Here is a 52,080-nt window from a genome sequence, read left to right as displayed (position 1 = left end):
ATTCTAGATGACGACGGAATAAGTCATCCAAATCACCCTTATTGATTAGTGTTTCCATAATTTCTGTAGTAAAATTAGTCATGAGAAAGTCCTCCCATAAAATTTCGGTTGTGGTAACTTTAATTTTACAGAATGGACTTTCTTTTTATCTACCTAAAATTTCTATTTACACAAAATATTTTACGCTATCCAGCAATGAAGGATAGTAATATATAGATAAGATAAATTTAAGCAAAAATTATTTAGGAAGTGACTAACATAATGGATAAATTATTTACTGGTGAAAAATGGATAGCTTACGGGGATTCTGTTACTTTTTATGATGGCCAAATTTATGGTGACGATAGTAACGAAGCTGGGATATTATGTAAAGGTTATCAATCTTACATGAAAGAATATTTAGGAATGGAAGTTGAAAATCAAGGGATTAGCGGTGAAATTACACAACAAATTTGTCGCAGAGTTTTGCAAAATGATTTTAAAGAAATTCATGGTGTTACTCTTTTTTCAGGAATTAATAATTTTAGAGATTATGATTTTGATAAATTTGGTGTTGTCCAAGAAATTGGCTCAGATTTTGATTGCGACACATTTTGTGGTAGTTACCAAAAGATGATTGAACATATTATAACAACAAATGCTCAGACAAAAATTGTTATAATTGTCCCCTTCAAATGCTTTACAGATGCTAATGGCTTAATGCCCAAAATTTACCGTGATTCAATCGTTAAAATAGCTAAATTATATAGTTTGCCCTACGTAGATTTATATTATTTATCAGGTTTTAATGAGTTAAATGTAGAAACAATGTTTGTTGATGGAGAGGGAGAAATCTATAAATTTCACCCTTCTAATTACGGTTATGAAGTTATTTCATCACATATTATAGATGTTATTAAGCAAACAAAACTATCTTATTATTAAACAAAAAATGAATAACCAAAGAAACTTTTCTATTAGTTTCTTTGGTTATTTTTTTCATTCCAAATATAAGTTTTATAAGGTCTTCCGACTTTTAGGTAAATATTTTTGCTAGTTAATTGTTGCTTTTTTTCAAGATGAGAAACGTATTTTCTAATAGAGACATGTGAAAGATTTGTGGCTTGAGTCAAAGCTTGGATAGTAAAAGGCTGCTCTAATTTTTGAATGGTTTTAATAACTAGAGTTAGTGTTTCTTGGGTTAGCCCTTTCTCCATTTCTTCTTCTTTCGATAAAGTATCAGCTGAATAGGGCTGGATTAGGGAGTCAATTAAAGACTGATCTAACTCAGAACTATTTAATTGATCAATCTTTTTTTGATAAAGTGCAATACTTTTTGCAAATCTTTCAAAGGTAAATGGTTTGATTAAATAATCTAAAACCCCTAAATGTAAGCTCTCCTTGACCAGAATGGCTTCTTTAGAGGCCGTTATTAAAATAACATCAATATCTCGTTTTTTTGTTCTTAATTCACTTAATAGGTTTAGTCCATTACCATCTTCAAGATGAATATCTAAAAGAATTAAATCTACTGATTTTTCATTGAGAATTAATAGACTTTCTTCAATCGAGGTGCAGACATCAATCACGTAGTCAGAACTAATTTTTTCAAGATAAGATTGGTGAATAAATTGAACCATTGGATCATCTTCGATAATTAAAATATGTGTCATTTAAGAGCGTCCTCCTTGAGATAAGTTGAGTGTAAAACAAGTGAATTTGATTTGAAAGTTAGCTGACTCTGACTATCATTTAATAGCTGTTTAAAATAAAAAGAGTGTAAGCTTTCTTTTATTTTAAACCATTCATTTTGAAGAATATCTTCATTATTAAACGTATAAGTGGTGATTAACATACCATTAATTAATTCAATACTTAAATTTAGGGTTTCAGGTAGTTTTCTTTGTAAAAAAGCGTAGTGAATATAACGATAAATAGTAATTAATTCTGTGCGTTCTTCTGAATTATTAAGTGGAATTTCAGGGAATATCTCAATTTGTAATTTGGTTTTTACTTCAGAAAATTTTTGCCGTTCACCAATTAAAAAACCAGCAATAATAGGGTCTTTAACTAACAGTGACAAGTAGCTAGAAAATTCTTGTTCAGGAGTCAGTAAGGTATCTAAGTAATGAGTTAATTCATCATAAGCTTCTAAATTAGCTAAACCATAAATAACATGAAGTTTATTCATAAATTCATGAGATTGACTTTGAAGAGCCGTTGCGTAGGCAGTTGTATTTGCTAGCTGATCAGCAACAAAAATAGATTCTGTAGCATTTCTTAGAAAAATAATATATCCCGTTTTATGTCCGCGAACAACAATGGGAGAAGATGAAAATAAATAATCTTGACCGTGTTGTTGGTAAAGCTGCTCAATCTTTTTATCTAAATCAATTTGATTGAAATCTGTTAATAATTTTTGAATAGGTTGTCCTGTTAAGTCATTTTCTTGGGTTGTATAACGGTAAAGAGTTTGAGCTTGTAGATTAGCTAAGAGAACTTTTTCATGTAAATCGATTACCACGACTGCAGCTTCCATCTCTTCTAACATAGCATTTCTTTCTTCTAAAAGTGAAGCAATTTCTCTAGGTTCTAGATTTAAGAGAATTCTCTTAAAATAAAGGGAAACAACAAAGGAAATAATTAAACTAAAAATCAAACCAATGATAAGAGAGATTTTATAATCTTTTTGAGATTGTTGAATCATTGTGGAGAGAGCCGTTAATTTAACTCCTAAAGCAATGACACCAATTTGAGAATCAGCTGCGTATACAGGAACAAAAACACGTAAAGATTTTCCAAGAGTTCCTTGACTAATTGAAACATGATTTTTCCCTTGTAAAGAAGTAGATTCATCTCCACCTTCAAAGTGTTTACCAATTTTTGAGCTATCTGGATGTGTTAGTCTAATAGCGTTCATATCCATTACTACAATAAAATCTAATTCGTAATTTTTGGTTAGTTGATTGGTATAACGTTGTAGTGATTCATTGGTTTCATTTTTTTGTAAACTTTCAATGACTAAGTTCTCACTGGCAAGTTGTTTCCCTGTTGCTAATAGTAATTTTTCTTCATTTTTTCTGACTCGATTAGCCGCGTTTTTAATAACTAATCCATAAGAAATAGAGACAGATAATACGAGTGTAGCAATAAAAGAAAAAGATAAAACAGCCCATAAACTCAATTTTTTCTTCACAATTAATTCCCCTTTTCGAAATCATTATAGCATTTTCTTTGTCGATTTAATTAATTGGATTTACTTAAATTAATTAAATAATCTGTTTTTGTAAAAACGGTTTCAGTAAGATGAAGTCACTAACAAAGAGGAGGAAAATAAATGGATTTAAAAGAGAAAAAAGGGTGGCAAACTTTTCATGTAGGCTCGGTACCATTACCTGTGTATCTAGTCCTTTCACTAGTCATTTTAGTAACAGCTTATCTAGAACAACTGCCAGTTAATATGTTAGGTGGTTTTGCAGTTATTTTAACAATGGGCTGGTTCTTAGGAACATTAGGAGCTAATATTCCTTACTTAAAAAACTTTGGTGGACCAGCTATTATGTCATTATTAATTCCGTCTATTTTAGTTTTTTTCAATTTAATAAATGATAACGTTTTACAATCAGCAGATATGTTAATGAAACAGGCAAACTTTTTATATTTTTATATTGCTTGTTTAGTCTGTGGTAGTATCTTAGGGATGAACCGTAAAATATTAGTTCAAGGTTTAATGAAAATGATTATTCCTATGATGATTGGTATGGTTTTAGCAATGGGAGTTGGGACATTAGTTGGTGTTCTTTTAGGAATGGATTGGAAACATACTTTATTTTTCGTTGTAACACCAGTTTTAGCTGGAGGGATTGGTGAAGGCATTTTACCACTTTCACTTGGTTATAGCCAAATTACAGGCATGGGAAGCGAACAATTAGTTGGTCAACTAATTCCTGCGACGATTATTGGTAACTTTTTTGCCATTGGTTGTTCTGCATTCATTAGTCGTTTAGGCGAGAAAAAACCTCATTTATCAGGTAAAGGACAGTTAGTAAAACAAAAACCAGGTGAAGAAATTGATTTAGAGGAAGAAGAAGATAAGTCTCCAATTGATGTAAAATTAATGGGTGCGGGTGTATTAACAGCTTGTACGTTATTTATCACTGGTGGTTTATTACAGCATTTAACAGGTTTCCCTGGACCAGTATTAATGATTGTTGTCGCAGCAACTTTGAAATATATTAATGTTGTGCCAGCTGAAACTCAAAGAGGTTCTAAACAGTTGTATAAATTTATTTCTGGAAACTTTACTTTCCCACTTATGGCAGGTTTAGGTTTGCTTTATATACCTTTAAAAGATGTGGTAGGTGTTTTAACATGGCAATATTTCTTAGTTGTTATTAGTACAGTGTTAACAGTTATTACAACAGGTTTCTTTGTTTCAAAATTTATGAATATGTACCCTGTAGAAGCGGCTATTATTTCAGCTTGCCAAAGTGGAATGGGTGGAACTGGAGATGTAGCTATTCTTAGTACAACAGATAGAATGAATTTAATGCCTTTTGCACAAGTAGCAACAAGATTGGGCGGCGCAATTACAGTTATTTCAATGACATTTATTTTTAGATTAATATTTTAATTAATAGGAGGAAAACAGAATGACAGTCAAAGATGTAAAAGAATTAGCAATTGAACAAGCAAGAGTAAATGGTGGTAAATTATCAGTTGAATCAAAGGTGAGAATTGATAACAAGGAAGATCTTAGTATTGCATACACGCCAGGAGTTGCAGCCGTTTCATCTGCTATTGCTGAAAACAAAGAATTAGCCTATGAATTAACAACCAAAAAAAATACAGTAGCTGTTATTAGTGATGGAACTGCTGTTTTAGGCTTAGGAGACATTGGAGCTGAAGCTGCAATGCCTGTAATGGAAGGAAAATCAGCTTTATTTAAACGTTTTGCAAATGTAGACTCGATTCCAATTGTTTTAGATACAAAAGATACAGAAGAAATCATTCAAACAATTAAACATATTGCACCAACCTTTGGCGGAATCAACTTGGAAGATATAAGTGCGCCACGTTGTTTTGAAATTGAGAAAAGATTAATTGAAGAATTAGATATTCCAGTTTTCCATGATGACCAACACGGAACAGCAATTGTCGTTTTAGCTGCATTATATAATGCCTTAAAACTAATTGGAAAATCAATTGATGAAGTTAATGTAGTCGTTAATGGTGGAGGTTCAGCAGGACTTTCAGTTACACGTAAATTCTTAGCTGCTGGTGTGAAAAACGTCACTGTAGTTGATCGTTTTGGCATTATCTCTGAATCTCAAATAGCTGATTTAGCGCCTCATCATGCTGAGATTTCAAAAGTAACTAACCGTGAAATGCGTGAAGGAACTCTAAAAGAAGCTTTAAAAGGAGCTGATATTTTTGTAGGCGTTTCAGCACCAGGTGTTTTAAAACCAGAATGGCTTAAAGAAATGAATGAGAAACCAGTTATTTTTGCTATGGCAAACCCAACTCCTGAAATTTTCCCTGATGAAGCCTTAGCAGCGGGAGCTTATGTAGTTGGAACTGGTCGCAGTGATTTTCCAAATCAAATTAATAATGTCTTAGCGTTTCCTGGTATTTTCAGAGGAGCTTTAGATGCCCGTGCCACAAAAATTACAATAGAGATGCAAATTGCAGCTGCTAAAGGAATAGCTAGCTTAATATCAGATGAAGAATTATCAACAACAAATATTATTCCAGATCCATTCCAAGAAGGTGTAGCTAAAGTAGTGGCAGAAAGTGTTGCCCAAGCAGTTAAATGAAAATAAACAAAGCCAACAGATTGTAACAATATCTGTTGGCTTTGTTTTATTTTGAAGTTTTTACTGAAAAATAAATGCCATAGTCATTATTCAACCTCATCAACTCAAAAGTAATTTAAACTATTTAGAAATAGAAGAAATTGAGATAATTAATCCACCAACTCGTGAAGTTGTGATAAGTTATTTAAAAGATAAGTATTTAACAGGTCCAATGCAAGCCTTTATAGAGGCGTTGAGTTATTTATTTTAAGTTATATAATAAATTTGTGTAAAGAAATAAAAAAGGAGTAGAAAGCCAATGAATAAAAAAATATCATATGAATTAACTTATGAAGACTACAAGAATGAGATGGATATTATTTCTAAAAGAAATTCAGTTGAGGTAGGATTATATTTTACAGTAGAATTTATAATAAGATCAGTTTTAAGTCAAAATTATACAACAATCAATGTTTCTTCAAGACGAAAATGGTTAGGTGAAGATTATGAATTTTATAATTCTGAAACGGGATTTCCTGATCTATTAGTTATCAATAAAAATGGATCAAAACCAATTGCTTCTGTTGAAGTTAAGTACCCAATCAAAGAAGGTATCTTAGATTTACATAAATTACAATTAGAGGGCCACCAGAACAAATTTAAGAATTGTATCCATACTGATTTTTTTGAATGGAGATTTATTTCTGAGAAAACCACGGAAATGAATATAATTAAATTAGCTACATATCAAAATAAAAAGATTATTTGGAATGAAGATGATCAATGGGATGAGTTAATTAATCAAATCAGTTTTTTCTTTAATCAGATTAAACTTGATTAAGAATTTAGGTGAAATAATGAGAACAAAAACTGAGATGTTAGAGTTATTTAAAAAACAAACTAAAGAAGATAACCGGATTAGATTATCTGTTTTAGAAGGTTCGCTAACCAATGTCAATATACCAAAGGACAAGTATCAAGACTATGACGTGACATTTTTTGTAACTGAAAGAGATTCTTTTTTAGTTAGTGACTCGTGGTTAGCTATTTTTGGCAAAGTTGTTTTTATGCAAAAACCAGAAGATATGACGCTATTTCCACCTGAATTTCCTAAGATGTATTCTTATTTAATGTATTTGGAAGATGGCATAAAAATTGATTTAAGTTTAGTTTTAGTAAAGGATTTACCTTGGTATTTAGAAGAATCTGACGGTTTAGTTGAAGTTTTGGTTGATAAAGATAGGTTACTTTCAAACCTTGCTCCAGCTAGTGATAAAAACTATTGGCTTAAAAAACCTAATCAGGCAGAATTTAATGATTGTTTAAATGAATTTTGGCACGTATCTGCTTATGTTGCAAAAGGTTTAGCTAGAGGTGAATTATTATTTGCTATGGATCATCTGCATAATAATATTAGACAAGAACTTCTTAGAATGATGTCTTGGCACATTGGATATGAACAGGGTTATGACAGAAGTTTAGGTAAGAACTATAAGTTTATTCAAAATTATTTATCAGAAGAAAATTGGCAAGATTTCTTATTAACTTTTGATTTAAGTACAAAAGAGAAAATGGAACAGTCATTTTGGCATACCTTAAGTCTATTTCAAACATATTCAAGAAAAGTCAGCTTAGAATTAGGATTTGATTATCCAAATGATGAAGAAGTCATGATATCATTTATTGAGACCTTTTATTTAAAAAGATAAGGATAAAAATATCTCAACTTAAATATTTTGTGCTGAATGTGATTGAAAAATGTATGAATCACTAGGTTTTAAAACCTTTAGTAGACAGATGATATTAAAGTAATTTTTTTGAGAAATGAAACTCACTAAAAAGGGTTTACATTTCTTTTTTTATTTAGAAATCGGATTGTGAAAAACTTATTAAAAATAAGTGAGAATCTTGTTTATTAGCTGATAAAAAGATATGATAGTAGTGGTTAAATAACTGTTGTTAGGAGAGTTGTAATGGAGGAGTATAAGAAAAGCATGTTAGGATATGAAACACTTAAAAAGAAAGAACTACAGTTAACATCTTTAGTTCTAGGTTTGTTAAGTACTATTTCGTTGTTTCTATATTTTGACTTAATAAGAGTTCATCCAGCTGTTTTATTTACTATTGGATTAGCGATTTCCCTTATATTTGCAATAAAAACAAAATCAGTTAGTCGGTACTATGATCGAATTGAAAGATATTTAAAAAAACATCACAAAGAATTATCTAAGGATAGAAGATTTATTTTCTTTTTAGATAATCAGCTAACTCAAAATTTTCTTGGTAATGAAGAAGAACTGAAAATATTATTAAAAAGTAAAAATTATGAAGAAAAATTATCTAAAAAAATTGAGAATAGTTTCTTTTTATATGAATCCTTAGAGAAATCAGAGAAAAAGAATCACACACTACTTGATTATTAGGAATAGGGGAAGAACACCGTGTCAATAAAGAAAAAATTAGTTGGTATTGTTTTATCTTTTGCTGCAGTTGGGGGAATTGCAACAAATACATATGAAGCGTCATACCAAAAAATATATGATGAACATGAAACCAACAAAACTGAAATGCTTAAAATTATGGAATCAGAGTTTATATCAGATTCCGATAAATCCATGTTGGAAAATCAACTAACAAGATTTGCTGATGTTAAAGATTCAGATGTAAAATCAAAATTAACAGATCTAATTGAATTAGAACAAGAAAACATAGAAACTGTTCAACAAGCAATCGTAAAAAATGAGGCAACCGTTGCTAAAAAAGAGATTAATGTGCTCCAGACTGAGTTAGAGAAGTTAACAAGTAAATCTGAAGAACCATTTATCCTGAAAGAGGATGCTCTTTTAATTGATAAATTACAGCAAGAAATAAAAATGTTAGATACTTCAGTTAAAGTAAAGCCTGTTCGAGAGATTGCTCAAGAAGTTGATGATTTATCTATTCAATTAATTGATAATCAAAAACAAGCTAAAAGTAGCGTCGAAGAGTTAAAAGAGTTTAACAAAAAATTAGAAGATTTATCAAAACATGAGTATGTATTAGTGCCAGACAAAAAATTGATAAAAGAGACACAAAAGGAAAATGCAGAGCTCTTTGATCATGTGGATGATTTACAAGTTGTTAAAGATAGACAAAAAGAGAGCAATCAATTAGTTGAAAAAATAACAACTAAAATTAAAGATTCTGAGTTTGATTTTAAAGAACACGGTCCTAAAGTAAAAGAATTAATTAATTTAAGTAACAAATTGTTATCTGAAGGTCAACTAGAAGATTCTGAAAAAGAACAGTTAAATAGCTATGTTACAGTTATTAAAGATACTTTAGAGAAAAAAGGCTATAATCCTGGTGATTTGAAGAAACATTATGAGAGAATTCAACCAGAATATGAAACGCTTCTAAAAAATAGTCAAAAGAGACTTGCAGAAACAGCAGAAAAAGCCGCTGCTGAGGCTAAAAGACAAGCTGAAGAAACTCGTAAACAAGAAGAAGAAGCTAGAAAACAGGCTGAACAAGCTGCGGGACCAACTATGAATGGTGATTGGTATCAAGCACCAGCAGGTTTTAAATACTTAAAAGTAACTAGTGGTAAAACATATGGCCAAGTAAAAAATCCAAATAACTTCTCTTTGATTACTGAAGCAGAAGCGGCTAATTATTCACCAGGCCATGGAAATGGCTCAGCAAAACAATAAAAAACAGTCACATAAGATAAAACTTATGTGGCTGTTTTTTTATTATATAGATCTTTCTTTTGAAGGTAAAACACCTAATTTTTTCTTATAACATTTTGAAAAATAAGACTCACTATTAAATCCAGTAGCTTCTGCAGCTTCTGAAACACTGTATTTTTTTTCTTTTAATAAAAATCTTGCTTGCTGAACGCGTAAGGATAAGGTATATTCATTAACTGTTTTTTGAGTGACTTCTTTGAAGATTCTACAAAAATGATATTTACTAACACCTACAGTAGCACAAATATCATCAATTTTAATGTCTTCATCATAGTGCTCATTAATGTACCCAATCCCTTGCTTCACAATAGAAGTCTTGTTATCAGAGTTATTGATTTCTTTTTCTTGATTTAACCAAACATTTCTAAATAATAAAATCAGCATGGTTGTACATAAAGCAACGGAGGCTTTTTTATAGTATTTTTTTTGATTTAACATTTCATTAATAATTAAATTGTAAATATTTTTAATTTCTTTATCAGTTGTAATAGATAGAAAACGATTATTAGTTGTATCAAAACCTAATTTTTGACTATGTTCATGGTCAATAATTAAGCAGTAATAGCTACAATCTTTTGTAAGACTTTGAATACTGTGGAGGTAGTTGGAATTAATAATAACAATATCCCCTACATTGGCAATAATTTTGGCAGTATTAGAGGTAATAGAAACAGTACCTTCAATCACGTATAAAATTTCAATATTAATATGCCAGTGAGGAAAAACTTCGAATCTGCCTTTTGTTAGTGTGTTGTAATGAAAAATAACAGGAAAAGAAGGGTCTTCAAAAAAATGAGTTTCGTAAAATATTTTTGCCACAAGTCACACTCCTTAATATAATGCTTTTTTAGTTTCACAAAGTTTCTTTGGGATTAATTTCAATCATGTAAATGAATATTAGCTAAAAACGAACATAACTTAACTGACTAGTTCATTAGTTATCACAACAGCAAGATAGTACAAATTTTAAGCAAGTAACTATATTTACGCTTTCATAAACATGTAATAAACTTAAATCACAAAAGTAATTTATAAATAAAGTATAGCACAAGGAAAGGAGATTTATCTAGGTGGAAAAGCTTAATGTCGGTGTTATTGGAGTTGGAAGCATTTCTAACGAACATATTCAAGCCTATTTAAAAAATGAACAAGTTAATTTGATGGCTTTTTGCGATACAGATGAAAAGCAATTGAAAAAAATGGGTGAGCAATATGGTGTTAAAAATCTATATACAAGCAAGGAGGAATTTCTTAAAAATCCGGACATTGAAGCAGTGAGTATTTGTACATGGAATGCAGCTCACGCTGAGTGTACAATAGCAGCGTTAAATGCTAAGAAACATGTTCTTTGTGAAAAACCTATGGCGACAAATAAAGAAGACGCTGAAAAAATGCTTCAAGCTTCAATAGACAATGACCGATTACTAATGATTGGTTTTGTTAGAAGGTTTGGAAATGACACAAAGATTTTACAAGATTTTCTAACTAGTAAATTCTTTGGTGACCTATATTTTGCTAAAGCTCAGTATCTAAGACGCCACGGGAATCCAGGTGGTTGGTTTGGTGATAAGAGTCGTTCTGGTGGAGGACCTTTAATTGATTTAGGTGTTCACGTGATTGATTTGGTTCACTATTTATTCGGTCAACCAAAAGTAACATCAGTTTATGGTGCGACTTTTAGAAAACTGGATAGTCGTAAAGAGCTGAAAGATGAAACTGATTATTCATCTGTTTCAAAATCTGAGAAGGATATTTTTGATGTAGAAGACTTAGCAACAGCGATGATTCGTTTTGATAACGGAGCAGTTTTATCAATTGATGCTAGTTTTAATTTAAATCTTAAAGATGATGTTGGGAAAATCGAACTTTTTGGAACTAAGGGTGGTGCTTGTATTGACCCTGAAATTGAGCTATTTACAGAGATGAATGGTTATTTAACAGATATTAACTTCAAACGAGCAACGTCGCTTGATATGAACGGTTTATTCCAAAATGAAATTAATCATTATGTAGATGTGGTATTAAACAATGAAACTTGTCTAGCACCTGCTGAGGATGGAGTCGAAATTATGAGAATATTAGACGCTATCTATGAATCAGCACGAACTGGACATGAAATAATACTTTAAAAGAGGAGAATTTTAAAATGAAATTAGTTAAAAAATTAGGTTTATTAGCTGCAGGTTTAGCTCTGACAACTGCTCTTGTTGCATGTGGAAACAATGATAAAAAGGAAGAATCAGCTAAATCAAAAGATGATGAATTTACTTTAACAGTTTGGACACATCCCTTCGTTGGAACAGAATTAAAAGCTGAGCAAACTGAAGTTTTTGATAAGATGGCAGAAGAATTTAAGAAAGACTATCCGAATGCTAAAATCGCCTTCGAAGAAATTCCTTGGGCAAATCGTGAGCAGAAAATTATGACAGCGTTGTCATCTGGTGATGGTCCTGATGTGTTCTACTTAATTCCAGATATGATGACTCAATTTGCGGATAAAGGTATTTTAGAGCCAATGGATGATCATCTAGGAAAAGATTTTGATGCTGCAGATTTTTCTGAAACATCATTAGAGGCTGTAACATATGATGGTAAAAAATATGGGTTACCGATTTTACGTGAAGTTCAAACAATGTTCTACAACACAGACATCTTAAAAGAAGTTGGTGGTGATCCTGAAAAATTACCTGAAACTTGGGAAGAATTTGACGCTTTAGCTAAAAAGGCAGTTGAAAAAGGTTATGCTGGACGTACTTTTGAAGGTGGAAGCACACTAAACTCAACACTTTATCCATTTATCTGGCAAGCAGGCGGAGACATTATTAAAGACGGTGAGGCTGTAATTGATAGTAAAGAATCAGTTGAAGCATTTACTGAAATTAAAAAACTTTATGATGAAGGAATCATTCCAAAAGACTCAATTAATGCAACTGAACAAACAGGATTCCAAGAAGGAAAAATGTTAGCAGCTTACGGAACAGGTTATCTAATTTCTTCAATGGCTGAACAAGGTAAAGAAAACTATGTTATTGGGGCTCCTTTAAAACAAAAAGAACAAGCGACTTTTGGTACAACAGGAATGTTCTCAGTAGCCTCTACATCTAAACATAAAGCTGAATCAGCTAAATTTGTTGAAGTTATGACAAATAGTGAAAATGCGAAATCATTTAATAAATTAACTAACTATATTCCAGCAAGAACATCTGCTCTAACAATCTTTGATGATAACGAACGTATGAAAGATTTAGCGCAATATGTTGAAATTGCAAATCCAGGAGTTATTCATCCATCTGCTCGTATTTTTATGCCAAATGTACAAGCTAAATTACAAGCAATGTTAGAAGGATCATTAACACCAGAAGAAGCGGCAAAAGAGGCAAATGAGTTAATTAAAAACGAGATGAAATAGAAAGGACTATAAATGAAAGTGGACAATACAATGCAAACAACTAAAACAGTTAAAAAAAGTAAGAATAGTTTTTCATTGAAAAATCATATGGCTAAACATGCAATTGTCTACGTATTCATGATTCCAGTATTGATTCATTTCACCATTTTTTTCTTGGCACCTATCGTATTTAGTTTTATTATCACTTTCTTCGATTGGCCAATAATTGGGACTCCGGAATTTATCGGATTAGGGAACTGGCAGAGATTTCTGGGCGATGCAATCGCCTGGAAATCTTTAAAGAATACGTTAGTATTTTCAATTTATTACATCGTACCATCGATGGCGATTGGTCTGATGTTAGCACAATTAATCGTTAGTCAAAAAACAAAAGTCGGTAACTTCTTTAAAGGAATTTTCTTCTTACCAGTAGTTACGTCATTTGTTGTAGTAGCAGGTATTTGGCAGTGGTTATTTAGAGGTACTGGTGAAGGTTTTATCAACCAGTTTTTAGGTATGTTAGGTTTACCAGAGCAAATGTTTTTATCAAGTTCTAATCAGGCATTATTAGTACTTGCTGGTTTAAGTATCTTCAAAATTATTGGTAGTACAATGATTTACTACTTTGCAGGTCTTCAAGGTATTCCAGAAGAATTATACGAAGCTGCCAGAATTGACGGGGCAAGCAAAAGTAAAGTTTTTTGGAAAATCACGTTTCCATTACTTCTTCCTATTCATTTCTATGTAGCTGTTATGACAACAATCGGTTCATTCCAAGTATTTGATTCAGCTTTCCTATTAACAAGTGGTGGACCAAACTTTGCGACAAATACGATTGTTTATTATATGTACCAAGAGGGATTCTCCGCATTAAGACTAGGTTATGCAAGTGTGTTAGCTTATGTACTATTCTTCATGGTCTTTTTAGTGTCATTAGTTCAGAAGAGATTCTTAGGAAAAACAATTGATTACAGTTAGGAGGCAATCATTATGGAAACGAAAAAAACATCGAAATTATCAATCTTTTTACTAGTTTTACTAGCCTTACTTTTCTTAACACCTTTCTTCATTATGATTGTCGGAAGTTTTATGAAAATGAAGTTGCCAATTGGTAACCCATTCAATTGGATTGCAAGTGGTGATTTAGGTTTAGACAATTTTAAACATATTTTACGTTATTCTGACTATCCTAAATGGTTGGTCAACTCACTAATTATTACAATTATTCCAACGTTCTCACAAATGTTCTTTGCAGCTATTTTAGGTTACTTATTTTCTAAAAAAGAATTTTTTGGTCGAGATGTGATTTTTTGGATGATGATGGCAGTAATTATGGTGCCAACACAAATTTTAATTATTCCTCGTTATATCATGTTTAGTAAATTTGGTTGGATCAACACTTATTTACCATTAATCATTCCTCAACTTTGGGCAATTATGGGTGTTTTCTTAGTGAAACAATTTATGTCTCAATTACCAAAAGAATTAGAAGAAGCAGCATTTATTGATGGGGCGAACGATTTTCAAATATTCTTTAGAATCTTTATGCCTCTATGTAAACCGGTTATTGCAACAGTTGGAACTTTTGCTTTTATCCAGTGTTGGAATGACTTACTAACACCGTTAATTTTTACAACAAGTCAAGAGATGTATCCTGTAACAGTCGGTTTAGCATCTATGTTAACAAAAGAAGGTAACTTTGGTATTGAAATGGGTGGATCAGTTCTATCCTTTGTACCAACATTCTTAATCTTTATCTTCTTCCAGAAATACTTCACTAAGGGAATAGCATTTTCTGGAAATAAATAAGAAGTCAGGAGAGTCAGACAATGAAATATATTGGAGCAAGAAATGGGAAGGTAGCTATTTTTGAAACAGAAATTCCACAAGCAAAACCAGGATATGTCTTAATCAAAACAAGTTACTCAGCTATCAGTCCGGGAACAGAAATTACAATGATGGGAAATAGCAAAGGGGATATTGTTCCTTTAGGTTACAGTGCTGCAGGTGTTGTTGAAGAAGTTGGAGAGGGAGTAGTAGGGTTTAAAGCCGGTGACCGAGTTGCTTGTTACGGAGCTCCTTATGTTTATCACGCAGAATATTTAGCTGTTCCTAAAACTTTAGTTTGTCATGTGCCAGATCATGTTGATCTAAAAGAAGCCTGTTTAGCTGGTATTGGTGCTATTTCAATTCATGCTTTACGAAAAGCAGATTTACAATTTGGTGAAACAAGTTTAGTAGTCGGTTTAGGTATCTTTGGTCAATTAATTGGTCAAATAGCTGAAAATGCAGGTCATCAGGTTATCGCTTTAAATCGATCTAAACCAAGAGCGGAAGTTTTTGCTCAAACAACAGGTATTGATACATTTACTGATGAAGAAGAATTAGAAACTCATATTGCTGAAGTAACAAATGGTCACGGAGTTGATGCTGTCTTTTTATGCACAGGCGGTGATTCAAGTTACTTAACCAATAAAAGTTTAGAGTGGTGTCGAGATAAAGGTAAAAGTGTCATAGTTGGAGATCTTCAACCAAACTATGAGCGAACAAATATGTTTGCGAAAGAAATAGATATCTTGATTTCAAGAGCAGGTGGACCAGGTCGATATGATCCGTCCTATGAAAGAGATGCTATTGATTATCCATATGGTCAAGTACGTTGGACTGAAGGGCGAAACACTGCAGAGTATGTTCGCTTGTTAGGAAAAGATAGAATAAAAGTAGCAGATTACGTGACTAATGTAACTGATTTAGAACACATTGATAAAACTTATCATGATTTACAACAACCAGGTATTTCTGTGTTGACTCATATTGTTCGTTACTAAAATGAAAAGGAGATTGTGACATGGATTTACAAGCTTTGTTTAATGATTCCTTTGTTCAAGGGACGATAGAATCTTCAATTAAACAAATAATTTACGAAAATAAAAATGAAACGTGTATAGTGACACATCAGAATTCAGGAGAAGATGCTTTAAAAGCTGCAGAAAAACAAATTGAAAATCATAAAAATGAGGGTGGCGTTATTCATTATGAACGTCAATTAGATAAAATGACTGAGCCGCGTTTTTATAACTCAGTATTAGTTGATTTATATTTTATTACTCAATATTTTGGGAAAATTCAGCGCTTAAAAGTGTATTCAAAAAAAACAGAAGATTCTCAGCAAATTTTTATAACTATTCGTCTTCACAATCGGATGATTGTTCAATATGTGCTGAATAGTTTAAAAGGTTTAAGAGCAAGTTTCAAATTTGATTTTAGTAAACGCGGTTTTAATCTAGATTATGATAATCAAATTCAAGCATCTATTAAATTAAACTCAACAGTTTTACTACCAGAAGAGTTCGAAACAACTTTAACTGCTGAAAATTTATTAGAATTAAAAAACATTTATCAATTATTATCCGATTCAATGAAAGGCGGGAAATAACATGAAAATAGGGATGATTAGTTTTGCTCATCATCATGCTTATAGTTATGCAGATAGTTTAATGTCTCTGCCAGATGTTGAAATAAGTGGTATTTATGACCCGGATAAAGTACGTGGGGTAAAGGCTAGTAAAACTTATCAAACAACATATTATGAAACACTAGAAGATTTACTAGAAAGTGACTGTGAGGCTGTCATTATTTGTAGTGAAAATAGTCTTCATAAAGAAGAAGTTTTATTATCAGCAAAGGCTAAAAAACATATTTTATGTGAAAAACCAATTGCTACTAATGTAGAAGACGGCAAAGAAATGATAGAAGCTTGTAAAGAAGCAGGAGTCATTTTACAAATTGCCTTTCCTGTTCGTTTCTGTGAGCCCATTATTGAAGCAAAACGGATTTTAGATAGTGGTGAATTAGGAGAGTTACAAAGCATTAAGACCACGAATCGTGGACAAAATCCTATGGAATGGTTTGTTAATCCAGAACTTTCAGGTGGTGGAGCTGTTCTTGACCACACAGTTCACATGGTAGATATCATTCGTTGGTTTACTAAGGAAGAAGTTAAAGAAGTGTATGCGGAAATTGACACTTTCTTTGAGGATACGCCTGTTGAAGATAGTGGTATTTTAAACATGGTTTTAACTAATGACATTATGGTAACTCATGATTGTAGTTGGTCTAGAAGTAATAATTTTCCAACTTGGGGAGACGTGACAATTGAGCTGTTTGGTTCTAAAGGTAACTTGAGGGTTGATGCGTTAAATGATCATTTAAGTAATTTTCAAGATACAGGAAAAGCAGCAAACCATATCTTTTTTGGTGAAAATATGGATTTTGGTTTAATCAAAGATTTTGTTAGTTGTGTAAGAGAAAAAAGAGAACCTTTTATTACAGGGTACGATGGTTTAAAAGCAATGGAAGTTGGACTAAGAGCATATGATTCAGCAAAAATTCAACAAGCAGTGATGATTAATTAATGTTAGGAGAGTAGGAATGAAATCTTTAGTTGAAATAGAAAAAGCTATGAATACACCAAGTACTGCCTTAATTAATGATGTTAAGCAATTAGACGGAGATGTCATGATTTTAGGTGTTAGCGGAAAAATGGGAGTTACATTAGCTAAGCTATTAAAAAATGCTATAGACGAAAATAATCTTGATTATGATGTTTATGGTGTTGCTCGATTTTCGGACCCAAATAGTCGGGCTGAACTGGAAGAGTATGGGATTAAAACATTAGCAGCAGATTTTTTAAATGAAGAAGAAATGAGAAGTTTACCTAAAATAAAAAATATTATTTTTATGGTTGGTTATAAATTTGGAGCAACAGGAAATGAAGCTTACACTTGGGCAGTTAATGCGTATTTACCAGGAAGAATTTGTGAGTACTTTAAGGACTCCCGAATTGTCGCATTTTCAACAGGTTGTGTTTATCCTTTAGTTCCTGTAAATGAGGGCGCTCCTTCTGAGGAAATGGCACCAGATCCATTAGGTGAATATGCTCAATCTTGCTTAGGTAGAGAGCGTATTTTCGAACATTTTTCTAAAGAAAATGGAACAGAGATGACAATTTTTAGATTAAATTATGCTATTGATTTAAAATATGGCGTTGTATCTGAATTAGCTCGTACTATTTTAGATGATGAAGCAATTGATTTAACAATGGGACATGTTAATGTCATTTGGCAAAAAGATGCTTGTGAGCAAGCCATTCGCTCATTATTTGTGACAAGCTCTCCAGCTAATATCTTAAATATCACAGGCCCTGAAACATTATCAGTTCGTTGGATTTCAGAACGTTTAGGTGAGGCCTTAAATAAAGAAGTTACTTTTGTAGGAGAGGAACAAGAAACAGCTCTCTTGAGTAACGCTTCTAAATCCCATGAGTTATTTGGTTATCCTCAAACAACAATTCGAGAGATGATTGATATCACAGCGGATTGGTTATTAAATGACGGAGCTACAATTGATAAACCAACACACTTCCAAGAGAGAAAGGGGAAATATTAAGCCATGGTAAATCGTTTAAAACCTGAATTAAAAGAATTATTACATAGTGGTACAGTCATGCCAGCTTATCCTCTTGCTTTAAACCCGGATCGTAGTTTTGATGAGTTTAATCAAAGAGTTTTAACTCATTATTACATAGATGCTGGTGTTGGTGGATTAGCAGTTGGTGTTCATACAACACAATTTGAAATTCGTGATCCGGAGCATAATTTATTTGAAACAGTTTTAAGAATAGCTGCAGAAGAAATTGATAAAGCAAAATTAGATCGTCCATTTATTAAATTGGCTGGGATTTGTGGGCCTGTAGAACAGGCAATTAATGAAGCTGAACTGGCAGTCAAATATGGTTATGATATGGGACTTTTAAGTATGGGCAGTCTACCAGATTATACAGAAGAAGATTTGTTAGAAAGAACAAAAGAAGTGGCTAAAATAATACCAGTCTTCGGTTTTTATCTTCAACCGTCAGTGGGTGGACGAATTTTTAGTTATGATTTTTGGAAAAAATTTATGGAAATTGATAATGTGGTTGCTGTTAAAACAGCTCCCTTCAATAGATACCAAACCTTAGATGTTTTACGTGCTGTTTGTCATTCAAGCCGAATTGATGAAATTGCGTTTTATACAGGAAATGATGACAACATTGTTGCTGATTTATTAACGCCTTATGAAATGAATGTTGATGGGAAATTCGTTCAAAAAGAATTTTTAGGTGGACTGTTAGGTCACTGGGCAGTTTGGACAAAAAATGCTGTTGAGTTAATGGATGAAGTAAAAAAAGCTAAGAAGACAGGTCTTGGTTATAGAGAACTATTAATGAAAGGCACTCAAGTAACAGATGCCAATGCCGCCTTTTTTGATATCAATAATGATTTCCAAGGATGTATTCCAGGAATTAATGAGATGTTAGCTCGTCAGGGATTACTACAAGGTAATTATTGTCTTAACCCTAATGAAATCATGGGTCCTGGACAAGCAGAGGAATTAACACGTGTGTCTAGAGACTATCCGCATTTAAGTGATGACGATTTTATTAGAGAAAATTTAGAATTATGGCGTGAAAGAGTCAAAGGATAAAGAGTAAAAAAATCAACAAAGGATGAGATAGATGGTTAAACAAATTACTGTAATCGGTACTGACTCCACTCACTGTGTGGCATTTGCTAGATTACTCAGTCAAAAAAACATCAATAGTTGGCAAATAACACATGCTTTAAGAGATACAAGAAGCCAACTACCATTAAGTCAAGATAGATACCAGGCTATTGAAGAAGAGTTAAATCAACTATCTATTACTATTGTTGAAGAGTTAACACCTAGTTTAGTAAGCTCTACAGATGCGTTTATTATCGCTTCTGTGGATGCTTCACTACACTTAGATCAACTACGAAAAATAATTGGCTATAAAAAGCCAATTTTTATTGATAAACCAATTACTTACTCAAGTAAAGAATTGGAGAAAATAATTGTGTTGGTAAAAGAATATGATACACCGATAATGTCCAGTTCAAGTTTAAGATTTTCAGAATCTGTTTTAAAAGTAAAAGAAAAATTAGAGTTAAATCCAAATGAACAGATCGAGATAGCGTTAAAAGGTCCAATACCTATTGAAGCAGGAATTCCAGGTTTGTTTTGGTACGGAATTCATCTTGTTGAAACCTTGTTAACTCTATGTCCTGTTGATTTTAATGTAGAATATGTAGAAACTAATCAGAATGAAATGATTATTAACTGTTTTTATAACCAATTAGCTTGTGTTATTAAAGGTGATTTATCGGGAATAGGTGACTTTAGAGGAAAGATTTTAATGGGAGAAGAAGTTATTGAATTTAATCAAAATACAGACAAAGAACCATTATATGTTTATTTATTAGAAGAAATGATTCGCTTTTTTGAAACACTTAAAACACCAGTTAGTCTGAAAGAAACCAAAAGAGTGATTTCATTAGTGGAAAGAATTAACGACAAAGGAGGATGGTCTTAAGTGATAACTTATCGTCTAGTAAAAAAAGAAGATTGGCCAAGTATTATCAAACTAACTAATGATGTTTTTAAAGAAAAAATTCCAATGGAAGTTTCTTTTCCATTACTATTCAATGAGGCGAATACTTTTTCCTATGTGGCAATTTTAGATGAAAAAGTGATTGGCTTTATTGGTGTTGTACCAGAAGAATTATATCATCAAGGTGACATATTTTACGGTAGTCGAATTGGAGCAGTTTGTATTTCTGAGGATCATCAAGGTCAAGGAATAGGTCGCTCATTGTTTCGATTAATGAAAAAAGAATCTGATAATGATTTTTTATTAGTATCAGGTCAGGGAAAACTGTATTTACAAGAAGGTTGTGAGTTTTTTGGAGAATTTAATGAATTTATTATTCCTGAAAAAAATTCAAATCTGGTAATGAGAGAATATACAGGAGAAAGAGAAGAGCTAAAGGAAATTCATAAACTTAATATTAGTGGAGACACTTATTACATGAAAGGTTCAACTGAATTAAGTATTTTAATGAATGCTAAGGCTTTGGGTAATTTATGGGAAGGTGAAGAAAAACTACTTTTGATTTATGAAAATGAAATAATAGTTGGTTTTCTTTTAATAAGTACACGTCACGAGAATCAAAAAATAATTACCGAAGTATTGGAATATCATGGTCAGGAAGAGATTTTACTAAAAGCTTTTAGACAGTTAGCTGTTAGTGCAGAAGAATTAAGAGTAAGAGCTTATAATGAGAGCTTATTATCTAATATGTTAGAAGAAATATCTAAAAAGACACCTGTAAAAAATGCAGGAACTATATTAATCAATGAAGAAAAAGTAAGGGAGATTCCTATTCCTCATACATGGGATTTAGGTTTTTTATAGGGAGACATTATGGGGAAATTTAAACAAAATGCAAATGCAATGTATCAACATTTGATTGTTGGAATTGGTTTTATGATTCCTTTTGTTGTAACAGGAGGCATTGCAACAGCACTCTCATTTTTAAGTAGAGATGCATTTCAATTAGAGGTTTTAGCTGATTATTTTGAAAAAATTGGTAGCTTAGGCATGTTATTAATGTGGCCTTCTGTTGCAGGAGGAATGGCTTATTCTATAGCTAAAAAGCCAGGCTTAGTAGCAGGGTGTTTAGCAGGTTTTTTAGCAACTGAGATGAATACAGCTTTCTTTGGAGCAGCTATTGGAGGTTATCTAGCTGGATATAGTGTTCTTTTATTAGTTAATTATATGAAATTACCAGAAAACTTAACTGTTTTGAAAAATAATATTTTAATTCCAATCATTAGTAGCTGTGTGACAGTTTTTATTTTATTAGCAGTTGTGGGTAAACCTCTAATTTTATTTAATGAGATGTTTACCTCATTTTTAAATGGTATGAGTGACAAAAGTCCGATTTTACTTGGAGCAGTAATTGGTTTTATGATGATTATTGATTTAGCAGGTCCAATCGGAAAATCAGCTTATTTTTTTGGCGTAGCTACTTTAAGTGATTTAAGTATGGGGGAGACGAGTCCTGTAATGGCAGCTGTCATGATAGCTGGAATGGTACCACCTTTGTCTCTTGCTTTAGCTATGTTAATAGGTAAGAAATACTTTCCAAAAGAAGATGTCTCAGAAAGTTCTATGTTATGGGTTTTAGGAGCTACCTTTGTGACTGAAAGTGTTATCGCCTATACGGTAAAAGATTTATTTCGAATTTTACCAGGATTTGTATTAGGTTGTATGGTTGCAAGTAGTCTCTCAATGTATTTTAATTGTGGTCTTTCACTACCTCATGGAGGTGTGTTTGCCATGTTGATTCCAGGAGCTGTCTCTCATTTAGTGTTGTATATTGTAGCCCTAATAATCGGAATTATCCTTAGTACATTAGTTATTATTTTATTAAAAAAAGGAGCGAATAGAAGTGACAAAATTTAAAGCAGGAATTATTGGATGTGGAAATATTCATGAAATGCATGCCAATGCACTTGTAACATTAGATGCAGTGGATTTAGTAGCTGTTTGTGATATTAAAGAGGAGAAAGCTAAAATCGCTGCTGAAAAATACAGTGTGCCATTTTATTTAGATTATGAGGAAATGATAATTCGAGAAAAACTAGATGTAGTCCATATTTGTTTACCTCATTATTTACATGAAGAAGCAACTTTAGTAGCTGCCAAACATGGCGTGCATATATTAACAGAAAAGCCAATGTCAACTACAGTAGAATCTGCTGAAAGAATGGTTCAACAAACTAAAAAACATCAAGTTAAATTTGGCGTGATTTTCCAAAATCGCTACACAAACGGTGCTCAGTTATTAAAAAAGATGATTGAAACAGGTTCTCTTGGGAAAATTTTGGCAGGGAAATGTCAAGTTACTTGGTCAAGAGATGATGCTTACTATAGTAAGAGCGACTGGAAAGGAACTTGGGAAAAAGAGGGTGGTGGTGTGATTATTGATCAAGCTATCCACACATTAGACTTAATCAATTGGTTATTAAATCAAACACCTGAATTTGTGGAAGCTACAGTTAGAAACAGAGCTCATGAAAAAATTGAAGTAGAGGATTTTGCCGAAGGGATTATTAAATACAAAGAGGGAACAATTATTTCATTTTTAGCTAATAATTATTATTCATACGATGCGCCTGTTGAAGTAGAGTTTCATACAGAAGAAGCAGTTGTTAGAATTACAGGGGCTAAGTTGCAAGTAGAGTATTTTGACGAACGCCCAATGATAATCGAAGATATTCCAGAAGGAGACTATGAAGCAAGTGGTCATGCCAAAAAAACGTATTGGGGAACAGGTCATGTCATTCAAATTAGAGAATTTTATGATTATCTTTTAGGTGAGAAAGAATTTTTAGTTTCAGGAGAAGAAGCTTTAAAAATTCAAAAAATTGTTTCGGGAATTTATCAATCTTCAAAATTAAATAGACCTATTAATTTATAAGGAGGTGTATTGAGAGATGATTGAGGAAGAAATGCTTTATCAGAAAATGTGTGATTGGAGACATTATCTCCATCAGTACCCCGAAGTTTCTTATGAAGAGTACAAAACAAGTGAATGGTTACAAAAAAAAATAAGGGAATTCAGTGGGTTTGATATAATTAAAATTGGTGAAACAAGTTTTATCGCAACTATTTATGGAAAAAAAGAAGGCTCTAAAGACGTAATAGCCTTTCGAACAGATATAGACGCTTTACCAGTTAAAGAAGAAACAGGCCTGCCTTATGCGTCATTATCAGATGGAGTCATGCATGCTTGTGGCCATGATTTTCATATGCCCATGTTACTTGGTCTAGCTTCATGGTTAAGTGATAATCAAGACCAATTTTCAAATGCTATAAAGTTAGTCTTTCAAAGTGCTGAAGAAGTTCCACCAGGTGGAGCGAAAGAAATAGTTGCTTCAGGTTTTTTAGATGATGTTAGTCACATTTATGGGTTCCATGTTTTTCCAGGTCATCAGGTTGGCCACATTGGGATTGCAAGTGGACCTATTACAGCATCACAAGATATTATTGAACTAGAAATAAAAGGAAAAGGGAGTCACGGGGCAACCCCTGAACTTGGCGTAGATCCTATTTTAGTAGGTGCTGAAATAATCAGTAGTATTCATCATATCGTATCTCGAAATATTTCTGCTTTTGATTCGGCAGTTATTTCTTTTGGTGAGTTTCATGCAGGAGATATTTTTAATATTATTCCAGATAAAGCTGTGATAAGAGGGAATGTTCGCACAACAAATAAACAAGTTAGACAACTAATTGAAGAAAGAATTACTCAAGTTATCGAAGGTGTATGTTTAGCAAATAATGCAACTTTCAAACTAAATTATACAAAAGGATATGGGCCAGTAATTAATGATGAGTTTACGACTCAAATAGCTTATAATACAGTGAAAGAAAATTTAGATGAAAAATATATCTTTACGAATCCTCAAAAAATGGTAAGTGAAGATTTTTCAGAGTATGGCAAAAAAATACCAAGTTGTTTTATGATTCTAGGCGGTGGTTTAGCTGAAGATGGGTATGAGTATATGAATCATCATCCAAAATTTTATCTTGACGAAAGTTTGATGAAAAATGGTGTTTCTACTTATATTAATTTAGTAAAAAAACATAGTAAGTTGTAAAAAAAGAAAGTAGGGATTAGTTTGAGTCAATCAAAAGTAGCGCTAATAGTGGAAAAAATATATCAGTTATTAATGATCAATGTTTGTTTTTTTATAACAACATTACCTTTGATGATGGCTTTTATTATGTTAAAGCCCGAGATTTTCACAATTCCTATTTATTTTATTGTAGGTATTCCCTTAGGTCCATCATTGTTTTCGATTGTCTATTGTTTAAATAAAATAAGTGCTGAACATGAGATTCAAGTTTTTAAGGCATTTTTTTCTTACTGGAAACGCGTTTTTAAATTGAGTCTTATTTTAACTATGTTTTTAATGATGGTTATCAGTGTTGGTATAGTAGATCTACAATTTTTTTCAACGATATCTTTCTTACAATGGTTAAATCCAGTAATTATTTTATTAATAAGTTTAAGTATTATTATTTATAGTAACGCTTTATTTTTACATCAAAAAGAGAAGTCATCAGTCAAGGAATTAATAAAAATATCTATCTATGTGACTTTTAAAAATAGCATTATTAGTTTTGTTAATGGTCTATTACTAACAGTTTTAATCTTAGGGATGATTATTAAACCTGCTTTTGGCTTTTTAATTTTACCTAGCTTGTTAATAGCTGTTCTTTTATGGAATAGCCAAAAATTAGTTGAAATAAATAACAAATAAATGACATAAAAAAACGAATTCTTAAGGGAGTACTGGTTTCTTTCTTTAAGGGTTTGTTTTCTTATGCTTAAATTCTAAAATGTAAAGGTTTACATCGTAAATAAAGTTAGGAGGTTATTAAAATACCAAAATATAAAAGAACATGCTTTTTAAAAAAGAAAACAGTTTATTTTAATTATATCCGTTTACCAGTAACTTGTTTTTGTTGTTAGTCGAAAAAGAAAAAAGAAAGAGGTAGATAAAATGAAGAAATGGTTGGTTGGAAGTATTGTACTGAATTTTATGTTAGTTAGTTTGCCTGTAGTAACTGCTGAAGAAGTAACAAGTAATTCAACGATTGAATCTAGTATGATTGATGATTTACTACCAGAATTAACAGAGGAAAGTGAGATTCAAGAGTTTAATCCTAATGTAATGGCGGAAACTCAAGATGCGATGATAAGTGCTGAAAAGGAAAATGTTTTATCACAACAAAATGAACCGAAAATAATTGGAGGAACAGCCTATTTTTCGGATTATGGAATTGAAGATGATACTCAGCCTGCTGATGAAGCATTAGAAAAAATGATTCAAAATCCTAAAGTTACAAAAATAGTTTCTACCTCTAATTTATGGTTTAAAGAACGTCATACAATTACGCGTAATAATTTAGAAATTGATTTTGGAAACTATACAGTGAAGAATGGCGAAATGGCAGATGCGGCTAATAACGATCCTTTTGCTGCTGTTTTAATTTTTAAAGGAGATAATCAGGGGGAAAAGCAACAGGTGACGTTAAAAGAAGGGATGAAACTTTACCAAGAAATATTTGAAGTAGCTGATTCTTCAGAATTTGAGTTATATGATTATTACCGAGTACATGTCAACGCTAGACCAGGAAAAGTAGGGACAGTTGGTAAACAGGAAAAAGAAATTGACAAAATGATTATGGTAACTGAAATTATTGATAAAACTCATGTGAAATTTAATTACCGAATGGGATGGGAATTAGAAGCAGGACGTATCTTAACTTATGATAAAGTTGAGCCAGTCAGAAATGTAACTGTTAAAAATGCGAAGTATTACAATACAGGAAAAGGTGAGTTAGACTCAGCTAGTTTAGTGTCATTTGAATATGTAGTTGAAGGAAATGTATCAGATGTTGAGTCCTACCATACTTACTGGCCCGCTATTATGCGTCGTCATAATACTCACTACTATACAATCAGAACTAAACTCTACAATCCAATTGAAGTAGTTGTTGGCGGAACTGGTTATTTAACGCAACAAATTCATACACTTTATGGAACCGTTAAAGATAATCAAACAAGTGCGGCAAGGCATTTAAATGATTTTACTGGTTCAGCCTATAGTGTTGTTGAAAACAATCATGCCACAAATGATTATCACGGGGGATTTGTTACACACGGACAATTTGAACATGACTTAACATATATTAATAATACAGGGCTTCTTTCATTTGCTAACTCAGGTTTAACATGGGGAGAAAGCGCTCGAAGAATTACAGTTAAAAAACACTATGGTTCATGGGTAATTGCAAGAACAAAAATTACAGATCTAACGTTAGAAGATGTAGAAGTTCATGCTGAGGAATATTACCCAGATTCAGGTAAATTTTTAATTAATGCTGACGGAGCCCAATTGAAAGGTGTGACAGGAGACGGGGTTATCTTTACTCAAAGAAGTAATCGAAGTCGTAGACCTACCTCAATTGAAGGTTCTTCTTTTAAAAAAGCTGATATTGTGATTACGAAAGAAGGTCCTAATGCTGTTACATCAGTAATTTTATTAAAAGATTTCCCAGAAGAACCAACAGAGCCCACTGAATCAAGTTCAAGTGAAACAGACACAAGTAGTTCAACAGATGATTCATCAAATGATACAGGAACAACGAGTACAAGTAGTTCAACAGATGATTCATCAAGTGACACAGATACAACAAGTACAAGTAGTTCAACAGATGATTCATCAAATGATACAGGAACAACAAATACCAGTAGCAATGAAAAAATAAGTGAAAAGCAGTTGATTAATAAAACTAAAGTAAATCCAATTTATGTAGGAGATAAAATAATCAGAGGAATTACTATACCTAATACTTTGGTTTCTTATGGATCAACAGAAGTAAATCTAAAATCTGTTAAACAAGTGAAAGCAGATGTAAATGGTGCTTTTGAACTAGAGGTAAGTGATAAGCTAGAAAAGGGAGATGTTGTTGTATTAACTTTAGTTAATAAAAAGGTAACTGCAACTATTGAACAAACTGTTTTAGAAAAAGAAGTGGGAAACGGAAGTAGTCAAAATAATGGTAGCAATCAAGATAATAATCAATCAGGAAGTAATTACTCTAATAATGATTCAACTAATAATGGTAAATATTTACCAAAAACAGGTGAAACAATTAGCTTTTTAGCACCAGTGGGTTTAATTATTCTGTTAATTACTTGTGTGTTTGTTTTTAAACGTAGAAGAGTTGAATAAAAATAATGAAAAAGAATCTAAGTTTTAGGTTCTTTTTTTGGTGAATTGTTAATTATAATTAATTTAGTTAGATATATTTACTTTTCAGAGAAAGGTTTGTTAAGATATGAAATGAGGAAGTGATTTTAAGTGATTTTATCAAGTATTTCAAAAAAATTAAGAGCTTATCGAAAGAACAATAACTTAACAATTGCTCAAATGGCGGAACAAACTCAATTAAGTACGGCACTAATTAGTCAACTAGAAAGAGATTTAGCTAATCCAACATTGTCTGTTTTACAGATTTTAGCTAATACCTTAGGAATTTCAATAACTGAGTTACTTGCTGAAGATATCGAGGAAGAATCTTTAGTCTTACGAGCTTCTGATAGAGAAAAGAGTTTTTATAATGATAGTGATTTGAAAAGTTATCATTATATTTTGACACCAGAAGAGATGAAATCCAATCTTAGACTAGCTCTAGTTCATATTGAACCTAAGAGTGAAACCTTATCTGGAGAATTTTTTGTTCATAAAAATGATGAAATTGTCTTTATATTATCTGGAGACGTTACAACCATTTATGAGAATTCAGAGATTGTTTTACATAAAGGTGATACCCTAAGAATTCCGGGGAATAAGAAACATCGTTACTATAATAAATCAAAAAAAAGCGTTGAAATGTTAACCATTAAAACGAGTCGAAATTTTTAGTTAGGGGAAGAAAATGTCTGAAGAAACAATGAAAAAGTACCGTTACTTATTAATGTTAGGCCACATGTTTACGGATATTAATCAAGGAGCTTTACCAGCAATTATACCTTTTTTAATTGCCTCACAAGGACTTAGTTATGCCTCAGCAGCAAGTTTGGTTTTAGCAGCCAACTTAGTCTCATCATTTGTCCAACCCTTTATTGGTTACTTGGGAGATAAAAAATCTAGACCTTGGTTTATGAGTGTTGGGATTTTTCTTGCCGGTTTAGGAGTTGCTTTATTAGGTTTTAGTCCATCATTTTTTGTTAGTTGTTTACTTGCCTCTCTTTCAGGTATTGGTGTTGCGATGTTCCATCCAGAAGGTGGAAAAATAGCTAATTACGTCGCTGGAAGTAAAAAAGGGAGTGGCATGAGTATCTTTGCAGTTGGTGGTAATCTTGGTTTTGCAATAGGACCGATTATTACTTCGATTGCACTCTCAATTTGGGGAATTAAAGGGAGTATTGTGCTAATTATTCCAGCCACAATTATGTCTTTTGTTATGTTTTACTTTAATCAAAAATTAACAGATATATCAGTTGTTAAGAAAAGTAACCATGGATCTAGTGAAAATAAGGAAGTAGAAAAAGATGATTGGCTATCTTTCTCAAAAGTTGTCAGTTTAATATTCTGTCGCTCAATTCTTTTATACGCTTTGACAACGTTCATTCCATTATTCTTTATTAGTCAATTTTTAGTTTCTGAAGCAAGTGCGAATGGAAACTTAACTATTTATTCATTAGTAGGTGTTTTTGCTACTCTTTTTGGTGGTAGGCTAGCGGATTACTTTGGTTTAAATAGACTAATCAAATTTGGTTTTGCTATTTTAGCACCACTTATTTTCTTCTTTATTAATGGAAATCATTTAGGTTTAACTATGTTTTTAATTATTCCCATTAGTTTTGCTATGAACTGTACATATGGCTCACTAATTGCTTTAAGTCAATCCTTCGTTCCAAATCGAATTGGTTTAGCTTCAGGTATCTCACTTGGTCTTTCAGTTAGTATTGGTGGTTTATTAGCACCGATTATTGGTATCGTAGGAGATAAATACGGCTTAGGAGTAGCCATGTATATTATATTTGGCTTTGCAGTTTTAGGATTTTTATTAACTTTTATTATGCCAAAAGAATCAAAATAGAAAATAAAAAGAGTATCGCTTAATTAATTCAATTGAATGATTAGGTGATACTTTTTTACATGGTATAATCAACTTGAAAAGAAAATAAAGAGGAGACATACATGAGATTAATCATAGATGGAGATGGTTCTCCAGTTAAAAATGAAATTATCAAACTTGGTAAAGAATTTTCTTTACCAGTTGTTATCGTTACAAGCATTGACCACTTTACAACAAAAGACTATCCTGATTTTATTGAATTTATTTACGTGGATAAAGGTGCTGATGGAGCGGATTATCGTATTGTTAAAGAGATAAAAGAAGGGGACTTAATTTTTACTCAAGATTATGGACTAGCTTCTTTATTGCTAAGTAAAAATGTACGTATTTTCCATCACAATGGTAAAGAGTACTTAAAAGAAACAATAGATTCCTTACTTACTCAAAGATATATTGGTGCGCAAATGAGAAAAGCTGGCAAACGTACTAAAGGACCAAAAGCATTTACAAAAGAGGATCGTCTCTTTTTTAAAGAAACAATCAGAAAAATGATTAAATTTGAGGGAGAAAAATAAATGAATAACAACGACCGATTAACAAGACTACGCTATGCATTAGACATTAAGGATCAAGATATGATAGAAATTTTCCGTCTAGGAGGTGTTACCATCTCAAGAGAAAATTACTTAGCACTATTAAAAAAAATTGACGAGGACAATTATGAAACAGACTTAGAGGATGAAGTTTTTGAAAGGTTTTTAAATGGTATGATTATTTCTCAAAGAGGAGTTAAAGAGGGGGACAAACCTGTTTATGAGTTAAGACCAGGAAATGCTAATAATATCTTTTTAAAAAAATTAAAAATTGCTTTATCTTTAACAACTGATAAAATGTTAGAAATTTGGGCTGATGAAGGCATTACTATTTCTAAAAGTGAATTAAGTGCATTTCTGAGAAAAGAAGGTCATAAAAATTACAAAACATGTGGTGATAATTTTACCCGTAACTTTTTAAAAGGTTTAATGAAAGAATACAGATAAAAGAAGAGGAGTGAAAGAGATGACAATTTATCAATTTGAAGTGAAACAAATGGATGGAACCATGTTAAGTTTAGAAGAATACGAAGGAAAAGTTGTATTAATTGTTAACACTGCTAGTAAGTGCGGTTTTACAAAGCAATTTTCAGGTCTTGAAGAATTATATAGTAATAATAAAGAAGAAGGCTTTGTTATTTTAGGTTTTCCATGTAATCAATTTTTAGGCCAAGAACTTGGAACTGATGCAGAAACACTAGGATTTTGTCAGAAAAATTATGGTGTTACTTTTCCAATGTTTTCAAAAATTAAAGTTAGAGGTAAAGATAAGTCACCCTTATTTGAGTATTTAATTTCAGAATCAGATAACAAAAAAATTGAATGGAATTTTACTAAGTTTTTGATTAATAGAGAGGGAAAAGTTGTGGATCGTTTTTCTCCAAAAACAACTCCTGAAAGTATAGAGAAAAGTATCCTTGACTTACTTTCACATTCTTAGAAAAAAACAGTATAGAAAAAAAATATAATATTGTGAAAAAATAGTCATTTGAATTGAAAGGTAGCCAGTGCAAATAATTTGACTCATTATATAGTAGGAAATGTTTTTATGAATATTTTTTCTTAGTAATAGTGTATTTATATAGCATTTAAATAGTGATATATCAGTCTTTAATAATAAAATATTAAAAAAGTAGCTTTCTTACATGAAGAAGAAGCTACTTTTTTTATGATGATTTTTCCACTCTCACAAAGACAAAAATGTTTTTTGTATATTAAATATATGTTTAATAGTGTTTTGTGTGATGTTTAAAAATTAGTTTTTAATGAGAAAGTGAAAATAAATACTAATAATTAAAACACGAACGTTATATTAACAAGGTTTATAGGGTGTATAAATTTAGTTAATAGTGTCATTAAAATAAACAATTTGTTTCCGCTTACATTATAGCATAAAGTAAGGGTGTAGAAGGAAATAAATAAAGAGGTGAGGGGCAATGATAACAGTTTCAGTAGCGGGAGGATCTCAACCAGAGATTTTAGCACTCGTGAAACGGGTTAACGAAGAATACCCAAATGAAATTAGATTCGCAGTGTTTGATACAAATGAAAACATTGCAGATGAAGCAACATGGGATTACACATATTGTGAGAGCGAACAAGAAATGGCAGAAAAAGCTGTTGAGTATGTAGCTGAAGGAAAAGGCCAAATTTTACTAAAAGGAATTATTGCAACACGAACTGTTTTAAAAGAATTATTAAATAAAAGACATGGTCTTAAAACACAAAATGTTTTATCCCACGTTGCTTTAATTGATATGCCAGATAAAAACAGGTCATTTATTTTAACTGACTCAGCAATGAATATAACGCCAACAACTGAAGCAATGATTGAAATTGTAGAAAATGTTAAACAAGTAGCTAAAAAAACAGGTATTAACAAACCAAAAATTGCTTTACTAAGTTCAGCGGAAACATTTAATCCAAAAATGCCATCTTCTGTTTTAGCAACAGAAGTAACAGAACATTTTAAAGAAACAGATGACAGCATCATTTACGGGCCTATTTCTTTTGACTTAGCAACTTCAAAAGAAGCATGCGAACATAAACGTTACGAAGGTCCAATTATGGGAGATGCGGATGTATTGGTTGTTCCAACAATTGATACAGGAAACACTCTCTACAAAGCTTTAACTATTTTTGGAAACGCTACAGCAGGTGGAACACTTGTTGGAACGAAAATTCCAGTTGTTCTAACATCAAGAAGTGATTCTACTGAAAGTAAACTTCATTCATTGAAATTTGCTATTGAGCAGTTATAAAAGGAGCGAGTATATGGAAGCAATATTAGTTATTAATCCAGGTTCTACATCAACAAAAACAGCCATTTTCGCTGATCATAACCTAATTGCTGAAGAAACAATCAGACATACAGTTGATGAAATTTCTCAGTTTAGTGGTGTTATTGACCAAGCAGACTTTAGATACGATATCATTCTTTCTTTTGTTGAAGAACAAGGACTAAAGAATAATTTAGTAGCTGTCGTAGGACGCGGAGGTTTATTAAAACCAATCCCAGGTGGAACTTATAATGTAGGAAAAGAAATGCTACATGACCTTGAAACAGAAAAATTTAATACACATGCTTCAAACTTAGGTGGCATTTTAGCCAACAAGTTTTCTGAAAGCTTAAATATACCAGCATTCATCGTGGACCCAGTAGTGGTAGATGAAATGCAACCTTTAGCTCGTATTTCAGGGTTAAAAGGAATTGAAAGAAGAAGTGTTGGACACGCCTTAAATCAAAAGGCTGTTGCAAGAAAAGCTTCTGAAGAACTTGGTAAGTCTTATGAATCAAGTTCAGTGATTGTTGCCCATTTAGGTGGAGGTATCAGCGTTGGTGCTCACCAAAACGGGAAAATGATCGACGTGATTAATGGATTAGACGGCGAAGGGCCATATACACCAGAGCGAAGTGGTTCTTTACCTTTAATTGATTTTACTAAACTTGTTCTAGACGAAAAAATGGAAATGGGTGATGTGAAAAGATTAATTGCTGGAAATGCAGGGATGAAGTCATATCTTGGAGAAACAGATCTTCGTGAAGTTGAAAGACGCATGAACGAAGGTGACGAAGAAGCTAAATATTACTTAGATGGCATGAGCTATCAAGTAGCTAAAAGCATTGGTGAGTTAGCAGTTGTTCTTCAAGGAAAAGTTGATGCTATCTGTTTAACTGGTGGAGCTATCTATTCTAACTATACAGTTTCTAAAATCAGTGAGTTAGTTGATTGGATAGGAGAAGTTAAAGCATTCCCAGGAGAAATGGAAATGGAAGCATTGTATGACGGAGCTTACCGCGTGCTAAAAGGCGAGGAAGAAGCGTTAAATTATAGTGAAGTAGGAGTGAAATAAGGATGGCAGAACAAACAGATTTACTAATCTTAGGTGGCGGAACTGGAGGCTATATAGCCGCAATCCGTGCTGCTCAAAAAGGGTTAAATGTTACTGTAGTAGAAAAAAATAAAATTGGAGGAACTTGTTTACATAGTGGATGTATTCCTACAAAAGCTCTATTAAGAAGTGCAGAAGTATTTGACACAATTAAAAGTGCAGAAATGTTCGGTATTGAAACTGATAACAAACAAGTAGCAAACTTCAAAAAAATTCAAGAACGTAAACAATCAATCATCGACCAATTACATGGTGGAGTTCAAGGATTGATGAAGAAAAATAAAATTAAAGTTCTTGAAGGTGAAGGAGCTATCTTAGGCCCATCTATTTTCTCACCAGTATCAGGAGCAGTTGCTGTTACATTCAACGACAAGAGTAAAGAAGAAGAAATTATTGTTCCTAAAAATGTTATTATCTCAACTGGTTCAACACCAAGATCATTACCTAACTTACCATTAGATGAAGAAAACATTTTATCATCAGACGGTATGTTACAACTTGAAGAATTACCAAAATCAATCGTAATCGTTGGTGGAGGAGTTATTGGAGTTGAGTGGGCATCGTTATTAAATAGTTTAGGTGTTGAAGTAACAATCGTTGAATTCTTAGATCGTCTACTTATTAATGAAAGCTCTACCATTTCTCGTCAATTGAAGAAAAGCTTGGAAGCTAAAGGAATTAAAATTTTACTTAGCAGCAAAGTTGAATCAGCAGATATCAAAAAAGGTAAAGTTGATGTATCAATTGAAGGTCAAGATAAATTAACAGTTGATAAAGTAATGGTTGCCATTGGACGTACACCAAACGTTAATGGATTTGGACTTCAAAATACATCAGTTAAATATGGTGATAAAGGAATCGAAGTTAACGAATTCTACCAAACAACTGAAGATCATATCTACGCAATTGGTGACTGTATTGACACAATGCAATTAGCTCACGTAGCTATGAAAGAAGGCGAATTAGCTGTTGCTCATATGTTAGGTGAAACAATTGAACCTTTAAACTATACAAACGTACCTCGTGGTGTTTATACAAACCCTGAAGTAGCAAGTGTTGGATACGTGAAAGACAATGTTCCAGAAGGAAAAAAAGTTAAAGTTGGTACTTTTAACTTTACTGGAAACGGTAAAGCTTTAGTTTATGGTGCTAAAGAAGGATTTGTTGAAGTGATTCGTGATTTAGAAACAGATGATTTATTAGGTGTTTCAATTATTGGGCCTCACGCAACAGATTTAATTTCAGAAGCAAGCACATCAATCTATTTAGATGCAACACCACTTGAGATTGGGGAAGCAATTCACCCACATCCAACATTAACAGAAGTAATTCAAGAAGCTGCATTAGATACTTATGGCATTGCCATTCATAAATAATAGAAAGGTTGATTATAAATGAAAACGTTAAAAAAATCTGGATTAAGTAAAGAAGAAGTAGTTCAAGCATACCGTGAGGTTATTAGAGGACGTCGTTTAGATGAGCGTTTATGGCAATTAACAAGAATTGGTAAAACATCATTCAACATCTCAGGTCAGGGTGCAGAGGTAGCTCAAGTAGCTATGGCATTAGCATTTGATCATGAAAAAGATTATTTCTTACCATACTACCGTGATATGACAGCTTGTCTAGTATGGGGTATGACAAATAAAGATATTTTATTAGGTTCATTTGGTAAAGATGCTGACCCATCTTCTCATGGTCGTCAAATGCCTAACCATTATGGATCAAAAGAACATAATATCGTTTCATTTGCTTCAACAGTAAGTACTCAAATGCCTTTAGCTACAGGGGTTGCATACTCAGCTCAATTAGAAAAAGCTGACTTTGTTACATTAACAACTACTGGTGAAGGTTCTGCTAACCAAGGTGAAGTCCAAGAAGCAATGAACTTTGCTGGAGTTAAAAAATTACCTATGATCTTTGTTATTGAAAACAATGCTTATGCTATTTCAACTCCAATCGATGAGCAATATGCTAACGAAAAAATGTCAGATCGTGCTCATGGTTACGGATTTGAAGGAATTAGAGTAGATGGAAATGACTTTACAGAATGTTACTTAACATTTAAAAAAGCTGTTGAGGATGCTCGTAAAGGAAAAGGACCAAAACTTATTGAATTAATGGTTTCTCGTTTAACATCTCACTCAGCTGATGATGATCAAACAGTTTATCGTTCTAAAGAAGAAATTGAATCAATGAAAGAAAAAGACCCAATTGATGCAATGGAAAAACAATTAATTGATGAAGGTTACTTAACAAGAGAAGAAATGGATGCTATTGATGCTGAAATCCGTGCTCAAATCGATAAAGATACAGATGAAGCAGAAGCAATGCCAGATCCAACACCTGAATCATTATATGACGAAGTTTACGCTAAATAATTAAGAACTGATAATAGAGAGGATTGAATAATAATGGCAGAAATGACATATTTAGAGGCAATTAACTTAGGTATCTCTGAAGAGATGGCTCGCGATGAAAAAGTAGTAATCTTTGGTGAAGACGTTGGTGGAGATAAAGGTGGCGTTTTTGGTGTAACTAAAGGATTAGCTGCTAAATACGGTGATGATAGATGTTTCAACACACCATTAACTGAAGGACAAATTGGTGGTTTAGCAATTGGTCTTGGTTTAAGAGGATACCGTGCAATTGGTGAGTTCCAATTTGCTGACTATATTTTACCAGCAACAAACCAAATTTTATCAGAAGCACGTACAATGCGTTACCGTACTAAAGGTGACTGGACAGCGCCAATCGTATACCGTACGCCTTACGGTGGTGGAGTTCGTGGTGGATTATATCACTCTCAATCAACTGAAAAATTATTCATCGGACAACCAGGTTTACGTGTTGTAACACCATCTAATCCATATGATGCTAAAGGTATGATTAAAGCAGCTATTAGATCTGATGACCCAGTTATTTTCTATGAGCACAAACGCTTATACCGTTTATTAAAAGCTGAAGTTCCAAGTGAAGATTATGTTGTAGACATTACTAAAGCTAACGTTGTTCGTGAAGGTAGCGATATTACTGTAATTGGTTACGGTATGGTATTACAACATGCTTTAAACGCAGCAGAAAAATTAGCTGCTGAAGGAATTGATGCAGAAGTAGTTGATGTTCGTTCACTATATCCATTAGATAAAGAAACATTAGTTAATGCTGCTAAGAAAACTGGTAAAGTTTTATTAGTAACAGAAGACAACAAAGAAAGTACTGTTATTTCTGAAATTGCAGCAATGATTGCTGAAGAAGCTTTATTCGAATTAGATGCACCAATCAAACGTGTTGCAGGACCAGATGTTCCATCTATGGGTTATGCATTACCACTTGAAAGAGAATTCTTAGTTGACGAAGCAGAAGTTTTAGAAGCAATGAGAGAATTAGCAGAGTTTTAAAAAAGTTTGTAGGAGGACGAGAGTTATGGCAATTAAAGAAGTATTACTACCTCATTTAGGGGAAAGTGTAACAGAAGCATCAGTAGTAGGTTGGTTAGTTCAACCTGGAGACAAAGTAAAAAGATACCAACCACTTATGGAAGTGGTTTCTGATAAAGTAACTACAGAAGTACCTTCAGATTTTGAAGGAGTTATTAAAGAAACTTTTGTAGAATTAGATACTGATTATCCAATCGGTACTTTATTAATGACAATTGAAGTTGAAGGCGCTGACGAAGCACCAGTAGCTCCAGCTGTAGAAGAAAAAGTTGAAGCACCTGCTGCACCCGTAGCAGCAGCTCCAGTAAAAGCAGCAGCACCAGCGGCAGGACGTTTTTCTCCAGCAGTATTAAAATTAGCAGGAGAAAAAGGAATTGACTTATCTCTTGTAACTGGTACAGGTAAAGAAGGACGTATTACTCGTAAAGATATCTTAAACTTCGTACCAGGTGAAACACCAGTAGCAGCTCCAGCAGTAGAAGCAGCACCAGTTGCTGAAACGCCAGTAGCAGCTCCAAAAGCAGCAGCACCAGCTCCTGTATTTGCAAGTGGAAATGATGAAGTTGTACCAGCAGATGGCGTGCGTAAAGCAATCGCTAAGAAAATGGTACAAAGTGTTACTGAAATTCCTCATGCTTGGATCATGGTTGAAGCTGACGTTACAAATATCGTTAACTTACGTAACAATGTGAAAGATGAATTCAAAAAACAAGAAGGTATTTCATTAAGTTTCTTCCCATTCTTTGCTAAAGCTGTTGTACAAGCTATGAAGAAAAACCCAAAAATCAATACTTCATGGCAAGATGGTAACATTGTTTACCATAAAGATATTAATTTATCAATCGCTGTAACAACTGATGAAAACCTATTTGTACCTGTTATTAAACAAGCTGATAACTTATCACTTGCAGGACTTACAAAAGAAATTAATCGTTTAGCAACAGATGTACGTAAAGGTACACTATCTAATGCTGACATGCAAGGTGGAACATTCACATTAAACAACACTGGTTCACTTGGATCAGTTCAATCAATGGGAATTATCAATCACCCACAAGCAGCAATCTTACAAGTTGAATCAATTAACAAACGTATTGTTCCAACTAAAGATGGCGGATTCAAGACAGCAGACATGGTTAACTTATGTCTATCAATTGACCACCGTATCTTAGATGGCCAACAAGCTGGTCAATTCTTAAGAGATATTAAAGAAAACTTAGCAAGATTCTCAAGCGACTCTGATATCTATTAAAAAAGTGTCACCAACTAAATGATGTTCATGGAACAACTTAGGAGGCATGTGAGCCATGTGCCTCCTAGGGGATTCATGAAATACAGATGTACAACATCTAGTGAAAAGTTTCTCAAAGTTTAATTCATATGAAAAAGTGAAAGAAGGAATTAACAATGACTCAAGCAGAACAAGCGCCAAAAATGACACCAAAGATGTTTTTTAATAAGTTATTAGCAGGGACGGCTCAAGGAACAATTGTTGCATTAATCCCAAATGCCGTTTTAGGAGCAATTTTAAAGTATTTTAATCACATTGATATTATTCAAATGATCATTAACGCAGCTCTTATTTTCCAAGTTGGAACAGCCTTAATTATCGGTGGTCTTATTGCAAAACAATTTGATTTAACACCACCAAAAATTATGATTGTCGGTGGAGCAGCATTTGCTGGATCAGGAGTAATTAAATTTAATCCTGAAATCGGTGAAATGGGTGGTTTTCAAGCTGCAGGGACAGGAGATATTATCAACATTATGTTAACAGCAGCAGTTGCTGTACTTATGATGATGTGGCTTGGTAATAAATTTGGTTCGACAGAAATAATAGCGCTACCAATCGTTGTAGGTATCGGTGCTGGTCTAGTTGGTATGTTAACATATCCATACGTTACACAAATTACAGCACTTATTGGTAAAGTAATTAACAGTTTTACAGAGTTCCAACCAGTTATCGCAAGTATTTTAATTGCCTGTTCATTTGCGGCACTTATTATCTCACCAGTTACAACAGTTGCTATTGGTATGGCGATTCAATTAGACGGCGTTTCAGCAGGAGCTGGAGCAATGGGAATTGCTGCAACAACAATTGTTTTAGTTATCAACTCTTGGAAAGTAAATGAATCAGGTGTAACTTTAGCAGTCGCTTTAGGTGGAATGAAAATGTTCATGCCAAACCTTTTCAAATACCCAATTGTGTTATTACCTTGTTTAGTAACAGCTGCTGTATCAGCGATTCCAGTTGCATTATTCAATATTTCTGGAACTCCTAACTCAGCAGGATTTGGTTTAGTAGGATTAGTAGGTCCTTTAGCATCACTTGATGCAGGATTAAACATTTTATTATTAATCATTTCTTGGTTTGTTGTGCCAATCGCAGTTGGTTTATTATCAAAAATCGTATTTGAGAAAATGTTAAAATTATACGACAGTAGCGTAGTATTTAAATATCAAGGATAAAAAAAGAAACATCGAGATTATTAATTGTTCTTAATAATCTCGATGAAATCTTTAATATCCTTAGTAACATGATAGTCTTTTCTTAAAGCAATTCCTATTGGGAAATAATCATACTTATCTCTTAAAGGAATCCATCTAACGTTGTCACTCTTACCAACTTCTTTGTATTCAATTGGTAGGATACAGATAGACTCATTTTTATTGACACTATGAAGTAAAACTTGTAAATCATCATTATGGAGTACGATATTGGGTTTATAACCACAATCAGCAGCTCGATCAATGAGTAGCCTTCCTAACATGAAGTTAGTTGTAAGTGAAGAGAAACGTTGACCTTCTAGATCTTTGAAGGTGAGTTCTTTTTTTTTCGATAAAGGATTGTCTTCTGGTACAACAACATAAACATGGTAACCTTTTGTTGATGTTCCAAGAGCCTCAATAGAAATTGATTCTGGATAAAGGTTTGGAAATGAAATTAAACCAATATCTAATTCATCCTGGTTAAGTAACCCTTGTAAATGAGGAGAACCATCTTGCTTGATGACTAAATCAACATGAGGATGGGTTGCTAGGTACTGAGATATTTCTTGCATGAATTGTACAGAAAATAGTGTTGTAATACCTAGTTTGATTTTTTTCTTTTTCTCTGTAGGGGTTTCATTCATATTATGGATATCTGAAATTAATTGATCAAATTGTTCAACTATTTGTTGGCCTTCTTCGTATAGATACACGCCAGTATTAGTTAGCTGGAAGGGAGTATCTGTATGTGTAAAAAGAGACGTTCGTAACTCACTTTCCATTTTTTTTAATGCTAATGATAAAGTGGGTTGCGTTACAAAAAGGTTACGAGCTGCAGCTGATAAATTTTTTGTATTTGCAATTTCAATAAAATATTTAAGCTGTTGAATATTCATAAAATCACCTTGTCCATTCTTATTATGAAACGATTATTTTGTCGTTTTTTTAATTGTCTCTAATCTCTATTTTACCATATAAATAAAGGGTTTTTACATTATTTTTAATGTTTTTAATATTATTTAATAAAAAAATTAGGAGAGTGTATTGTATGAAAATTATTATTGCAGGTGCAGGAGCTATGGGAAGTCGTTTTGGATTAATGTTACATCAAGCAAAAAATGATGTGATTTTAATTGATGGATGGCAAGAACATATTGACTTAATTAAGCAAAATGGTTTGAAAGCTAATTTTAATGGTGAAGAAATAGTAGAAAACATTTCAATTTATCATCAAAATGATGTTTCTTCAGTAGACTTTTCTGCTGATTTAGTTATTCTATTTACAAAAGCAATGCAATTAGATGGAATGATGCAATCTATTAATAATATGGTTGGCGAAAATACAAAAGTTCTCTGTCTATTAAATGGTATTGGCCATGAAGATGTGATTAAAAAATATGTACCATTAAGCAATATTATTCTAGGAAATACAATGTGGACAGCTGGACTTGAAGGACCAGGTAAAGCAAAATTATTTGGAAATGGTTCAATTGATCTACAAAATCTAGGTACTGATGGTAAAGAAGCGGCTGAAGAAGTAATTGAAGTATTAAATGTTGCTAATTTAAATGCTAAATACTCAGATAATATTTTATCTTCTATTTATAAAAAAGCATGTGTCAATGGGACTATGAACGGCTTATGTACTATTTTAGATTCAAATATGGCAGGCTTTGGTGAAACAGATGTTGCTGATGATATTGTAGAAGCAATTGTTTCTGAGTTTGCGGCTGTTGCTGAAAGAGAAAATGCGACTTTAAATGTACCAGAAGTTTTAGCACAAATTAAAACATGTTACAATAGAGAAACAATCGGCTTACATCATCCTTCAATGTATCAAGACTTAATCATTAACAATCGATTAACAGAAATTGACTACATCAATGGTGCAATTGTCAGAAAAGGAAAAGAATATGGTATTGAAACACCTTACTGCTCATTCTTAACGCAATTAGTTCATGCGAAAGAGCAAATATTAGGGGCAAAATAAAATAATATTAAGAGGCTAACAATTATTTTGTCAGTCTCTTTTTTAAGGTTAAAATCTTTTTTCTACTTGTTTTATTTTGAACTTGAAATAAAAAATAAGAATGGTATACTTTTATGAACATTAAAAATTGATTAAAATTTCACAGTGAAATTAATTATGGAAAAAACAAACGTTGTTTTAACAATGTTTTCATGAAGGTATTAAAAAAAACAATAGCGCCATTAATTTTATTTATTTGTATATTTTTTCACATAGAGATATAGTATATGTGTAGCAAGTAATAGTTAATGAAATGAGGGGTAATAAGAGTTTTAATATTTTTTGTTAAAGATTTTTTTCATTAATTTATATCATTAAGTGAAAAAAATATCAATTAGTTAATGGCATAAAAAACTGATGAAATAAGGTAGGGGAATGAAAATGGTAGATCAAAATTCAAGTAATAACAAAATGTCAGTGAAAGTTTTTTTCAATAAATTATTAGCAGGTACAGCGCAAGGAACAATCATTGCATTAATTCCAAATGCTGTATTAGGAGCTATTCTTAAATATTTTGCAGATGTAACGATTATTCAACAAATTATTCATGCAGCACTTATTTTTCAAGTAGCAACACCTTTAATTATTGCAGCACTTATTGCGAAACAATTTGATTTAACACCACCAAAAATGATGATGGTAGGTGGAGCAGCATTCGCTGGATCAGGAGTTATTAAATTCAACCCAGAAGTTGGTGGATTTGTTGCTGCTGGTACAGGAGATATTATTAACATCATGTTAACTGCTTCAATTGCTGTTTTAATGATGATGTGGATTGATAATAAATTTGGCTCTGTAGAAATTATTGCCTTACCAATTGTTGTAGGTATTGGAGCTGGTGTTCTTGGGATGCTTGCTTATCCATATGTGACTCAAATAACAGTTGCTATTGGTAATGTGATTAACAACTTTACAGAATTCCAACCAGTTGTGATGAGTATTTTAATTGCTTGCTCGTTTGCGATGTTAATTATTTCTCCAATTACAACAGTAGGTATTGGTTTAGCGATTCAATTAAATGGTGTTTCAGCAGGAGCTGCTGCCATGGGAATTGCTGCTACAACTGTAGTGTTAGTTATTAATTCATGGAAAGTAAATGAATCAGGTGTAACCTTAGCAGTCGCTTTAGGTGGTATGAAAATGATGATGCCTAACCTGTTTAAATACCCAATCATCTTATTACCAATTTTAGTAACAGCAACTGTTTCAGCTATTCCAGTTTCATTATTTAATATCTCAGGTACACCAAACTCAGCAGGATTCGGCCTTGTAGGTTTAGTTGGACCTCTTGCTTCATTAGATGCTGGATTAAACTTTGTCCTATTAATTATCTGTTGGTTTGTCGTACCAATTGCGGCAGGTTTAATTTCAAAAGTAATTTTCGAAAAAATGTTTAAAGTATATGACAGCAGTATTGTTTTTAAATATCAAGGATAAAAAAATATAAAAAAATTAGGAGTGTCAGATAGATGAATATTATTATTGCAGGCGCAGGAGCTATGGGAAGTCGTTTTGGATACATGTTACATAAAACAGGTAATGAAGTCGTATTAGTAGATGGATGGCCAGATCATATTGAAGAAATTAGAACAAACGGTTTACAAGGAACATTTAATGGTGAAGAAATTAAAGAAAAAATGACTATCTATAATCAAAATGAATTAAGTAACGTTGAATTTTCAGCTGATTTAGTTATTTTATTTACAAAAGCAATGCAACTTGATAATATGATGAATTCTTTAAAAGATATGGTTGGAGAAAAGACTCAAGTTCTTTGTTTATTAAATGGTATTGGGCACGAAGATGTTGTTAAAAAATATGTTCCAGAAAGCAATATTTTATTAGGTAATACAATGTGGACTGCTGGTTTAGAAGGTCCTGGACATGTGAAATTATTTGGAAATGGTTCACTAGAGTTACAAAGTTTAGGTAATGATGAAACAACTGCTCAAGAAGTAATTGAAGTTTTAAATAAAGCAGAATTAAATGCCAAATACTCACAACATATTAGAGCTTCTATTTATAAAAAAGCATGTGTTAACGGAACTATGAATGGCTTATGTACTATTTTAGATTCAAACATGGCAGGTTTTGGTGAAACAGATGTTGCTGATAGTATAGTAGAAACCATTGTGAATGAATTTGCTGCTGTTGGAAAACATGAAGGTGTTGAATTAGATATTCCAGCAGTTCTAGCACAAATTAAAACATGCTACAACCGCGAAACAATTGGTTTACACCACCCGTCAATGTATCAAGATTTAATCGTGAGTAACCGATTAACAGAAATTGATTACATTAATGGAGCTATCGCTAGAAAAGGTGAGATGTACGGAGTAGAAACACCTTACTGTACATTCTTAACACAATTAGTACATGCAAAAGAACAAATATTAGGTGCGAAGTAATATAAACAAAATAAGAAAGAGTTAGCTTCTAAAAAAGCTAGCTCTTTTTTTATAAAAAAACATAGAATTTCTCCCAGTAATCTGCTATCATAAGCGTACGATTAAGAAAGAAGGTTTTTTAATGTTCGGTTTTGAAAGAGTTGTTAAAGGGACAGCTTTTACGAGTCAATCAATTAATGAAATAGATATTCTAGAAAATTATTTATTCTGTTTAAATAAAGATGGAATGATTGAAAAACTAGTTTCACCAAAAGAAGAGATTTATTCTGCTATTATTGAAACTTATCAAGGAACATCAAAGTTTCAGGAGATTCCAAAAGGAGAATATCTATTACCTGGGTTTATTGACTTACATGTTCATGCACCTCAGTGGCCACAATCAGGTTTAGCTTTAGATAAACCTTTATACGACTGGTTAAATACTTATACGTTTCCTCTTGAAGCAAAGTATAAAGATACTAACTTTGCTGAAAAAGTTTATTCTCATTTAGTTGATGAATTATTATCTTTAGGAACTACGACAGTACTTTACTTTGGAACTATTCATAAAGAGGCAAATTTAAAACTTGCAGAAATTTGTGCTAAAAAAGGACAAAGAGGATTGGTTGGAAAAGTTGTTATGGATGATCATGAAGCAAATCCTAAATTTTACCGAGATGAAACAACAGAACAAGCCTTAGCAGATACGGAAGAATTTATTAAAGATGTAAAAATACTAGGTAAAAATGTTAAGCAAGGAGTTTATCCAGTTGTGACTCCTCGTTTTATTCCTAGTTGTACAGATGAAGGTCTAAAAGGCTTAGGTGAATTAGCTGAAAAATATGATGTCCATGTTCAATCTCATTGTAGTGAAAGTGATTGGGCTCATCAATTTGTGATAGATCGTTTTGGAGAAAGTGATACAAAAAGTTTAAATAAATTTGGCTTATTAAATGATAAATCAGTTATGGCACATTGTGGATTTTTATCAGCAGAAGATGCAGAAATTTTCCGTGAAACAGGAACTGCTGTTGCTCATTGTCCTATTTCTAATGCTTACTTTGGTAATGCTGTCACTCGAGTAAAACAATTATTACATGACTATCAGGTAGATGTTGGCTTAGGAACAGATATCTCGGGAGGCTTTTCACCAAGTCTGTATGACAATATGAAACAGGCAGTGATGTCTTCTCGTATGCTGAATGACGGGGTGAATCATGAAATAGAATCGGATGAAAGAGGAGTTTCAAATAGTAATATCACTTTAAAAGAAGCTTTTTATTTAGCAACAGCTGGTGGTGGGAAATCATTATCATTACCAATTGGTGAATTAAAAGAAGGATTTACTTGGGACGTTCAAGTGGTATCTACTCATCACTTGCCAGTTTTTGGAGAAGATACATTGGAAGAAACCTTCCAAAAATTAATTTATATAATGAAACCTGAACAAATCAAAGAAGTTTGGGTTCAAGATCAATTAGTCTACAAACAATAAGGGGAGAACAAAAGTCAATGAGTCAAAAAAGTCGTTTAACAGTTGGTGTGGATGAGCCTTTATCATTATCACAATCAATTTTATTAGGGATTCAACATGTTTTAGCAATGGATGTTTACGTAGTACCATTTATTATCGCAACTGCTATTGGTTTATCAACGGAAGCAAGTGCTGGATTAATTCAAGCTACCTTTTTAGCTGCTGGAATAGGAACCATTATTCAAACATTTATTTTTATGAAAATACCGATCGCTCAAGGTCCGTCATTTATTCCGATTGGTGCGATTGCTGGTATCTACTTTGCTAATGAAGCGGGAGGTAACGGCTGGGGAACAGTTCTTGGAGCAAGTTTAATAGGTGCGATTGTTGTTATTTTACTTGGACTAACAGGAACTTTTCATAAGCTAGTTAATTATTTAGTCCCACCGATTGTAGGAGGTACGATTATTTATGTAGTTGGTTTATCATTAATGCCAACAGCTTTAACAAGTAATGTGTTTGGTGCTCCTGGTGAAATCTCGGATAATTTATTACTTGCTTCTGTAACTTCGATTACGCTAATTGTTTGTACGATGATTGGTTCTAAATTTCCAAATAAAGGTCGTTGGTTCAGAGTTTCTTCAGTGATTATGGCTTTATTAGTTGGTTGTTTAACAGCTGAGTTTATTGGTGTTTTAGATTTAAGCGCTGTAAAGGGAGCCTCATTATTTACACTACCTAAATTAGCTTTTATGGGGGATGGATTATCATTTGAACTCTCATCAATTGTAACAATGATTATTATCTATATGGTACTACTTGCTGAAACCACTGGAACTTGGTTTGCTATTAGTAACGTAACAGAGAAACCTCTTACTAATGAAACGATTAATAAAGGTGTGATTGGAGAAGGAATTAGCTGTTTAATTTCAGCATTAGTTGGTTCAACTCCGGTCACAGGCTATTCAACCAATGCAGGGATTATTACAATTACTGGTGTTGCTAGCCGTCGTGTTTTTGCTGCTGCTGGCGTTTGGTTTATTGTGTTTGGATTTTCTGGTAAATTAGCAACTTTAATTTCATCTATCCCATCAGCTGTAATCGGAGGTGTCTTTGTTGTTGTATGTGGAATTATTGCAATTAGTGGTATGCAAGTGATTAAAGAAGTAACGATTGGTGAGAAAGAAATGTATGTTATTTCAATTCCAATGATTATTGCTTTAGGTCTAATCTTAATTCCTCAAGAATTTATTCAAACATTACCTAACTTTTTACAATATTTATTTAGTTCACCAATTGCTACTGCTTCAATTGCAGCAATGATTCTAAATAAAATTTTACCAAGTGAAGCTAACTAAAATAGAGATTTTATGGACTGTGGCATAAGTATGTCACAGTCTCTTTTTTTGTTGTTTTATTAGTCTAATTTAGTAGACAAAGAGTAGTTGTTTCTGCTAAATTAAGAGCTGAGTGATTTTTAGAGAAATATGACGATAATTTGATTGTCGTTGTTTACGATAGAAGAAAGAACATGAGTGAGTTGAGGTGTTGGTAGAATGGATATTTTAGTTATTACAAGTATTATTGGTACGATTGCTTTCTCTTTATCAGGAGCTATTGTTGCAATTGAAGAAGAATATGATATGTTAGGCATCACTGTTCTAGGATTAGTCACGGCTTTTGGTGGTGGTGTGTTAAGAAATATTATGCTCGATTTACCGATGACTGTTTTTTGGGGTCAAACCAATCTGTTTTATGTGTCTTTTGTAACCATTTTTTTAGTTTATTTTTTCCCACAAATAGCTACGAAATGGAAGAAGCTTGAAATTATTTCAGATGCTATTGGATTAGCAGCTTTTAGTATTTCTGGTGCTTTATATGGTTTAGAAACTTTTGGAACATTAGGACCTACAGTTGTTGCAGCCATTTTAACTGGTACTGGCGGCGGTGTGATTAGAGATCTTTTAGCAGGGAAAAAACCAAGTGTTTTATGTGCGGAGGTTTATGGTAGTTGGTCAATCTTAATTGCTGTGGTTATTTACTATACAACACCAGTACATCCTAGTTTTTATTTAATCATTGTTGGGTTAACTATTTTATTACGTTTAGCTGGTTTAACCTATAACTGGAATTTACCGAAAAATACTTTTACATTAAAGAAAATGGATAACTTACCAATTAATAAATTTATAGAAAAAGAATAAGAGGGTTGTGGCATAAGATTGTCACAACCCTCTTATTTTTGTTTAAACGGTGTCAAAGAAGTAGCCTCTGCGGAAATAAGCCGAAAATCACTAAAATTTGAAAAGCAATTTTCATGATTTCCTTCTTATTTCTTGAAGCTGAGCACTTCTATGACAACCTCTTATTTTTATCTAAATGATTAATGCTTTATTTTTGATTTCAGTTATAATAGACAAAGGAAGAAGAGGGATTAAATGAATCAACTTTTATATATTTTAGAAAAAAACTTTGGTTATCAGTCCTTTAGACCAGGACAAGAAGAAATTATGATGAACATTATGGAAGGTCGAGATACTTTAGGCATTATGCCAACTGGTGGTGGGAAATCTGTTTGTTATCAGATTCCAGCTCTAATTTTGGAAGGTTTAACAGTAGTTATTTCACCACTAATCTCCTTAATGAAAGACCAAGTAGATGCTTTAAATGATATGGGGATTTCAGCAAGCTATATAAATAGTAGTCTATCTTACCAAGAAATCCAAATTCGTTTAGGAGAAGCAGCTAGGGGAGAAGTCAAACTACTTTACGTAGCACCAGAGCGATTAGATTCATCTGATTTTACAGAACTACTTCGCCACGTTAGTGTGGATTTAATTGCGATTGATGAAGCTCATTGTATTTCCCATTGGGGACATGACTTTAGGCCGAGCTATTTAAAATTAGCACAGACCATTCAAGGATTTTATCCAAGACCACGAATTGTTGCTTTAACAGCTACAGCAACACCAGAAGTTGCTAAAGATATCTGTCAGTTGCTTTCAATACCGGAAGAAAATAGTATTCAAACAGGTTTTGAAAGAGAAAATTTATCTTTTCAAGTAATGAAGGATCAAACAGATGTTTATCTTTTAGAGTATTTAAAAACTAATAAAGGTCAATCAGGTATTATTTATGCAAGTACAAGAAAAGAAGTTGAGCGAATTTACCGCTTAGTTAATCACAATGGTATCTCAGTAGGGATGTATCATGCTGGTATGACTGAGTTTGAACGTGTTAAAAATCAAGAAGATTTTACTTTTGACCGAGTGGAAGTTATGGTAGCAACGAATGCATTTGGTATGGGTATTAATAAAAGTAATGTCCGTTTCGTTGTTCATGCTCAAATGCCAGGTAACCTAGAGTCTTACTATCAAGAAGCAGGAAGAGCTGGGAGAGATGGTTTGCCTAGTGAGGCGATTCTATTATTTAGTTCTCAAGACGCACAAATTCAGCAATATTTTATTGAACAATCTGATGCCGATATTGAATATCAACAAAACGAATACTTAAAATTAAGAGAAATGACTCAATATGCTCATACTGAAATGTGTCTACAACGCTATATTCTTCGTTATTTTGGTGAAGATGGTAAAGAGTGTGGTAGATGTAGTAACTGTCTAGATGATAGAGAGTCTGTTGATATTACAGTTGATGCTCAAAAAGTATTATCTTGTGTGAAGCGAATGAATGAAAAATTTGGTAAAGGTCTGGTTGGGAAAGTTTTAACAGGTTCTAAAGATCAGAAAGTTTTGCAGTGGAAATTTAATGAGTTATCAACTTATGGCATTATGAAAGAGTGGAGCCAAAAAGAAATTGTTCAATTAATTGATTTTTTAACAGCAGAAGAATTTTTAGTACCAACAAAGGGACAATTCCCACTACTTTCTTTATCCCCCCTTGGAGTTGATGTGTTACTTGGAAAGAAAAAAGTAACACGTAAACAATTAGTTGTGAACCAAATTGTTCAAGATGACCAATTATTTAATAGGTTAAGAGAAATTCGCTCTGATTTAGCTGATGAGAAAAACCTACCACCTTATGTGATTTTCTCAGATAAAACACTTCAAGAAATGGTGGATAGACAGCCTAAATCATCACTAGAATTTTTACAAATTAAAGGTGTTGGTCAAAATAAATTAGATCAATATGGCGATATTTTTATGTCAGCCATTAAAAACTATTTAGAAGAAAAAGCTGAACTTTAATTAAGAGAGGTTGTGACATATCTACGTCATATCCTCTTTTTTAGTGGTTTTATCTAAGATATGCTAAAAATCAGTGATATTAACCAAAGAAAGCTTAATTAAAACATGGTAAAATTAGGCTTAAGAAGGTGAAAAAATGAAACTATTATATGCAGATTCTTATTCAGAGAATTTAACCAATCAAGAACTAAATGGAAGTATTCATAGTGTCTTTAAAAAAACAGTTAATATCATAACTGAAACTGAGGAAATTTATACGTTGGCTGTTCCTTCAGTTTTTGACGGACCACAATTAATAAAAGTACCTGTTGATTCATGGTTATTTTTAGAACCGTATATTTCAAAAAAAGTGACTTATCAAAATAATCGTTTAAATCTTGCTGGAGAATTAGAAATACTATTAGAAGAGGCGGCTGTGATACCTATATTTAAAACCTTAACCTTTAAGGAAATAAGTGTAGAGACATTAAATAAAGTTAAAGAAATTCATTTGGACTTAGAAAAAAAATTAGATACTGTAGGTTTTTATCGTCAAACATTTTTTTCAGATATTGAAAAAATAACTTATGAGTTTTTAATAATAGGCAGTAAATTATTAACAAAAGGAATCTTAGATGGAGATAAGGAAACGATAAGATTAGGTATTACAAAATTAATTGGATTAGGTCACGGATTAACGCCATCAGGAGATGATTTTTTAACCGGGTTTTGTCTCGTTTTAAATAGTAACGAGACAATTGATAAAAAAGTTATAGCTATTTTTAATGAAGCTCTTGAAGATGAGATGAAACAAACGAATTTAATTAGTCAGAATCAGCTAAAACTTGCTATTAAAAGACAAGCTCTAAAACCTATTATCCAATTGATTAATCAATTAAATGAAGAACCAAATTCTCCACAGATTGAAGAAACTTTGTTAGAAATCATGTCAATTGGTTCTTCATCAGGAAGTGACATCTTATTTGGTATTCTGGAAGGGATTAAAGTGATTTCTAAGAATTGACATCTGTTATATTTAGAGGCAAACTTAAAAGAGATAATGAAGGGAGATTTTAAATAATGAATAATTTTAGTTTTCAAGTGCCGACAACAATCCATTTTGGAGAAGGACAAATCAGGAAATTAGCTTCTTCCTTAAAAGTTTACGGGAAAAACGTCTTACTAACTTATGGTGGTGGGAGTATTAAAAGAAGTGGTTTGTACGATACTATTCTAGATGAGCTTAAAAATGATTTTAATATTTTTGAGCTTGGAGGAGTTGAACCAAATCCTCGTATTGAAACAGTAGTTAAAGGAGCTGAAATGTGTCGAACTCATGACATTGATGTTGTTTTAGCTGTTGGTGGAGGTTCAACTATTGATTGTGCTAAAGGAATTGCAGCAGCGAGATTTTACGATGGAAACCCTTGGGACTTTACTTCAAACAGTCGCTTAGTAACTAAAGCTTTACCGATTGTCACTATTTTAACAATAGCCGCAACAGGTTCTGAGATGAATGGTGGTTCTGTTTTAACTAATTTAGAAACAAAAGAAAAGCTAAGTTTTCATTCAAGACATGTGATTCCCAAAGTTTCTATTCTTGACCCAACATATACTTATTCAGTTCCAAGTTATCAAACAATGGCAGGTTCAGCAGATATTTTAAGTCATTTGTTTGAAAATTATTTTAATAAAACACCAGATACAATGGTTCAAGACGGGATTGCGGAAGGCTTAATGCGTACTGTTTATCACTACACACCAATTGCCTTAAAAAACCCTGAAGATTACGGGGCTAGATCAAACTTAATGTGGGCTAGTTCAATGGCTTTAAATGGTTTAACCGGCTCAGGTAAAGCTGGTATTTGGTCTTGTCATGGTATTGAACACGAATTAAGTGCTTATTATGATATTACTCACGGAATTGGTTTAGCAATTATCACTCCTAGATGGTTGCAACATATTTTAAGTGATAAGACAGCAGATAAAATTTCTCAATTTGGTCATCGAGTTTTCGATTTAACATTAGATGCTAATAGGATGACAACAGCTCAAGAAACAATTAGAATCGTTTATGAAACTTTTGTTAGTTGGGGAGTACCTATGACTTTAGGAGAAGTTGGAATTGATGATAGCCTGTTAGAAGAAATGGCAGTACAGGCAATTACTCATAAACCTCTTAATACGGAAACTTATGTATCACTTTCAAAAGATGATGTTCACGAAATTTTGAAGATGAGTTTAACAGAAATGAATTTTTAATATTACAAAAAGAAATCAAATGAGTATTTGGTTTCTTTTTATTTATTTAATAAAAATTTAAAATTTTATTTTTGGATGGAAAACAGTTGTTTTGAAAAACGTTTTACGTAGCTATTTAAAAATAAATAGGAAATAAAAATGATTTTATAAAATCGGTTAAATTGTTTAATAATAATGATGATTCTATATAATAGAAGACATATACTGTTGTTTTTTGTTTTTTATGATGCTAAAATAAAGCAATACAAATATTTTTATAAATAACTTATTAAAGCTAGCTATTAAATAGTCAAGTGAAAGTTATTAAATACTTTTTGATTTTGATATTTATTTTTAAGCAACTTAAATAAACCTAAAAATAATAG

The 52,080-nt window shown here is 32.5% G+C and carries 48 protein-coding genes; 44 read left to right on the top strand and 4 right to left on the bottom strand.

Going from position 1 to position 52,080, the window contains the following annotated elements; translation table 11 throughout:
- Positions 1-261 precede the first annotated feature (261 nt).
- Positions 262-924 (top strand): SGNH/GDSL hydrolase family protein, encoded by a 663-nt coding sequence (locus DFR54_RS12575; RefSeq protein ID WP_114290508.1) that lies wholly within the window; start codon positions 262-264, stop codon positions 922-924.
- A 32-nt stretch (positions 925-956) separates the two neighbouring features.
- On the opposite strand, the gene DFR54_RS12570 is transcribed toward DFR54_RS12575, so the two are convergent.
- A complete protein-coding gene (locus tag DFR54_RS12570) occupies positions 957-1,652 on the bottom strand; it encodes a response regulator (protein ID WP_114290507.1) in 696 nt (231 codons plus the stop codon).
- A complete protein-coding gene (locus DFR54_RS12565) occupies positions 1,649-3,175 on the bottom strand; it encodes a Spo0B domain-containing protein (RefSeq protein ID WP_114290506.1) in 1,527 nt (508 codons plus the stop codon). Before DFR54_RS12565 ends, DFR54_RS12570 begins: the two co-directional genes overlap by 4 nt.
- Before the next feature lie 141 nt (positions 3,176-3,316).
- Here DFR54_RS12565 and DFR54_RS12560 point away from each other — a divergent pair, with 141 nt between their 5' ends.
- The 6 genes from DFR54_RS12560 to DFR54_RS12535 all read left to right on the top strand — a co-directional run bounded on the left by DFR54_RS12560 (position 3,317) and on the right by DFR54_RS12535 (position 9,466).
- Positions 3,317-4,612, top strand: coding sequence for a 2-hydroxycarboxylate transporter family protein (locus DFR54_RS12560; RefSeq protein WP_114290505.1), 1,296 nt, complete (start codon positions 3,317-3,319; stop codon positions 4,610-4,612).
- A 19-nt stretch (positions 4,613-4,631) separates the two neighbouring features.
- Positions 4,632-5,795 (top strand): NAD(P)-dependent malic enzyme, encoded by a 1,164-nt coding sequence (locus DFR54_RS12555; RefSeq protein ID WP_114290504.1) that lies wholly within the window; start codon positions 4,632-4,634, stop codon positions 5,793-5,795.
- A 298-nt stretch (positions 5,796-6,093) separates the two neighbouring features.
- Entirely contained in the window at positions 6,094-6,615 is a 522-nt protein-coding gene (locus tag DFR54_RS12550) for a hypothetical protein (protein ID WP_086341699.1), read from the top strand.
- Between the two features lie 16 nt (positions 6,616-6,631).
- Entirely contained in the window at positions 6,632-7,483 is an 852-nt protein-coding gene (locus DFR54_RS12545) for an aminoglycoside 6-adenylyltransferase (RefSeq protein ID WP_114290503.1), read from the top strand.
- A gap of 264 nt (positions 7,484-7,747) precedes the next feature.
- On the top strand, positions 7,748-8,197 hold the full coding sequence (locus DFR54_RS12540) for a hypothetical protein (protein ID WP_114290502.1): 450 nt from the start codon (positions 7,748-7,750) through the stop codon (positions 8,195-8,197).
- A gap of 18 nt (positions 8,198-8,215) precedes the next feature.
- Positions 8,216-9,466: a hypothetical protein gene (locus DFR54_RS12535; protein WP_114290501.1), complete on the top strand. Its 1,251-nt coding sequence runs from the start codon at positions 8,216-8,218 to the stop codon at positions 9,464-9,466.
- A 42-nt stretch (positions 9,467-9,508) separates the two neighbouring features.
- Here DFR54_RS12535 and DFR54_RS12530 read toward each other — a convergent pair whose 3' ends face one another.
- The gene (locus tag DFR54_RS12530) at positions 9,509-10,324 is read right to left on the bottom strand and encodes an AraC family transcriptional regulator (RefSeq protein WP_086341704.1); all 816 of its coding nucleotides are present in this window, start codon (positions 10,322-10,324) and stop codon (positions 9,509-9,511) included.
- 251 nt (positions 10,325-10,575) lie between these two features.
- Here DFR54_RS12530 and DFR54_RS12525 point away from each other — a divergent pair, with 251 nt between their 5' ends.
- The 28 genes from DFR54_RS12525 to DFR54_RS12390 all read left to right on the top strand — a co-directional run bounded on the left by DFR54_RS12525 (position 10,576) and on the right by DFR54_RS12390 (position 39,355).
- Positions 10,576-11,634 (top strand): Gfo/Idh/MocA family protein, encoded by a 1,059-nt coding sequence (locus DFR54_RS12525; RefSeq protein ID WP_114290500.1) that lies wholly within the window; start codon positions 10,576-10,578, stop codon positions 11,632-11,634.
- Between the two features lie 17 nt (positions 11,635-11,651).
- Positions 11,652-12,914, top strand: coding sequence for a sugar ABC transporter substrate-binding protein (locus DFR54_RS12520; protein ID WP_086341706.1), 1,263 nt, complete (start codon positions 11,652-11,654; stop codon positions 12,912-12,914).
- Positions 12,915-12,926: 12 nt separating this feature from the next.
- Positions 12,927-13,871 (top strand): carbohydrate ABC transporter permease, encoded by a 945-nt coding sequence (locus DFR54_RS12515; RefSeq protein WP_206172274.1) that lies wholly within the window; start codon positions 12,927-12,929, stop codon positions 13,869-13,871.
- Between the two features lie 12 nt (positions 13,872-13,883).
- Positions 13,884-14,702, top strand: a complete 819-nt coding sequence (locus DFR54_RS12510; protein WP_114290499.1) for a carbohydrate ABC transporter permease — start codon at positions 13,884-13,886, stop codon at positions 14,700-14,702.
- A 20-nt stretch (positions 14,703-14,722) separates the two neighbouring features.
- On the top strand, positions 14,723-15,721 hold the full coding sequence (locus tag DFR54_RS12505) for a zinc-dependent alcohol dehydrogenase (protein ID WP_086341709.1): 999 nt from the start codon (positions 14,723-14,725) through the stop codon (positions 15,719-15,721).
- Between the two features lie 20 nt (positions 15,722-15,741).
- Positions 15,742-16,329: a hypothetical protein gene (locus DFR54_RS12500; protein ID WP_114290498.1), complete on the top strand. Its 588-nt coding sequence runs from the start codon at positions 15,742-15,744 to the stop codon at positions 16,327-16,329.
- A gap of 1 nt (position 16,330) precedes the next feature.
- Positions 16,331-17,308: a Gfo/Idh/MocA family protein gene (locus DFR54_RS12495; RefSeq protein ID WP_114290497.1), complete on the top strand. Its 978-nt coding sequence runs from the start codon at positions 16,331-16,333 to the stop codon at positions 17,306-17,308.
- A 16-nt stretch (positions 17,309-17,324) separates the two neighbouring features.
- Positions 17,325-18,341, top strand: coding sequence for an NAD-dependent epimerase/dehydratase family protein (locus DFR54_RS12490; RefSeq protein WP_114290496.1), 1,017 nt, complete (start codon positions 17,325-17,327; stop codon positions 18,339-18,341).
- 3 nt (positions 18,342-18,344) lie between these two features.
- A complete protein-coding gene (locus tag DFR54_RS12485; RefSeq protein WP_114290495.1) occupies positions 18,345-19,418 on the top strand; it encodes a dihydrodipicolinate synthase family protein in 1,074 nt (357 codons plus the stop codon).
- 31 nt (positions 19,419-19,449) lie between these two features.
- On the top strand, positions 19,450-20,325 hold the full coding sequence (locus DFR54_RS12480; RefSeq protein ID WP_114290494.1) for a Gfo/Idh/MocA family oxidoreductase: 876 nt from the start codon (positions 19,450-19,452) through the stop codon (positions 20,323-20,325).
- Positions 20,326-21,207 carry a GNAT family N-acetyltransferase gene (locus tag DFR54_RS12475; protein ID WP_114290493.1) on the top strand — a complete coding sequence of 294 codons (882 nt, stop codon included), beginning with the start codon at positions 20,326-20,328 and terminating at the stop codon, positions 21,205-21,207.
- 9 nt (positions 21,208-21,216) lie between these two features.
- Positions 21,217-22,260, top strand: coding sequence for a PTS fructose transporter subunit IIC (locus DFR54_RS12470; protein WP_114290492.1), 1,044 nt, complete (start codon positions 21,217-21,219; stop codon positions 22,258-22,260).
- Entirely contained in the window at positions 22,247-23,278 is a 1,032-nt protein-coding gene (locus tag DFR54_RS12465) for a Gfo/Idh/MocA family protein (protein WP_114290491.1), read from the top strand. The genes DFR54_RS12470 and DFR54_RS12465 overlap by 14 nt, the downstream gene beginning before the upstream one ends.
- Positions 23,279-23,294: 16 nt before the next feature.
- Positions 23,295-24,461 carry a M20 metallopeptidase family protein gene (locus DFR54_RS12460; RefSeq protein ID WP_114290490.1) on the top strand — a complete coding sequence of 389 codons (1,167 nt, stop codon included), beginning with the start codon at positions 23,295-23,297 and terminating at the stop codon, positions 24,459-24,461.
- A gap of 21 nt (positions 24,462-24,482) precedes the next feature.
- Positions 24,483-25,127 carry a DUF624 domain-containing protein gene (locus DFR54_RS12455; protein WP_114290489.1) on the top strand — a complete coding sequence of 215 codons (645 nt, stop codon included), beginning with the start codon at positions 24,483-24,485 and terminating at the stop codon, positions 25,125-25,127.
- 243 nt (positions 25,128-25,370) lie between these two features.
- Positions 25,371-27,608, top strand: a complete 2,238-nt coding sequence (locus DFR54_RS12450; protein ID WP_114290488.1) for an LPXTG cell wall anchor domain-containing protein — start codon at positions 25,371-25,373, stop codon at positions 27,606-27,608.
- A 129-nt stretch (positions 27,609-27,737) separates the two neighbouring features.
- Positions 27,738-28,301, top strand: coding sequence for a helix-turn-helix domain-containing protein (locus DFR54_RS12445; protein WP_114290487.1), 564 nt, complete (start codon positions 27,738-27,740; stop codon positions 28,299-28,301).
- Between the two features lie 13 nt (positions 28,302-28,314).
- On the top strand, positions 28,315-29,481 hold the full coding sequence (locus DFR54_RS12440) for an MFS transporter (protein ID WP_114290486.1): 1,167 nt from the start codon (positions 28,315-28,317) through the stop codon (positions 29,479-29,481).
- Between the two features lie 101 nt (positions 29,482-29,582).
- Complete coding sequence (locus tag DFR54_RS12435) at positions 29,583-30,035, top strand: YaiI/YqxD family protein (RefSeq protein ID WP_114290485.1); 453 nt, start codon at positions 29,583-29,585, stop codon at positions 30,033-30,035.
- Positions 30,036-30,500 (top strand): YehS family protein, encoded by a 465-nt coding sequence (locus DFR54_RS12430; protein ID WP_114290484.1) that lies wholly within the window; start codon positions 30,036-30,038, stop codon positions 30,498-30,500.
- Positions 30,501-30,519: 19 nt separating this feature from the next.
- Positions 30,520-30,993, top strand: coding sequence for a glutathione peroxidase (locus DFR54_RS12425; protein WP_114290483.1), 474 nt, complete (start codon positions 30,520-30,522; stop codon positions 30,991-30,993).
- A gap of 496 nt (positions 30,994-31,489) precedes the next feature.
- A complete protein-coding gene (locus tag DFR54_RS12420; protein WP_114290482.1) occupies positions 31,490-32,314 on the top strand; it encodes a phosphate acyltransferase in 825 nt (274 codons plus the stop codon).
- A gap of 13 nt (positions 32,315-32,327) precedes the next feature.
- Positions 32,328-33,407: a butyrate kinase gene (gene buk, locus DFR54_RS12415; protein ID WP_114290481.1), complete on the top strand. Its 1,080-nt coding sequence runs from the start codon at positions 32,328-32,330 to the stop codon at positions 33,405-33,407.
- 2 nt (positions 33,408-33,409) lie between these two features.
- A complete protein-coding gene (gene lpdA / locus DFR54_RS12410) occupies positions 33,410-34,822 on the top strand; it encodes a dihydrolipoyl dehydrogenase (protein ID WP_114290480.1) in 1,413 nt (470 codons plus the stop codon).
- Between the two features lie 18 nt (positions 34,823-34,840).
- Entirely contained in the window at positions 34,841-35,827 is a 987-nt protein-coding gene (locus DFR54_RS12405; RefSeq protein ID WP_086343309.1) for a thiamine pyrophosphate-dependent dehydrogenase E1 component subunit alpha, read from the top strand.
- 33 nt (positions 35,828-35,860) lie between these two features.
- On the top strand, positions 35,861-36,847 hold the full coding sequence (locus tag DFR54_RS12400) for an alpha-ketoacid dehydrogenase subunit beta (protein ID WP_086343310.1): 987 nt from the start codon (positions 35,861-35,863) through the stop codon (positions 36,845-36,847).
- A 25-nt stretch (positions 36,848-36,872) separates the two neighbouring features.
- Complete coding sequence (locus DFR54_RS12395) at positions 36,873-38,138, top strand: dihydrolipoamide acetyltransferase family protein (protein ID WP_114290479.1); 1,266 nt, start codon at positions 36,873-36,875, stop codon at positions 38,136-38,138.
- Between the two features lie 155 nt (positions 38,139-38,293).
- Entirely contained in the window at positions 38,294-39,355 is a 1,062-nt protein-coding gene (locus DFR54_RS12390; protein ID WP_114290478.1) for a PTS sugar transporter subunit IIC, read from the top strand.
- Between the two features lie 20 nt (positions 39,356-39,375).
- On the opposite strand, the gene DFR54_RS12385 is transcribed toward DFR54_RS12390, so the two are convergent.
- The gene (locus tag DFR54_RS12385) at positions 39,376-40,272 is read right to left on the bottom strand and encodes a LysR family transcriptional regulator (RefSeq protein WP_114290477.1); all 897 of its coding nucleotides are present in this window, start codon (positions 40,270-40,272) and stop codon (positions 39,376-39,378) included.
- Positions 40,273-40,424: 152 nt separating this feature from the next.
- Between DFR54_RS12385 and DFR54_RS12380 the strand changes: the two genes are divergently transcribed.
- The 9 genes from DFR54_RS12380 to DFR54_RS12340 all read left to right on the top strand — a co-directional run bounded on the left by DFR54_RS12380 (position 40,425) and on the right by DFR54_RS12340 (position 51,715).
- The gene (locus DFR54_RS12380; RefSeq protein WP_114290476.1) at positions 40,425-41,366 is read left to right on the top strand and encodes a 2-dehydropantoate 2-reductase; all 942 of its coding nucleotides are present in this window, start codon (positions 40,425-40,427) and stop codon (positions 41,364-41,366) included.
- A gap of 420 nt (positions 41,367-41,786) precedes the next feature.
- Positions 41,787-42,842 carry a PTS sugar transporter subunit IIC gene (locus tag DFR54_RS12375; RefSeq protein ID WP_114290475.1) on the top strand — a complete coding sequence of 352 codons (1,056 nt, stop codon included), beginning with the start codon at positions 41,787-41,789 and terminating at the stop codon, positions 42,840-42,842.
- Between the two features lie 32 nt (positions 42,843-42,874).
- Positions 42,875-43,813, top strand: coding sequence for a 2-dehydropantoate 2-reductase (locus tag DFR54_RS12370; protein ID WP_114290474.1), 939 nt, complete (start codon positions 42,875-42,877; stop codon positions 43,811-43,813).
- Between the two features lie 121 nt (positions 43,814-43,934).
- A complete protein-coding gene (gene guaD / locus DFR54_RS12365; RefSeq protein ID WP_114290473.1) occupies positions 43,935-45,287 on the top strand; it encodes a guanine deaminase in 1,353 nt (450 codons plus the stop codon).
- 17 nt (positions 45,288-45,304) lie between these two features.
- Entirely contained in the window at positions 45,305-46,624 is a 1,320-nt protein-coding gene (locus DFR54_RS12360; protein WP_114290472.1) for a uracil-xanthine permease family protein, read from the top strand.
- A gap of 198 nt (positions 46,625-46,822) precedes the next feature.
- Positions 46,823-47,470, top strand: coding sequence for a trimeric intracellular cation channel family protein (locus DFR54_RS12355; protein WP_167807789.1), 648 nt, complete (start codon positions 46,823-46,825; stop codon positions 47,468-47,470).
- Between the two features lie 234 nt (positions 47,471-47,704).
- The gene (recQ, locus tag DFR54_RS12350) at positions 47,705-49,474 is read left to right on the top strand and encodes a DNA helicase RecQ (protein ID WP_114290471.1); all 1,770 of its coding nucleotides are present in this window, start codon (positions 47,705-47,707) and stop codon (positions 49,472-49,474) included.
- Positions 49,475-49,610: 136 nt separating this feature from the next.
- The gene (locus DFR54_RS12345) at positions 49,611-50,477 is read left to right on the top strand and encodes an oxamate carbamoyltransferase subunit AllH family protein (RefSeq protein WP_114290470.1); all 867 of its coding nucleotides are present in this window, start codon (positions 49,611-49,613) and stop codon (positions 50,475-50,477) included.
- A 56-nt stretch (positions 50,478-50,533) separates the two neighbouring features.
- Positions 50,534-51,715 (top strand): iron-containing alcohol dehydrogenase, encoded by a 1,182-nt coding sequence (locus DFR54_RS12340; RefSeq protein ID WP_114290469.1) that lies wholly within the window; start codon positions 50,534-50,536, stop codon positions 51,713-51,715.
- Positions 51,716-52,080 lie beyond the last annotated feature (365 nt).

The sequence above is a fragment of the Vagococcus fluvialis genome (assembly GCF_003337315.1).
GTDB lineage: Bacteria > Bacillota > Bacilli > Lactobacillales > Vagococcaceae > Vagococcus > Vagococcus fluvialis.
The sequence above is the reverse complement of the archived record's forward strand: the minus strand, read 5'-3'. Positions and strand labels throughout refer to the sequence as shown.

Coding starts and splice junctions, on each gene's coding strand:
- DFR54_RS12575 (WP_114290508.1), top strand. CDS start 262: ATGGATAAATTATTTACTGGTGAAAAATGGATAGCTTACGGGGATTCT.
- DFR54_RS12570 (WP_114290507.1), bottom strand. CDS start 1,652: ATGACACATATTTTAATTATCGAAGATGATCCAATGGTTCAATTTATT.
- DFR54_RS12560 (WP_114290505.1), top strand. CDS start 3,317: ATGGATTTAAAAGAGAAAAAAGGGTGGCAAACTTTTCATGTAGGCTCG.
- DFR54_RS12555 (WP_114290504.1), top strand. CDS start 4,632: ATGACAGTCAAAGATGTAAAAGAATTAGCAATTGAACAAGCAAGAGTA.
- DFR54_RS12550 (WP_086341699.1), top strand. CDS start 6,094: ATGAATAAAAAAATATCATATGAATTAACTTATGAAGACTACAAGAAT.
- DFR54_RS12545 (WP_114290503.1), top strand. CDS start 6,632: ATGAGAACAAAAACTGAGATGTTAGAGTTATTTAAAAAACAAACTAAA.
- DFR54_RS12540 (WP_114290502.1), top strand. CDS start 7,748: ATGGAGGAGTATAAGAAAAGCATGTTAGGATATGAAACACTTAAAAAG.
- DFR54_RS12520 (WP_086341706.1), top strand. CDS start 11,652: ATGAAATTAGTTAAAAAATTAGGTTTATTAGCTGCAGGTTTAGCTCTG.
- DFR54_RS12515 (WP_206172274.1), top strand. CDS start 12,927: ATGAAAGTGGACAATACAATGCAAACAACTAAAACAGTTAAAAAAAGT.
- DFR54_RS12510 (WP_114290499.1), top strand. CDS start 13,884: ATGGAAACGAAAAAAACATCGAAATTATCAATCTTTTTACTAGTTTTA.
- DFR54_RS12505 (WP_086341709.1), top strand. CDS start 14,723: ATGAAATATATTGGAGCAAGAAATGGGAAGGTAGCTATTTTTGAAACA.
- DFR54_RS12500 (WP_114290498.1), top strand. CDS start 15,742: ATGGATTTACAAGCTTTGTTTAATGATTCCTTTGTTCAAGGGACGATA.
- DFR54_RS12495 (WP_114290497.1), top strand. CDS start 16,331: ATGAAAATAGGGATGATTAGTTTTGCTCATCATCATGCTTATAGTTAT.
- DFR54_RS12490 (WP_114290496.1), top strand. CDS start 17,325: ATGAAATCTTTAGTTGAAATAGAAAAAGCTATGAATACACCAAGTACT.
- DFR54_RS12485 (WP_114290495.1), top strand. CDS start 18,345: ATGGTAAATCGTTTAAAACCTGAATTAAAAGAATTATTACATAGTGGT.
- DFR54_RS12480 (WP_114290494.1), top strand. CDS start 19,450: ATGGTTAAACAAATTACTGTAATCGGTACTGACTCCACTCACTGTGTG.
- DFR54_RS12470 (WP_114290492.1), top strand. CDS start 21,217: ATGGGGAAATTTAAACAAAATGCAAATGCAATGTATCAACATTTGATT.
- DFR54_RS12460 (WP_114290490.1), top strand. CDS start 23,295: ATGATTGAGGAAGAAATGCTTTATCAGAAAATGTGTGATTGGAGACAT.
- DFR54_RS12450 (WP_114290488.1), top strand. CDS start 25,371: ATGAAGAAATGGTTGGTTGGAAGTATTGTACTGAATTTTATGTTAGTT.
- DFR54_RS12440 (WP_114290486.1), top strand. CDS start 28,315: ATGTCTGAAGAAACAATGAAAAAGTACCGTTACTTATTAATGTTAGGC.
- DFR54_RS12435 (WP_114290485.1), top strand. CDS start 29,583: ATGAGATTAATCATAGATGGAGATGGTTCTCCAGTTAAAAATGAAATT.
- DFR54_RS12430 (WP_114290484.1), top strand. CDS start 30,036: ATGAATAACAACGACCGATTAACAAGACTACGCTATGCATTAGACATT.
- DFR54_RS12425 (WP_114290483.1), top strand. CDS start 30,520: ATGACAATTTATCAATTTGAAGTGAAACAAATGGATGGAACCATGTTA.
- DFR54_RS12420 (WP_114290482.1), top strand. CDS start 31,490: ATGATAACAGTTTCAGTAGCGGGAGGATCTCAACCAGAGATTTTAGCA.
- buk (WP_114290481.1), top strand. CDS start 32,328: ATGGAAGCAATATTAGTTATTAATCCAGGTTCTACATCAACAAAAACA.
- lpdA (WP_114290480.1), top strand. CDS start 33,410: ATGGCAGAACAAACAGATTTACTAATCTTAGGTGGCGGAACTGGAGGC.
- DFR54_RS12405 (WP_086343309.1), top strand. CDS start 34,841: ATGAAAACGTTAAAAAAATCTGGATTAAGTAAAGAAGAAGTAGTTCAA.
- DFR54_RS12400 (WP_086343310.1), top strand. CDS start 35,861: ATGGCAGAAATGACATATTTAGAGGCAATTAACTTAGGTATCTCTGAA.
- DFR54_RS12395 (WP_114290479.1), top strand. CDS start 36,873: ATGGCAATTAAAGAAGTATTACTACCTCATTTAGGGGAAAGTGTAACA.
- DFR54_RS12390 (WP_114290478.1), top strand. CDS start 38,294: ATGACTCAAGCAGAACAAGCGCCAAAAATGACACCAAAGATGTTTTTT.
- DFR54_RS12385 (WP_114290477.1), bottom strand. CDS start 40,272: ATGAATATTCAACAGCTTAAATATTTTATTGAAATTGCAAATACAAAA.
- DFR54_RS12380 (WP_114290476.1), top strand. CDS start 40,425: ATGAAAATTATTATTGCAGGTGCAGGAGCTATGGGAAGTCGTTTTGGA.
- DFR54_RS12375 (WP_114290475.1), top strand. CDS start 41,787: ATGGTAGATCAAAATTCAAGTAATAACAAAATGTCAGTGAAAGTTTTT.
- DFR54_RS12370 (WP_114290474.1), top strand. CDS start 42,875: ATGAATATTATTATTGCAGGCGCAGGAGCTATGGGAAGTCGTTTTGGA.
- guaD (WP_114290473.1), top strand. CDS start 43,935: ATGTTCGGTTTTGAAAGAGTTGTTAAAGGGACAGCTTTTACGAGTCAA.
- DFR54_RS12360 (WP_114290472.1), top strand. CDS start 45,305: ATGAGTCAAAAAAGTCGTTTAACAGTTGGTGTGGATGAGCCTTTATCA.
- DFR54_RS12355 (WP_167807789.1), top strand. CDS start 46,823: ATGGATATTTTAGTTATTACAAGTATTATTGGTACGATTGCTTTCTCT.
- recQ (WP_114290471.1), top strand. CDS start 47,705: ATGAATCAACTTTTATATATTTTAGAAAAAAACTTTGGTTATCAGTCC.
- DFR54_RS12345 (WP_114290470.1), top strand. CDS start 49,611: ATGAAACTATTATATGCAGATTCTTATTCAGAGAATTTAACCAATCAA.
- DFR54_RS12340 (WP_114290469.1), top strand. CDS start 50,534: ATGAATAATTTTAGTTTTCAAGTGCCGACAACAATCCATTTTGGAGAA.